52 protein-coding genes (2 of these 52 running past the window's edge) are annotated in these 57671 nt (G+C 48.2%); 30 read left to right on the top strand and 22 right to left on the bottom strand.

What is annotated here, in order from left to right; all coding sequences use genetic code 11:
* From pstB to ACXAH1_RS02535, 6 genes are all read left to right on the top strand, one after another.
* A protein-coding gene (pstB, locus tag ACXAH1_RS02510; RefSeq protein ID WP_054014386.1) for a phosphate ABC transporter ATP-binding protein PstB crosses the window boundary here: on the top strand, window positions 1-340 show its 3' end. The gene continues 488 nt to the left of window position 1, outside the view; the window shows 340 of its 828 coding nt (coding positions 489-828); its start codon lies off the left edge, out of view; its stop codon occupies window positions 338-340.
* An 82-nt stretch (window positions 341-422) separates the two neighbouring features.
* Window positions 423-1124: a phosphate signaling complex protein PhoU gene (gene phoU / locus ACXAH1_RS02515; RefSeq protein WP_054014387.1), complete on the top strand. Its 702-nt coding sequence runs from the start codon at window positions 423-425 to the stop codon at window positions 1122-1124.
* 92 nt (window positions 1125-1216) lie between these two features.
* Window positions 1217-1384, top strand: coding sequence for a hypothetical protein (locus tag ACXAH1_RS02520; RefSeq protein ID WP_475193494.1), 168 nt, complete (start codon window positions 1217-1219; stop codon window positions 1382-1384).
* Between the two features lie 292 nt (window positions 1385-1676).
* Window positions 1677-2354: a TIGR00153 family protein gene (locus ACXAH1_RS02525; protein WP_054014388.1), complete on the top strand. Its 678-nt coding sequence runs from the start codon at window positions 1677-1679 to the stop codon at window positions 2352-2354.
* Between the two features lie 50 nt (window positions 2355-2404).
* Window positions 2405-3673 (top strand): inorganic phosphate transporter, encoded by a 1269-nt coding sequence (locus tag ACXAH1_RS02530; RefSeq protein WP_054014389.1) that lies wholly within the window; start codon window positions 2405-2407, stop codon window positions 3671-3673.
* A gap of 77 nt (window positions 3674-3750) precedes the next feature.
* Entirely contained in the window at window positions 3751-4677 is a 927-nt protein-coding gene (locus tag ACXAH1_RS02535) for a hydrogen peroxide-inducible genes activator (protein WP_475193496.1), read from the top strand.
* A gap of 64 nt (window positions 4678-4741) precedes the next feature.
* Here ACXAH1_RS02535 and ACXAH1_RS02540 read toward each other — a convergent pair whose 3' ends face one another.
* Entirely contained in the window at window positions 4742-4945 is a 204-nt protein-coding gene (locus tag ACXAH1_RS02540) for a hypothetical protein (RefSeq protein WP_125716738.1), read from the bottom strand.
* 164 nt (window positions 4946-5109) lie between these two features.
* Entirely contained in the window at window positions 5110-7620 is a 2511-nt protein-coding gene (locus ACXAH1_RS02545; RefSeq protein ID WP_475193499.1) for a GGDEF/EAL domain-containing response regulator, read from the bottom strand.
* 266 nt (window positions 7621-7886) lie between these two features.
* Between ACXAH1_RS02545 and queA the strand changes: the two genes are divergently transcribed.
* The 8 genes from queA to ACXAH1_RS02585 all read left to right on the top strand — a co-directional run bounded on the left by queA (window position 7887) and on the right by ACXAH1_RS02585 (window position 16880).
* Complete coding sequence (gene queA, locus ACXAH1_RS02550; protein ID WP_475193501.1) at window positions 7887-8927, top strand: tRNA preQ1(34) S-adenosylmethionine ribosyltransferase-isomerase QueA; 1041 nt, start codon at window positions 7887-7889, stop codon at window positions 8925-8927.
* A 189-nt stretch (window positions 8928-9116) separates the two neighbouring features.
* Entirely contained in the window at window positions 9117-10241 is a 1125-nt protein-coding gene (tgt, locus tag ACXAH1_RS02555; RefSeq protein WP_475193504.1) for a tRNA guanosine(34) transglycosylase Tgt, read from the top strand.
* Between the two features lie 33 nt (window positions 10242-10274).
* Window positions 10275-10613, top strand: coding sequence for a preprotein translocase subunit YajC (gene yajC / locus ACXAH1_RS02560; protein ID WP_054014394.1), 339 nt, complete (start codon window positions 10275-10277; stop codon window positions 10611-10613).
* Between the two features lie 21 nt (window positions 10614-10634).
* The gene (gene secD / locus ACXAH1_RS02565; RefSeq protein WP_253048199.1) at window positions 10635-12494 is read left to right on the top strand and encodes a protein translocase subunit SecD; all 1860 of its coding nucleotides are present in this window, start codon (window positions 10635-10637) and stop codon (window positions 12492-12494) included.
* A 9-nt stretch (window positions 12495-12503) separates the two neighbouring features.
* Complete coding sequence (gene secF, locus ACXAH1_RS02570) at window positions 12504-13445, top strand: protein translocase subunit SecF (protein WP_253048201.1); 942 nt, start codon at window positions 12504-12506, stop codon at window positions 13443-13445.
* Between the two features lie 67 nt (window positions 13446-13512).
* The gene (locus ACXAH1_RS02575; protein ID WP_475193506.1) at window positions 13513-14097 is read left to right on the top strand and encodes a hypothetical protein; all 585 of its coding nucleotides are present in this window, start codon (window positions 13513-13515) and stop codon (window positions 14095-14097) included.
* A gap of 87 nt (window positions 14098-14184) precedes the next feature.
* Window positions 14185-15966, top strand: coding sequence for a bifunctional diguanylate cyclase/phosphodiesterase (locus ACXAH1_RS02580; protein WP_138549848.1), 1782 nt, complete (start codon window positions 14185-14187; stop codon window positions 15964-15966).
* Window positions 15967-16088: 122 nt separating this feature from the next.
* The gene (locus ACXAH1_RS02585; protein WP_475193507.1) at window positions 16089-16880 is read left to right on the top strand and encodes a substrate-binding periplasmic protein; all 792 of its coding nucleotides are present in this window, start codon (window positions 16089-16091) and stop codon (window positions 16878-16880) included.
* A 196-nt stretch (window positions 16881-17076) separates the two neighbouring features.
* Here the strand turns inward: ACXAH1_RS02585 and ACXAH1_RS02590 are convergent, their stop codons facing one another.
* From ACXAH1_RS02590 to ACXAH1_RS02605, 4 genes are all read right to left on the bottom strand, one after another.
* Complete coding sequence (locus ACXAH1_RS02590) at window positions 17077-17703, bottom strand: hypothetical protein (RefSeq protein ID WP_475193509.1); 627 nt, start codon at window positions 17701-17703, stop codon at window positions 17077-17079.
* Between the two features lie 508 nt (window positions 17704-18211).
* Window positions 18212-19843, bottom strand: a complete 1632-nt coding sequence (locus tag ACXAH1_RS02595; protein WP_475193510.1) for a methyl-accepting chemotaxis protein — start codon at window positions 19841-19843, stop codon at window positions 18212-18214.
* A gap of 126 nt (window positions 19844-19969) precedes the next feature.
* Window positions 19970-20680 (bottom strand): pseudouridine synthase, encoded by a 711-nt coding sequence (locus tag ACXAH1_RS02600; protein ID WP_475193512.1) that lies wholly within the window; start codon window positions 20678-20680, stop codon window positions 19970-19972.
* An 81-nt stretch (window positions 20681-20761) separates the two neighbouring features.
* Window positions 20762-21094, bottom strand: a complete 333-nt coding sequence (locus ACXAH1_RS02605; protein WP_475193514.1) for a 5-carboxymethyl-2-hydroxymuconate Delta-isomerase — start codon at window positions 21092-21094, stop codon at window positions 20762-20764.
* Window positions 21095-21233: 139 nt separating this feature from the next.
* On the opposite strand from ACXAH1_RS02605, the gene ACXAH1_RS02610 reads away from it, so the two are divergent.
* The 5 genes from ACXAH1_RS02610 (at window position 21234) to ACXAH1_RS02630 (ending at window position 25753) form a co-directional block, all read left to right on the top strand.
* Window positions 21234-22031, top strand: a complete 798-nt coding sequence (locus ACXAH1_RS02610) for a hypothetical protein (protein WP_475193515.1) — start codon at window positions 21234-21236, stop codon at window positions 22029-22031.
* Complete coding sequence (locus tag ACXAH1_RS02615) at window positions 22012-22635, top strand: LysE family transporter (protein WP_475193518.1); 624 nt, start codon at window positions 22012-22014, stop codon at window positions 22633-22635. The genes ACXAH1_RS02610 and ACXAH1_RS02615 overlap by 20 nt, the downstream gene beginning before the upstream one ends.
* A gap of 14 nt (window positions 22636-22649) precedes the next feature.
* Complete coding sequence (locus ACXAH1_RS02620; RefSeq protein ID WP_475193519.1) at window positions 22650-23147, top strand: gamma-glutamylcyclotransferase family protein; 498 nt, start codon at window positions 22650-22652, stop codon at window positions 23145-23147.
* Window positions 23148-23216: 69 nt separating this feature from the next.
* A complete protein-coding gene (locus tag ACXAH1_RS02625) occupies window positions 23217-24746 on the top strand; it encodes a serine hydrolase (protein WP_475193818.1) in 1530 nt (509 codons plus the stop codon).
* A gap of 89 nt (window positions 24747-24835) precedes the next feature.
* Window positions 24836-25753, top strand: coding sequence for a histone deacetylase family protein (locus ACXAH1_RS02630; protein WP_475193521.1), 918 nt, complete (start codon window positions 24836-24838; stop codon window positions 25751-25753).
* 11 nt (window positions 25754-25764) lie between these two features.
* On the opposite strand, the gene ACXAH1_RS02635 is transcribed toward ACXAH1_RS02630, so the two are convergent.
* Complete coding sequence (locus ACXAH1_RS02635; RefSeq protein ID WP_475193523.1) at window positions 25765-26058, bottom strand: DUF4144 family protein; 294 nt, start codon at window positions 26056-26058, stop codon at window positions 25765-25767.
* Between the two features lie 76 nt (window positions 26059-26134).
* Here ACXAH1_RS02635 and ACXAH1_RS02640 point away from each other — a divergent pair, with 76 nt between their 5' ends.
* Window positions 26135-28687, top strand: a complete 2553-nt coding sequence (locus ACXAH1_RS02640) for an EAL domain-containing protein (protein ID WP_475193526.1) — start codon at window positions 26135-26137, stop codon at window positions 28685-28687.
* Window positions 28688-28702: 15 nt separating this feature from the next.
* Here ACXAH1_RS02640 and ACXAH1_RS02645 read toward each other — a convergent pair whose 3' ends face one another.
* From ACXAH1_RS02645 to rsmD, 12 genes are all read right to left on the bottom strand, one after another.
* On the bottom strand, window positions 28703-29530 hold the full coding sequence (locus tag ACXAH1_RS02645; RefSeq protein ID WP_054014409.1) for a DUF2797 domain-containing protein: 828 nt from the start codon (window positions 29528-29530) through the stop codon (window positions 28703-28705).
* Window positions 29531-29645: 115 nt separating this feature from the next.
* Window positions 29646-30929: a phosphoribosylamine--glycine ligase gene (gene purD, locus ACXAH1_RS02650; protein ID WP_475193530.1), complete on the bottom strand. Its 1284-nt coding sequence runs from the start codon at window positions 30927-30929 to the stop codon at window positions 29646-29648.
* 15 nt (window positions 30930-30944) lie between these two features.
* Entirely contained in the window at window positions 30945-31769 is an 825-nt protein-coding gene (locus ACXAH1_RS02655) for a class I SAM-dependent methyltransferase (protein ID WP_475193532.1), read from the bottom strand.
* A 103-nt stretch (window positions 31770-31872) separates the two neighbouring features.
* Complete coding sequence (gene purH / locus ACXAH1_RS02660) at window positions 31873-33459, bottom strand: bifunctional phosphoribosylaminoimidazolecarboxamide formyltransferase/IMP cyclohydrolase (protein WP_475193534.1); 1587 nt, start codon at window positions 33457-33459, stop codon at window positions 31873-31875.
* Between the two features lie 238 nt (window positions 33460-33697).
* The gene (gene fis / locus ACXAH1_RS02665) at window positions 33698-33988 is read right to left on the bottom strand and encodes a DNA-binding transcriptional regulator Fis (protein WP_010374122.1); all 291 of its coding nucleotides are present in this window, start codon (window positions 33986-33988) and stop codon (window positions 33698-33700) included.
* 15 nt (window positions 33989-34003) lie between these two features.
* Entirely contained in the window at window positions 34004-34975 is a 972-nt protein-coding gene (gene dusB, locus ACXAH1_RS02670; RefSeq protein WP_138544549.1) for a tRNA dihydrouridine synthase DusB, read from the bottom strand.
* A gap of 242 nt (window positions 34976-35217) precedes the next feature.
* Complete coding sequence (prmA, locus tag ACXAH1_RS02675) at window positions 35218-36090, bottom strand: 50S ribosomal protein L11 methyltransferase (protein WP_475193538.1); 873 nt, start codon at window positions 36088-36090, stop codon at window positions 35218-35220.
* Between the two features lie 90 nt (window positions 36091-36180).
* Window positions 36181-38025 carry an RNA polymerase sigma factor RpoD gene (gene rpoD / locus ACXAH1_RS02680; protein ID WP_138544547.1) on the bottom strand — a complete coding sequence of 615 codons (1845 nt, stop codon included), beginning with the start codon at window positions 38023-38025 and terminating at the stop codon, window positions 36181-36183.
* Window positions 38026-38131: 106 nt separating this feature from the next.
* On the bottom strand, window positions 38132-39886 hold the full coding sequence (gene dnaG, locus ACXAH1_RS02685) for a DNA primase (RefSeq protein WP_253045819.1): 1755 nt from the start codon (window positions 39884-39886) through the stop codon (window positions 38132-38134).
* A gap of 73 nt (window positions 39887-39959) precedes the next feature.
* Window positions 39960-40406: a GatB/YqeY domain-containing protein gene (locus ACXAH1_RS02690; protein ID WP_046004287.1), complete on the bottom strand. Its 447-nt coding sequence runs from the start codon at window positions 40404-40406 to the stop codon at window positions 39960-39962.
* 18 nt (window positions 40407-40424) lie between these two features.
* Complete coding sequence (rpsU, locus tag ACXAH1_RS02695) at window positions 40425-40640, bottom strand: 30S ribosomal protein S21 (RefSeq protein ID WP_010362466.1); 216 nt, start codon at window positions 40638-40640, stop codon at window positions 40425-40427.
* A gap of 230 nt (window positions 40641-40870) precedes the next feature.
* Window positions 40871-41449, bottom strand: coding sequence for a 16S rRNA (guanine(966)-N(2))-methyltransferase RsmD (gene rsmD, locus ACXAH1_RS02700; protein WP_475193540.1), 579 nt, complete (start codon window positions 41447-41449; stop codon window positions 40871-40873).
* Between the two features lie 285 nt (window positions 41450-41734).
* Here rsmD and ftsY point away from each other — a divergent pair, with 285 nt between their 5' ends.
* From ftsY to ACXAH1_RS02735, 7 genes are all read left to right on the top strand, one after another.
* Window positions 41735-43714, top strand: coding sequence for a signal recognition particle-docking protein FtsY (ftsY, locus tag ACXAH1_RS02705; RefSeq protein WP_475193542.1), 1980 nt, complete (start codon window positions 41735-41737; stop codon window positions 43712-43714).
* Between the two features lie 75 nt (window positions 43715-43789).
* Entirely contained in the window at window positions 43790-44482 is a 693-nt protein-coding gene (gene ftsE / locus ACXAH1_RS02710) for a cell division ATP-binding protein FtsE (protein ID WP_475193543.1), read from the top strand.
* Window positions 44479-45465: a permease-like cell division protein FtsX gene (gene ftsX, locus ACXAH1_RS02715; RefSeq protein ID WP_475193544.1), complete on the top strand. Its 987-nt coding sequence runs from the start codon at window positions 44479-44481 to the stop codon at window positions 45463-45465. The genes ftsE and ftsX overlap by 4 nt, the downstream gene beginning before the upstream one ends.
* Window positions 45466-45781: 316 nt before the next feature.
* Window positions 45782-46645, top strand: coding sequence for an RNA polymerase sigma factor RpoH (gene rpoH / locus ACXAH1_RS02720; protein WP_054014420.1), 864 nt, complete (start codon window positions 45782-45784; stop codon window positions 46643-46645).
* A gap of 135 nt (window positions 46646-46780) precedes the next feature.
* Window positions 46781-47518 carry a 1-acylglycerol-3-phosphate O-acyltransferase gene (locus ACXAH1_RS02725; protein WP_475193547.1) on the top strand — a complete coding sequence of 246 codons (738 nt, stop codon included), beginning with the start codon at window positions 46781-46783 and terminating at the stop codon, window positions 47516-47518.
* Window positions 47493-47828: a ribonuclease E inhibitor RraB gene (rraB, locus tag ACXAH1_RS02730; RefSeq protein ID WP_138545681.1), complete on the top strand. Its 336-nt coding sequence runs from the start codon at window positions 47493-47495 to the stop codon at window positions 47826-47828. The genes ACXAH1_RS02725 and rraB overlap by 26 nt, the downstream gene beginning before the upstream one ends.
* 165 nt (window positions 47829-47993) lie before the next feature.
* A complete protein-coding gene (locus tag ACXAH1_RS02735; protein WP_475193549.1) occupies window positions 47994-49232 on the top strand; it encodes an HD-GYP domain-containing protein in 1239 nt (412 codons plus the stop codon).
* Here ACXAH1_RS02735 and ACXAH1_RS02740 read toward each other — a convergent pair.
* The gene (locus tag ACXAH1_RS02740; protein WP_475193551.1) at window positions 49192-49503 is read right to left on the bottom strand and encodes a hypothetical protein; all 312 of its coding nucleotides are present in this window, start codon (window positions 49501-49503) and stop codon (window positions 49192-49194) included. The genes ACXAH1_RS02735 and ACXAH1_RS02740 overlap by 41 nt on opposite strands.
* Window positions 49504-49798: 295 nt before the next feature.
* Here ACXAH1_RS02740 and ACXAH1_RS02745 point away from each other — a divergent pair, with 295 nt between their 5' ends.
* On the top strand, window positions 49799-51055 hold the full coding sequence (locus ACXAH1_RS02745) for an outer membrane protein transport protein (RefSeq protein ID WP_475193555.1): 1257 nt from the start codon (window positions 49799-49801) through the stop codon (window positions 51053-51055).
* Window positions 51056-51100: 45 nt separating this feature from the next.
* Here the strand turns inward: ACXAH1_RS02745 and mutS are convergent, their stop codons facing one another.
* A complete protein-coding gene (mutS, locus tag ACXAH1_RS02750) occupies window positions 51101-53686 on the bottom strand; it encodes a DNA mismatch repair protein MutS (protein ID WP_475193558.1) in 2586 nt (861 codons plus the stop codon).
* 24 nt (window positions 53687-53710) lie between these two features.
* Here mutS and ACXAH1_RS02755 point away from each other — a divergent pair, with 24 nt between their 5' ends.
* Both ACXAH1_RS02755 and recA read left to right on the top strand, forming a co-directional pair.
* Window positions 53711-54202 (top strand): CinA family protein, encoded by a 492-nt coding sequence (locus ACXAH1_RS02755; RefSeq protein WP_475193560.1) that lies wholly within the window; start codon window positions 53711-53713, stop codon window positions 54200-54202.
* A gap of 65 nt (window positions 54203-54267) precedes the next feature.
* Window positions 54268-55320 carry a recombinase RecA gene (recA, locus tag ACXAH1_RS02760; protein ID WP_138551513.1) on the top strand — a complete coding sequence of 351 codons (1053 nt, stop codon included), beginning with the start codon at window positions 54268-54270 and terminating at the stop codon, window positions 55318-55320.
* Window positions 55321-56316: 996 nt separating this feature from the next.
* On the opposite strand, the gene ACXAH1_RS02765 is transcribed toward recA, so the two are convergent.
* Window positions 56317-57671 carry the 3' portion of a hypothetical protein gene (locus tag ACXAH1_RS02765; protein ID WP_475193563.1) on the bottom strand. Its footprint extends 589 nt past the window's final position, so the window shows 1355 of its 1944 coding nt (coding positions 590-1944); its start codon lies off the right edge, out of view; the stop codon is at window positions 56317-56319.

Consider the following 57671-nt stretch of genomic DNA (forward strand, 5'->3'; position numbering starts at 1 on the left):
CCGCTTGCACGACAGTGCATTTGGTCTGTCGGGTGGTCAGCAGCAGCGTCTGGTTATTGCACGTTCAATTGCGATTGAGCCAGAGGTGTTATTGCTGGATGAGCCAACCTCGGCACTGGACCCCATCTCGACTTTGGTTATTGAAGAGTTGATCAACGACCTGAAAGAAAAGTACACCGTGGTGATCGTAACTCACAACATGCAGCAGGCGGCGCGGGTATCCGATCAAACAGCCTTTATGTATATGGGTGAGCTGATCGAATATTCAGATACTAATACTCTGTTTACAACACCGACCAAGAAGAAAACCGAAGACTATATTACGGGTCGTTACGGTTAATTCATCGGGCTCAGCAAAGCGCTGAGCCAGCGCCTCGATAAGAAGGCGCCTACGCTGTGTTGAAACAAATTAGGAACTGATTATGGAACATAATATTAATAAGCATATCTCTGGCCGCTTTAACGAAGAGCTGGAAAACGTTCGCAACCATGTGTTGAGTATGGGCGGACTGGTTGAACAACAGTTAAACCTGGCGTTGGATGCGGTGAGTCACTGTGATGAAAGCAAGGCCCGCAAAGTCAGCGAGAACGACTATCAGGTTAATGCTATGGAAGTGAGCATTGACGAAGAATGTACCCGCATTATTGCTAAGCGTCAGCCGGCGGCCAGTGACTTACGATTGGTTGTGGCCATTGCCAAAACCATTGCCGATCTGGAACGTATCGGTGATGAAGCGGAACGCATTGCCAAAGTGGCGCTGGATTCTTTCACCAAAGACCAACAAGACTTACTGGTCAATGTTGAAAATATGGGTCGTCTGGTTTCTCAGATGCTACATGATGTGCTGGATGCATTTGCCCGTATGGATGCCCAGCGGGCATTTGAAGTCCACAAAGAAGATGCCAAAGTTGACCGTGAATATGAAGCGCTGACGCGTCAGATCATGACCTATATGATGGAAGACCCACGTTCTATTCCTAAAATTATGGACCTGATCTGGTCGGTACGCTCACTGGAGCGCATCGGTGACCGCTGCCAGAATATTGCAGAATATGTGATTTATTTCGTAAATGGTAAAGATATTCGCCATACTTCTCAGGAAGATATCGAAAAATCACTGTAGTACTCAAAGAAAAAGTACCAATAGTAGACACGAAAGGTTTTTTTATTTATAACTGTTTGTGAGCAAAAAGCGATCAATAGAAGGAATGAACTATGAAACTAGCTCTGAACAAAAAAAATATTAAACAACTGACGAAAGACAGCAAAGCACTAAACAACGAAATGACGCCTCAAGTAGCGGGAGGAGGTAAGACTATTTACCCTTCAATCCCACCGCAAACAGAGTTTTCTTGTTATGATGATTGTTTTGTTAAGCTCTAAATCAAGTGTGAAGCGAGTGTGATGCTCGCTTCGTTCGAATCGGCTCTGAGCAGACTTACCTAACATGCCGCAAAACTACTCAATCATTATTGCTTTTATCTGATTATTTTTTCTATGTTTATCGAGGGGTTAAGCAAACAAACGGCAGTGATATTATCTTGATAGTCATTATGCTTGCTAAACATGCTTGTGCCGTTAATCAGAACTTCACACGAAAAAGCGTTCACAATCTGGCTTAATGCTGTAAAATTGCGCCCTGCACATGCATATTAATATGATTTAAGGGTCAGTTATGCCTAGTAATGCATTTTTAGGAGTATTCGCAAAGTCTCCTATTAAGCCAATTGAAGAGCACATTAAGATCGTCCATCAAGCCAGTGAAACCTTGATCCCGTTCTTTAACCATGCCTTCAAAGGGGAGTGGACCGAGGCCGATGCGCTTCGAGTGCAGATCCGTAACCTGGAAAGAGAAGCAGATACATTAAAGCGTGAAGTGCGCCTGCACTTGCCACGTGGTCTGTTTATGCCGGTAGAACGTACCGACTTACTGGAACTCATTACCCACCAAGACAAGATCGCCAATAAAGCCAAAGACATCGCGGGACGCGTGATTGGTCGTGAACTGGAGATCCCTGAATCAATTCAAACCGACTTTTTGGCGTATTTGACACGCTGTGTTGATGCGACCAAACAAGCCTCAGAAGCCATTAACGAATTCGATGAACTACTGGAAACCGGTTTCCGTGGTCGCGAAGTTGCACTGGTCGAAAAAATGCTCGTTGAACTGGATGCCATCGAGGAAGATACCGATGAGATGCAGATCCGTATTCGTAAAGGTTTACGCAACATTGAAAGTGAACTTAACCCGATTGATGTGATGTTCTTATACAAGATCATTGAGTGGGTCGGCGAGTTGGCTGACATTGCTGAGCGCGTAGGTTCACGACTGGAGCTGATGCTGGCGCGCTAAGCGTACACCATCTGCCTTCACACAATTAGTTAAGAATTAAAGGTTTTACAATGGATATCATTGCATCCTATGGCACGCTATTGATTATAATTGCGGCCGCAGTTGGTTTCTTTATGGCCTATGGCATTGGCGCGAACGACGTAGCCAATGCGATGGGTACATCGGTTGGCTCTAAAGCGCTGACCATCAAACAGGCGATCATCATCGCGATGATTTTTGAATTTGCCGGTGCTTATCTCGCCGGTGGTGAGGTAACGTCAACGATCCGTAAAGGGATCATTGATGCCACGCCATTTATGGACATTCCTGAACTCATGGTACTGGGGATGATCTCGGCGCTATTCGCCGCAGGTACCTGGTTGTTGTTAGCGTCTATGCTTGGCTGGCCTGTGTCTACTACGCACTCTATCATTGGTGCCATCATAGGCTTTGCTTTGGTTGCTGTGGGCAGCGAAGCTATCCAGTGGGGTAAAGTTGCTGGTATCGTCGGTAGCTGGATTGTGACCCCCGCGATTTCAGGCTTTATTGCCTACCTTATCTTTATGAGTGCGCAAAAGCTGATCTTTGACACTGATAAGCCATTAGAAAATGCCAAGCGGTTCGTGCCTGTATATATGGGTCTGGCAGGTTTTGTGATGTCTTTGGTTACTATCAAAAAAGGCCTGAAGCACATTGGTGTTAACCTGGGAACTTTTGAAGGGTATGCACTGGCCATCGGTATTGCTGTACTGGTGGGTTTGATTGGTAAAATGGCCATTAACCGCCTGAAAATAGACCCGAATGCGGACAAGCAAATGCACTTTAATAATGTTGAAAAAGTGTTTGCTATTTTGATGGTACTGACAGCTTGTTGTATGGCGTTCGCGCATGGCTCGAATGATGTTGCTAACGCGATTGGCCCTCTGGCTGCGGTTGTAAACATCGTTGAGCACAATGGTGAAATCGCCAAGAAAGCAGCGTTGGCGTGGTGGATCCTGCCTCTGGGTGGGTTAGGTATCGTCGTAGGTCTGGCTGTTTTGGGTAAGAAAGTAATCAAGACTATCGGTGAAGGCATTACCCACCTGACGCCAAGCCGCGGTTTTGCCGCAGAGCTTGCAGCCGCTTCAACGGTTGTTATTGCATCAGGTACAGGTCTGCCAATCTCAACCACACAAACCTTGGTTGGTGCAGTTTTAGGTGTGGGTATGGCACGCGGTATTGCTGCACTGAACATGGGCGTGATCAGAAACATTGTGGTTTCGTGGGTAATCACATTGCCAGTTGGCGCTGCCCTTGCTATTGTTATATTCTACATTCTGAGAAGCGCGTTCGGCGTTTAACAGAAAGGACAGACTTTTAGCTTGAAAAGATCTCAATGCCTTTGGTGTTGGGGTCTTTTTATTTGTGGGTATAAAAAGTGAATAACTTACCAAGCATTAAACAGTTACAGTATTTAATTGCAGTGCATCAGCACCAGCATTTTGGCCGCGCTGCGGAAGCTTGTTTTATTGGCCAGTCAACACTGAGCAGTGCCATTCAGAACCTCGAAGAAACGCTGGGATGCCAACTGATAGAGCGTGAAAACCGCAGTTTAATGTTCACTGATGTGGGCGAAGAAGTGGTGGAGCGCGCCAAACGCATTATTGGCGATACCATTAGCGTGGTAGAGCTGACCAAGAGCTTTAAGCATCCATTGTCGGGCAAACTGGTGCTGGGGATCATTCCCACCATTGCCAGCTTTATTGCGGCGCCTTTATACCGCTTTTGCAAAGACGCTTTTCCTGAGCTTCAGCTGGTACTGGTGGAGGACACCAGTGATCGTTTGCTCGATAAACTGGAGCAGGGCCACATAGATATGGGTATGCTGGCGTTGCCTTACAGAACTGAAAAGTTTCACACTCAGGTAATTGCCCGGGATCATTTTTCATTGGTCCGTCATCAGGAATATCAGGTGCCCGAGCAGCTGGATGATTTCAATGTCTTGCCTGAGCAAAGTGTATTTTTGCTGGAGCGGGAACACTGCATGACAGATCATGCGCTCAGTGCCTGTCACCTTAACCGCAGTGCCTGTATCAACCCCTTTGAAGCCGCTAACCTGCATACCTTACTGAGTATGGTGGAATACCAAAATGGCGTGACCTTTTTACCCCAGATGGCACTTAATGCCGGCATCCTGGAAGGCAAGCCTATGGTCGCCACTGCACCGCAGCCCGATGCTTACCGTGAGATAGGTCTGTTATGGCGCAAAACCACAGGGCGGATCAGAGACTTCCGTTTATTTAGTGATAAAGCCGGTGAGTTTGTTGCGCAGCACTGTAACGACAACAAAGGTGTTACACAATAAAACCATAAAGGGCGGAAGCCCTTTATGTTGGCGTGTTAGAGCACTTTAACTAACTCAATCTGGCTTAAGATTCTAGTGACCCCAGCTGGCGGCCTGATTTCAGATCGGGTAAAAACAGCAGGTAAACCCACACCACCAGGTTAAAGTAAGGCACTAAGCCGAGTAAGGTAAAAAACAGTTTTGGGTAGCCTTTGTGGCTTGCGCTTCGGTAACATTGTACGGCGATAACAACGTATATGAGCAACAATATAATAGACAGCTGTACCATTGCAATTCCTCCATTTCCATAGCCAGACGTGTCCAAATCCGTTGAATGTCTTGTAAATACCTGTGTTTCATGTATTTAAAGTGACACGTCAAAATGTACGCTTAATTATAGATGAGAATTACCCAACAGGCAGCTTATTTTTAGTCGAATTTTGTACAAAAATACTAGCAGGCTGTTTTCTCAGACAAAATAGTTTTCAGTACGGCACTGAGTTGTTCAACGGGGAGTGGGCGTGAAATATAGTAGCCCTGACCGTAATCAATCCCTATCTCTTTGAGTGCGTCAAATATCTCTTTGCTCTCCACATACTCAGCCACAGAGCGCTTATCCAGTGAGTGACTGATATCATTTACTGCTTTCACCAGAGCCAGATCGATTGGGTCGTTAAGCATGTCACGCACAAATGAGCCATCGATTTTAACGTGTTGAGCTGGCAGTTGTTTTAAGTAGCTAAAGGTACTGAATCCGGTGCCAAAGTCATCGATAGAGAAATGACAGCCGAGTTCGTTGAGCTTGGCAATCATGGCCTGAGTCGCGCTGAGATTATTGATACTGGCTGATTCTGTGATCTCAAAAATAATGGCACTGGCTGCCACCTGGAACTCCGCCAGACATGACTGAATATGAGGTAGTAAGCGCTCATCAAGGAAGGATTGCGCCGACAGATTGACTGAGACCTGATGTAGTTCCGGGTGGCAGGCAATGGCACGAATACATTCCCGGATCACACATTGATCCATCAGGTAGGTGTCGTTTAGCAACTCCAGTGCGGGAATAAATTGATTGGGGTACACCAGATTTCCGTCAATTTGCAGTCGTAATAAAGCTTCGAAATAGGCAACCTGATTGCGCTTAAAATCCCAGATAGGCTGATAATGCAGCTCAATATGATTATTCTGTAACGCCTGACGGACATTGTGTCCCCATTCTAATCCTGTTTGTAAAGTACTGTTCTGCGCATCTTCTTTGCTGTAACAGTGGACCAGGTTGCGGCCTAGGTTTTTGGCAATATACAGCGCAATGTCGGCCTGTTTGAGGCATTCGCTCGGGTCGCTGTTTTGTTGTGTCACCTGTGTTAATCCAATGGAGCAGCTGATGGTATAGCTCGCTTCCTCGGAATGGAACTGATGATGTTCAATGGCACTGCAGACACTTTCGGCCAACATATGGGCATCCAGCAGCGGAGTATGTTTTAGCAAAATCGCAAACTCATCTCCACCGATGCGGAAAATAAGGTGCTCGTCGGCGATGTGCTCACCAAATAGCTGGGCCACTTCTTTGAGGACAATGTCACCCTGCTGGTGACCTTTACTGTCATTGATGATTTTAAAGTGGTCCAGATCGATATAGATCAGCGCATGCTCAAGGTGCGCATCATGCTTTGCCTGTTCACAGAAGAGATTCAATTGCTGGTCAAAGTAGTAACGGTTATGCAGTCCTGTCAGGGTGTCATGCAGTGCAAGGTGGCGTAGCTGCAACTCGGCTTGCTTGCGTTCATGGATATTGTCTATGGTTGCCGTAATAGTGGCAGTGCTGGTGACATTCTTAATCAGCTGAAAGCGACACTCAACCCAGATAGGGCATTGGTTGCTTTGCATCACCTGCAGTTCAAGCAACGCTGATTGCTGCTCGCCTTGTTGTACTTTTGTCAGTACCGATGCCAGTTTGTCACGGTGTTCTGCCAGCACGTAATCGAACATACTGGTGTGCAAGCTGGCTTTTAATTTGTGGCCTACCAACTGTTCCCATGCCGGGTTTAAAAAGCGGATCACCCCGGCGGTGTCCAGCTCCATAACCACGGTATTGAGGTGTAGTAAAATGCGCTGGTGCGCCGAGAACAGGTCTTTGTAGCGCCGTTCGCTGCGGCTCAACTGCTCGACTTTTTCCGCAAACTCGGCATAGCTGACCATAAAGTCTTCACGACGCGCGGCATGGTCGCACACTTTACTCAACAGAGATAAATCATAGGGGGCACGCACAAAATCGGTGACGCCCAGTAACAAAAGCTGTTCAGCATAGTCTGCATCGCGATTGTCTATAATAGTCACAATAGCCTGGCTGGGCTTATGCTGAAGAATGTTCGCCACCAGCTCTTTACCTGCATCGCTGTGTGTTGCTGTCGCATCCAGCAGCACAATGGCAAACTCACTTTGCAAGAACTGTGACAGTGCCCCATTGGTGGTGGTGACGTGTGTGGTGGTGAAGTTCAGCGATAAATGCTGGCAAATCTCATCGGCACGGACCTGGTCTGGTTCGAGCAACAACAGGTTTAAGCGACTGCTTTTTTCTAAATGCGTCGACAGTACATTCGCCAATACCTGGGGCAATACATCCTGGCGTTCCAGAGGCAGCACGGCATCTATACTATAACTGCGCGCTGTGGTTTCCGCAATGCGTTCACAGTAGGTGGGCGGCGTCAGTACAATTGGCGTATTTTTGGGTGTTTTTAATAGCCCGGAGCGCACCATTCGCGAGAATCGCCAGCCATCAATCTTGCCAACATTAAGCCCGGTAATGATCAAATCAACAGCCTGGCGCTTTAATACACCCAACGCGGTTTGTGTGTCACTGTGCTCAACAATGTGAAACACATTCAGTGAAGACAAGGTTTTGACTATCAGCTGTCGCTCTTGTTGATCTGCATTGACCAGCAATAATGTGAGTTGCTTTGCCATGGTGTTACTGCCTTAAACCCATGAAATAAGTAAACAAGTTTATGCCCTTTTTAACGGTGAAGTGTCTCGCTGTAGTACCTTAGAGGATCCCAGGGCTGGGTCGTTCGCTGTGTGGCACGTTTTAGCTGCGAAATTTCGTACAATAGCGACTAGATTAAAGCTATTTTACTACACTGACAAGCGTTACATAGTTTTACCTCAGCACTTGATTTAGCGTAGGCGGATCACTAGACTTGGCGCCTATTTGCATTAATTTGAGGTCTTCTATGCGCGTTGCTGACTTTAGTTTTGAACTCCCTGATGAGCTGATCGCTCGCCACCCTAAAAAAGAACGCTCCAGCAGTCGTTTGTTAACGCTCGATGGCAACACGGGTGAATTACAGCATAAAGTGTTTAAGGATATTGTCGATCTGATCAATCCGGAAGATCTCATAATTTTCAATAATACCAAAGTGATCCCGGCGCGTATGTTTGGTCAAAAGGCCACCGGTGGTAAGCTGGAAGTATTGGTTGAACGGGTATTGGATGAGCACAGTGTGCTGGCTCATGTGCGTGCCAGTAAATCACCGAAAGAAGGCACCGAGATCCTGCTTGAAGGCAAAGCGACAGCCACTATGGTGGCCCGCCACGGTGAGCTGTTTGAACTTAAGTTTCATGGTGATTCATCGGTGTTGTCTGTTCTGGACGAAATCGGTCATATGCCTTTGCCCCCCTATATTGACCGCCCTGATGACGAGGAAGACAAAGAGCGCTATCAGACTGTGTATGGTGAAAAGCCAGGTGCCGTTGCTGCGCCCACAGCTGGCCTGCATTTTGATGACTTGCTTATGGCACAATTGAAAGATAAGGGCGTTGAGATGGCGTTTGTCACTTTACACGTCGGTGCGGGTACTTTTCAGCCTGTACGGGTAGATAATGTGAACGACCACCACATGCACTCAGAGTATATCGAAGTGCCTCAGGATGTGGTTGATGCCATTGCCGCTGCGCGTCAGCGCAAAGGTCGGGTTATTGCGATTGGTACAACGTCAGTACGCTCACTGGAGTCGGCTGCAAAAGCGCACCCGGAAGAATTGAAACCCTTTTATGGCGATACAGATATCTTTATCTATCCAGGTTATCAGTTCCAGTTGGTGGATGCCATGGTCACCAATTTCCACTTACCCGAGTCGACACTGATAATGCTAGTCAGCGCGTTCGCGGGCCAGTCGCATATTATGCATGCCTATGAGACAGCAATTGCCGAGCAATATCGCTTCTTTAGTTACGGTGATGCCATGTTCCTGACGAAACAGGACAATGCATAAGCCTCGTAAACCCAGCCAAACGGCTGGGTTTTTCTGTTTTAAACCGCGAATTCTGTGGCCTGGCGCTTTAAAGTGCTATTTTAGACCCAATATTAATGCCGTTATGGTAGAATCTGGCGGTTTTCAAAGTTGTCGGGTGTAGTGCCCGATCTGGAATAAGTTGGACTGTTTTTCCGACCAGAGGTAAGTATGAAATTTGAATTAGATTGTACACAGGGCAAAGCGCGCCGCGGCCGCCTGATCTTTGACCGGGGCGTTGTTGAAACGCCTGCATTTATGCCGGTAGGCACCTACGGCACTGTAAAAGGCATGACACCGGATGAGTTAAAAGACACCGGTGCGCATATTTGTCTGGGCAACACCTTTCACTTAATGTTACGTCCGGGTACAGAGATCATCAAACAGCACGGTGATCTGCATGATTTCATGAACTGGGATAAGCCCATTTTGACCGATTCAGGTGGTTTCCAGGTATTCAGCTTAGGTGCCATGCGTAAGATCAGCGAAGAAGGCGTGTTGTTCCAGTCACCGGTCAATGGTGAGCGGATCATGCTATCTCCTGAAAAAGCGATGGAAGTCCAGCGTGATCTGGGTTCCGACATTGTGATGATTTTTGACGAATGTACGCCATACCCGGCGACGGAAAAAGAAGCCCGTGATTCAATGGAGCTGTCTTTGCGCTGGGCAAAGCGTTCCAAAGAAGCCCATGGCGATAACCCGTCAGCATTGTTTGGTATCATCCAGGGCGGTATGTACCCTGAGCTGCGCGCCGAATCTCAGGCTGGACTGGAAGACATTGGTTTTGATGGCTATGCCCTGGGCGGCTTGTCTGTGGGTGAGCCAAAAGAAGACATGATCAATATCCTTGATCACTGTGCTTACAAGATGCCTGAGCATAAACCGCGCTATCTGATGGGCGTAGGTAAGCCGGAAGATCTGGTAGAAGCTGTTCGTCGTGGTATCGATATGTTCGATTGTGTGATGCCAACTCGAAATGCGCGAAATGGTCATTTGTTTATCACCGGTGGTGTGATCAAGATCCGCAACGCGGTGCATAAAACAGATACAGGTCCGTTGGATCCTGAGTGTGATTGCCATACTTGTAAAAATTACTCTCGTGCATACTTGCATCACTTGGACAAGTGTAACGAGATCCTGGGCGCACGTCTTAATACTATCCACAACCTGCGCTACTATCAGCGCCTGATGGAAGGCATGCGTGAAGCGATTGCGGCCGGTACATTTGATCAGTTCGTGGCTGACTTTTATGCCCGACGTGACAGGCCGGTTCCGCCATTGGCTGATACCGAATAACAGTTTGCAATAAAAATTAAATGAGGAAGAGCTATGAGCTTATTTATGTCTAGCGCGCATGCCAGCACGGCAGCCGCAGCACCCGCCGGTGGTGAGTGGAGCATGTTGATCATGCTGGGTATTTTCGGTCTGGTATTTTATTTCCTGATCTACCGCCCACAAGCGAAGCGTGTAAAAGAGCATAAAGATCTGATGGGTGCGCTGACCAAAGGTGACGAAGTACTGACTCAGGGTGGCCTGGTCGGCAAAATCACTAAGGTTGCAGAAGACAAAGATTTTATCGTTATTGCTCTGAATGATCAGGCTGAGGTAACGGTACAAAAATCAGCGGTTTCTGCTGTGCTACCAAAAGGCACAATGAAATCGCTATAAACCAGCAATAAGGATGATCCAGTGTTAAACAAGTATCCAATGTGGAAATATTTACTTGTGCTCGCTGTATTGGCCGTAGGTATTTTATACGCTACACCAAACCTGTATGGTCGTGATCCGGCCATACAGGTTTCTGGTACTAAAGGTACCAATGCCGATCTCAGTGTGCTTGACCAAGTAAATGAAACACTTAAAGACAATAACCTCACCGTAAAATCGAGTGCCCTGGAAGATGGTCAGGTGCTGATCCGTTTCACTAATGTGGAAGATCAGCTTAAAGCGCAGGATTTGCTGCGTAACACCCTCAGTGATGACTATATCTCTGCCATCAACATGTCACCGGCCCAACCTGACTGGCTGAAGAACCTTGGGGCTAACCCAATGAAGCTGGGTCTGGACTTGAGCGGGGGCGTCCACTTTACGATGGAAGTTGACATGGCTACGGCCATGGACAAAGCATTCGAACAGATGGAGCAGGACTACAAGAGCGATCTAAGAGAAGAAAAACTACGTTATCGCTCGATTCGTCGTGTTGCTAATAGTGACCGTATTCAGGTAGTTATGCGCTCTGAAGAAGACAGAGATGCGGCTGAGCGGTTCCTGAAAAAGCGTTACCCGGGTAACCTGTTTATCAACGACAGCAGCAATGGTCTGGCATTTTTCTCAACGCTGAGTGAGCTAAAGATTAAAGAGCTACGCGACTACGCCATCAAACAAAATGAGACCATCATTCGTAACCGGATCAACCAGCTGGGCGTGGCAGAGCCGAATGTACAGCGTCAGGGGGCAGAGCGCATTATTGTTCAGCTGCCGGGTGTGCAGGATACCGCGCGTGCGAAAGAGATCTTAGGGGCAACGGCAACACTGGAATTCCGCGAAGTGGATCAAAATGCCGATGCACGTGCCGCGGCGCAAGGTCGCGTACCACCGGGTTCAGAAGTCATTATGCACCAAGCCGGTTACCCGGTCGTGGTGAAAAAGCGTGTTGTTTTGGAAGGGTCACACATCACAGGTGCACAGTCTGGCCTGGATGAATATCAGCGTCCGAAAGTGAGCATCAATCTTGACTCTAAAGGTGGTGCGAAAATGAGTGCCTTTACCAAACGTGCGATTGGTAAGCCGATGGCAACGGTATTCATTGAATACAAGCCGTCAGGTAAAGTCGACAAAAATGGTAAAGCCCTGCCGCCTATCAAAGTGGAAGAGGTGATCAACGTGGCCACGATTCAGGCCCGTCTGAACAGCTCATTCCAGATCACCGGGATTAATACCCCGGCTGAAGCGCACAATCTGAGCTTGTTGCTGCGAGCTGGTGCGCTGGTTGCGCCTATTCAAATTGTTGAAGAACGTACAGTTGGTCCTAGCCTGGGCCAGGAAAACATCCAGGCTGGTATGACTGCGGTTGTGCTGGGCTTTGCGTTTGTACTGGCATTTATGTTGATGTACTACAAAGGCTTTGGTCTGGTTGCCAACATGGCGCTGGCTGCCAACCTGGTGATGATTGTGGGCGTTATGTCGATGATCCCGGGTGCAACGCTGACCTTACCGGGGATTGCCGGTATTGTACTGACAGTCGGTATGGCGGTTGATGCCAATGTACTGATCTTCGAGCGTATTCGTGAAGAACTCGCGGAAGGGCGCAGTCCTCAGCAGGCGGTTCATCATGGTTATGACAGTGCCTTCAGCACCATTTTCGACGCTAACATTACCACGTTGATCGCTGCCGTGATCCTATTCTCTGTAGGTACGGGTCCGATCGCGGGCTTCGCCGTGACGCTGGCCATTGGTATTTTAACGTCGATGTTTACAGCCATCGTCGGTACTCGTGCGGTGATCAATGCGGTCATCGGTGGCAAGCGTATTAATTCGCTTTCAATCTAGGAGACGAAGATGCAGTTATTAAGAATCAAAGACACTATCCGCTTTATGGCGGTACGCAAAGTGTCGATGGCGTTTTCTGCGCTACTGATCCTGGCGTCTATTTTCAGCCTGGCTTACAAAGGCATGAACATGGGTCTGGATTTTACCGGTGGTACTGCGGTTGAAGTGGGTTTTTCCCAACCTGCTGACTTACCAAAAGTACGTAGCACACTGGCTGAAAGTGGTTTCCCTGACGCGTCTGTGACCCTGTTTGGTTCAAGCCAGGACGTGTTGGTGCGCCTTGCCCCTCGTGATGACGTTAAAGCTGAGATCCTGGGTAACCAGCTGGTTGATGCGTTGAAGCAGGTCGACAGTAATGTCGAAATGCGCCGTATTGAGTTTGTTGGTCCAAGTGTGGGTGAAGACCTCAAAGAGCAGGGGGGTCTGGCAATGCTGACTGCCCTGCTGTGTATCCTTATCTACGTTGCGTTTCGCTTTGAGTGGCGTTTTGCCGTTGGTGCCGTCGCGGCTTTGTTCCACGACGTGATCCTGACTATGGGTCTATTCTCACTGTTGGGGTTAGAGTTTGACCTGACTATTCTGGCTGCGATCCTGGCCGTAATTGGTTACTCACTCAACGATACCATAGTTGTATCTGACCGGATCCGTGAGAACTTCCGTAAGGTACGTATCGACGATACGCTGGAGATCATTGATATCTCACTAACTCAGACACTGAACCGTACATTAGTGACGTCAATCACCACGATTCTGGTACTGATTGCACTGTTTGTCTGGGGCGGTCAGACTATCCATGGTTTTGCGACTGCACTGCTATTTGGTGTATTCATCGGTACTTACTCGTCGGTCTACGTGGCCAGCTCGGTAGCCGTTGCTATGGGTGTGAGCAAAGAGGACCTGATCCCGGTTGAGGTGGAAAAAGAAGGCGCCGACCTGGATGCCATGCCATAATCAACCAGCAATGTAATAGAAAGCCGCGATTGTATCGCGGCTTTTTTGTCATTTCGGAGGAAATACAATGCGTAAGGAATTAGCGACCGTGTTACTGGGCCTGACTTTGTTCGGCTGCTCAGAACCGTCAGAGCAGCGGGCCAAAGCCCAGACTGTCACATCAGTAAAACCTGATACAGAGATCGAAACCTATCAGTTACTTGCCAGCGAACTGCTTAAGGACCTTCGTATTCAAAGTGAGGCAGGATTGGTTCGTACCCATGCTGATAACCTGATACAGCAGGGGAGGCAGGTACTTGAGGCGTTTAACCTCGCATATCCGCAGTGTCAGTCTTACTTCAATGCTGTGCAGACAATCAGGGAGTCACTGAGCGGCATGTCTCTGGATGACCTGGAGCAAGGTTATCATGATGGCAATAAACTACCTAAGCTGCCCGACCCGGTTTGTTATCATGGCAAAGAACTGATGCTGCATCCTGCCAGAGTCTTAGTCATTGTGAAAGATGGCTTAGGTGACGACGAAGCCTATCTGGAAGCTGAGCTGGAAATGGTCGAAGCCATGGCACATGCTGAGCAGGTTAAACAGGCCATCAAGCGCTCTGAAGCAGCAGCTGAGGAACAGGCAATTGCAAATGATTCAACATCAAATTAGGTACAATTTTCTTTTTGACATATAACTGTCATGTAAAATTGATAATTTGCTCGATTATCAATCAAACCTCATCTTGGTCATCGAGCAGTGGACTCAACGCAGATCCTTTTGGATGAAATCATCGCAAACAAAGCCGTTTATACGGCATTCCAGCCAATCTATGACTTGGCAAAGGAGCAGGTGCTGGGCTTTGAAGCGCTGAGCAGAGGCAAGCGCGGCTCTGCGCTGGAGCAACCCGACAGCTTGTTTGCGGCAGCCAGTCGCTACGACCGACTATCTGAGCTGGAATTACTGTGCCGTCAAAGAGCGATCACGCAATTTGTGGCGCTGCAATTACCCGGTAAGCTGTTTCTCAATGTCAGCCCAAAGGCGTTACTGGATCCGCGCCATCCCAAAGGCGAAACTTTACACCTGGTTGAGCAGGCTGGGCTGGCTGCCAATCGCATTGTGATTGAAGTGACTGAACAGGATAAGGTGGATGACGGCTTCTTGCTGTTAAAAACCATTGCCCATTACCGCCAACTGGGGTTTACCATTGCCATCGATGACTTGGGTGCTGGTTACTCGGGGCTTAAGCAATGGTCAGAGCTATGCCCCGACTTCGTCAAAGTGGACCGCTACTTTATCGATTATTGCGATCAGAGTATTGTCAAACGTGAGTTTCTTAAGTCCATTATTGAACTTGCCAAAGCGACCAATACGGCGGTCATTGCTGAGGGCATCGAACGCATGGAAGAGCTCGCTTTGCTGGAGCAGTTGGGTATTGTCAATGCGCAGGGGTATCTGCTGGCCAAGCCCAGTGAACGCCCGGACCGTGAGATGATCAACTTGGCCCAGCATCGCCACAATGACAACAAAGACAATCCCTTTGAGCAGTCTATTGCCATTGGCTGGCTGGCAAAAGATGTGGCTGCCATTCACACTTGTACGCAATGCCTCGATGCTCACCGGCACTTTGAACGTGATAAACGGCTTATGAGTCTGACTGTGGTCAATGACGCCAGAGAGCCGGTGGGGCTGTTACACCGGGATCAGCTCACCGAAGTCTTTGCTGCGCCCTATGGTCATGCCTTGTTCGACAAAAAACCTGTGACAGAGCTGATGGACAAGCAGCCCCTGATCGTCGATGAGCAGGAACAACTCGATAGCGTCAGTCAGCTTATTACGGAACACGAGTTTGATATACGGCGGCATATTATCATCACCCGGGAAGGGCGTTACCTGGGACTGGCGCCACTTCGGGACATACTCAAGCACATCACAGACGAGAAAATTCGTCATGCACAACATGCTAACCCGCTCACCATGTTGCCGGGCAATGTTGCAATTAATGAGGCCATTGAGCAACGTCTGCGTGCTATGCACGGGTTTTCTCTGGCCTATATAGACCTAAATCACTTTAAGCAATTTAATGACCTGTATGGCTATGCCAGTGGCGACAGTGTGATCAAGCTGCTGGCAGAAGTGACGGTGGCCGTCTGTAAGCACAGCCATTGCTTTGTGGGCCACATAGGCGGCGATGACTTTATGGTGGTATTTGATGAGGATGATGCAGAAACCTTATGTCACGAGATAATTCAGCGTTTTGAAGCTCAGTCTAAGGCCTTTTTTACCCCAGAGCATGTGGCTGCTGGTGGTTACTGGGCCAGCAATCGGGAAGGGCAGAAGCAATTTGTTCCTTTGCTGACTTTATCAATTGGGCTGGTTTCACCGGATGTAGAATCTTGTAGTAACAGCCACCAGGTTGCTGCGCTGGCAACGGATGCAAAAAAAGAAGCCAAGAGATACCGCAATAGTTATTTGTTTGTTTGCAATCGCCGTAAACCGAGTGCCCCGGTGGTACGTTTAGACGCGGTCAGCAGCGTATGATGCCAATTTCACTTGAGTATTGTTGCAGTTAAGTGCGCTAAGGTGTAGTTTGAGAGTCAACAACGTTAGCGCCTGAGATGCCAAATTGCAGGACTAACACTTCAATGTGAGCTAGGTGGTGTATGGTAAAATGGTATGTTTATCTGATGCTATTCCTGCTTGGGGCTGTTGCCGAAGCTAAGCCAACCATATATGTTGCGAAAGAAATGCGGCCGCTCTATGACCGCGACTTGTTCCTCTATGAACTGCTCGACTTATCTTTAAAAGCTGCTGAATACCCGGTGGACATTCAACACGTCAAGGTCCATCCTCACCAGCAAAGAACGTTGTTGGCACTGAGCAAAGGGGAAGTCGATTTGCACTGGAGTATGTCCAGCCCGGCACGGGAAAAGCTGGCCATCGCGGTCAAATTTCCACTCTTTGATGGTTTGATAGGGAAACGGGCGTTGCTAGTTAATCGGGCACAGCTAGCGCGATTTCAAGCACTGAAAGACAAAACTGAGCTGGCGAAACTGGTGGCCGTGCAAGGTCATGACTGGCCAGACACTAAGATACTGGCGGCCAATGGTTTAAAAGTCAGGCCGATTGTAAATTATCAGGCTATGTTCGATTTAATTACGGCTCAGAAGGCTGACTATTTTCCTCGCTCAGTGATAGAAATTGACTCTGAGCTGGCGGCACAAGCCTCTGAAGATCTGATAAAGCTACCGCAGTTTTACTTGTCTTACCCGGCACATTTCTACTTTTTTGTGAACAAGCAAAAGCCTGAGCTGGCAGATAAACTGGCGCTGGGATTATCGCGCCTGAAAGAAAGTGGCCAGTATGAGCAGTTATTGGCGCACTATTTTGATCTGTCCTTTTTGAGCACAGCACGTCCTATTTATCTGGATAACCCATTTTTTTACAGCGATTGACGCGGTTGTGAGCCTTTTTAACAGCTAATAGCCGATAAATAAGTTCCACTTTTGTAAACTCATGATTTGGAGCCTAACACGGGGCAAATCTGTCGCATTTACTCAAAAATAACAGTAAATAGCCTGACGCTTGCAAAAATACATTTGCACAACTCTTTTTACCTGAACATCCACACTTATGAGATGAAAACAGGGGTCACTTTCTACTTGGGTTTTTAAAACTAGGCTGTCTGAAATCATAAGCATCTCTGTAAGTTAGAAATGCCAGAACCACTAAAATGCCACAGACTGCTGAGTAATTGAGATACCCGGTAATTTCGAACGCGTAGAAAAAAAATGTTATGTCATAACCTTTTGCATTCCTGAAGTAATTCTCTATTAAAGCGAAAAAGCTCATGGCGGCTGTTATGATACATAGCCAGGGTAATATGCTGTCTGCAAAGGTGTAGCGAATTTTATGCTTGGGAAATAGTTTTTTTGTTAACTCAACTCGATATGTTAGAGGCACTAGTATAAGCAGCTCTTTCGCCAAGTGCGCACCAAAAATAATACTGTTTTGTAATAACCTGTTGTCATCGGTGGAATCCAAGCTTATAAGCCCAGAAGTGAAAACGATATTTTCGTATAAAACGGGCATAATCGCTATGATAGCTAAAAAGCAAACGTTTATATCTTTTAATCTGTGACCTATCAAAAAAACTAGGCTCACCAAAGCTAAATACGCAAAGAAAAAGAAGAAAGTAGCGTCTTGGATAATAAATATTACTACTACCGTGACGACATACGGCAGTAGTAAATCTTTAAGTGCGAAACGTTTTTGCATTGTGATTAATCACGCTGACCTGTATAAGTTAACTCTGTTTTTGGCTGGGGGTTGTGTGTCTGACCGAGTAGAGGTTGAGAGCTCGCTCGGTCTGATAGGATGCATCAATCCTGAACCTGCGTTAACTTGAGAACATTGGCGAAGTTTTAAAGTCTTCATAGCTGATAATCCTTATTTCATTGTTGTAAGCCTAACCTAACTACCGCTTTACTTGGCTAGTCTGTGAAAATAGTTGGCACAACAGGTGACTACCAATCTTAATACTGGTCGTAAATACACTCAAACCCTTTTTCGGATTTTATACGTCCGCGATGTATTCCGACATCAAAATAGGTAGTACTACATTTAGGCACATGTGATAAAAGCTCACTCTGTACAGCCTGCATTAATAAATCTACCACCAAGCTCAAAAAAGTGAAATGAATTTTTTCATACTAATTTAATTAATTGTTAATCATTTGGTGGTTGAAAATATTTTTTCTTTATTATCTTGGTATTATCAAATCAGCTAAACTTTGAATTTTGCCATTTCTTTTTCCAGCTGGTGCGTCAATGCCGTAATACTGTCGGTTGCCTGGTGTGCATGATGAGACACCTGGGCTGTCTGACTGGCAGTGTCAGATATGGTGACGACTCGGTGAGCTGTATCTTCTCCAGCTGCAAGTTGCTCTTTGGCTGCCTGTGCAATCTGAAAGCTCATCTGGGATATTGCGCTGAGCGATTCGGCAACGCGTTTCAGTGCCTCACTTGCTTCGCCAGACATAGTGACGGTTTTTTCACTGGTGGCAATACTGAGCGTGACCGACGCCTTTGCTTCTTGCGTCGCTGACTGAAGGTTGCCGATCATGGTATGAATTTCTTCTGTACTGCTTTGTGTCCTTTGAGCCAGTTGTCTCACTTCGTCAGCAACGACTGCGAAGCCGCGACCTTGCTCACCTGCACGTGCAGCTTCAATGGCCGCATTGAGTGCCAGTAAGTTGGTTTGCTCGGCAATGCTTTGGATCACACTCAGTACATTCGCAATGTTTTTCACTTCTTCATCGAGCACCTGGATGTTATTACCGGCACTATCAATCTGTTGTTCCAGCAGTGCAATGGCCTCTGATGCTTTGGTGGTCAGTTTATCAGCACTTTGCCCTTGACTTTCTGCCTGTTGCACAGAATCAGCTGCTTGTTCAGCATGCTCAACAACGGTTTGTGCTGAAGCAGTGAGCTCAGTAATAGCTGACGCGACCATTTGGGTCTCTTCACTCAGACTGCGGGTCAGGGACTCTAATTCGGTAGAACGTTTTTCGCCATTGTGGCTTTGCTCATTCAGTGAATCACTGACCGACTTAAGTCCGCCGACCACTCCTTTCAGACCTTCCTGCATGTATTCCATCCCGGCCAGAATACTGTCAGGTTTGGCGTTATCGCTGTGGATCTTTGAAGTCAGGTTACCACGAGAAACTTCCTGAACAATGTCGAGTACATCGTCCAGTTCGGCACCCAACTTATTAGACAGTGACAGACCAAACCGGGTTAAAGCAAAAGTGAGTGCAACGGCTATCAAAAGCGACAATGAGGCAAGCCAGCTGGCGGTATCCCAGTATCGTTCATCGACTTCCTGATAGCTGATCCCGGTGCCAACATACCAACCAAACAAAGGCGTTTTTTGCACTACTGAGGTCATGGCTGCAATGGTGCCGTTGCGCTCAGATGTCCAGTTATAGGTAATGATACGATTGGTTTGTGATCCAACCAGACGTTCCACCATGCGACCAATACTGTTGCCTTTGGCATCTTTGAAATCGTTAAAGCTGGTGTCGTGTAAATGCGGATCGTGTGGGGCGGCGATAAAATTAAGCTTATTATCTACCACATAGACATATTCAGAATCGTGGTATTTATTTTCCCGCAGGATTTGAGATGCCAGCGTTTTGGCTTGCTCTTCTGACAATGCGCCGCTGCGTACAAACCCTTCGAACTGTTGCACAATGTTTGCGGTGCTTTTCATCAGCTGGTTGATGCGCGCAATATTATCCATTTCGCTCGCATGCCTGAGGGATTGCAGCCCTACGATTGCCACTAAGATGAGCGCAACAAAGATTGAGGCTGCAAATAAAATGATTTTTGTTCTTAACGTAAGTGATGAAAACACGTGATGCCCCTGTAGCAGAACCTGAGTTTATGATTTAACACGAATTCCGTATTGTGGAAAGCTGAAAAACGTCAAAGCTCGCTGGTTTTTAGATGATTTTTCCTCATTGTGGGGCATGACAGCGGTTTACTTTGCATTAATTATGTTAATCTCGATATCGCTGAGTAAGCGGTATTCTCCGGGGGCAAGTTGTGCATCCAGTTCGATACCAGCAACATTTTCCCGGTGCAGCTCAACAACCTTGTTACCCACCGCCGCCAGCATGCGTTTTACCTGATGATATTTCCCCTCGCAGATGGATAAACGTAGCGCATACTTATCCAGCTGCTCCGCTATGGCGGGCTGGGTGAGGTTTTTTTCGTTGTGCAGTGCGACGCCCTGGCGCAGTTGTTCGAGTGCTTCTTCTGTGAGTTGCTCTTGTGTCTCAACCAGGTAAGTTTTGTACTTTTGCTTTTTGGGTGAGGTGATTTGATGTGACCAGTCGCCGTCATTGGTGATTAAAACGAGCCCTGTGGTATCCAGGTCCAGTCTGCCTGCAACATGAAAATCTTTTAAGTTGGGCTCGTCTAAAAGCTCAAAAACGGTGGGGTGCAGGTCGTCCTGATTGGCACATACGTAACCGGTCGGTTTGTTCAGCATATAGTAACGTTTACCCAGGTAAACCAGCTTTACACCCTCCCACTCGACTGTATCACTTTGTTGGATTGTATGGTCGGCTTTGCTGACTTTTTCGCCGTTGACAACGGCCAGACCTTTTTTGATCCCAATTTTGACTTTACTGCGTGGCAGCTCACTGGTGTGACTGACAAACTTATCTAAACGGCAGGGGAATTTCATAGTAGTTGCTCTGTTAATTGGATACGACCCGCCAGTTGCTGCGGGAGAGCTGAGATCAGCTCTGGAACGCTCTATTATATGCTAGTTCTTGCGGTAGATCTCGGGTTCCAAATCATAGGGATGCACGCTGAGATTGAGTGGTTCATCACCGCATACACTGTACAGCGCATGCAAAATTGTTTCGCTCAGCAGTTGTTTCTGTGCCAGGCTTCGCCCCGCAATGATATGCGCCTGAACATGAATAAAGCCCTGATGTGCCCCACCCAACTGGTAATTGGCATAGGCAATGGCCCGGGTTTTGATAGTTGCAGGGTCAAACAGCTGCGTGCGCTCTGCGCCCTGATGGACAGCCTGAACGAGTTGAGCAATCGGTATATTCAGGTTCTCTGAATGTTCAATGATGAGATGAGGCATGGTATCACATGATAATTATCGCTAATATGGCGATATGATATGAATCTTTTCTTGCACTGCCAAGTGATTAGTCAGGCAATCAGGCATTCCTGACAGGCGCCTTGGGTATGGCAGGCAGTTATACGGATAACAGGATAATATGCTGGCGATATTTAAATCTAAACCGCTACTGGATGAGGCTCAGGCTCAGCAGTTAATCGCATTGTTTGGCTGGGCGGTGGAACACTTTGATGTGGATTTCTTTCTCAAACACACACGCATTGTTGAGCCTACTGTGCAGGATTTCCCGGATCAGGTTAGCAGCGTTGAGCAAATGGCCCAGACCGTTTTTGCTCGGGTGTGTGATTATGCCGGGTTGCAGCATTGGCCAATTGCACTGTTGCCACCTCAGCAAATGCCGATGCAGCAGAGTTTTCCCAGTTTCACCCTAAGTGGGGGATTACGCGGCGATCAGGTATCTGTGTTACAGCAGCCGGCATTGCCTATTGCGTTGTCGTATAACCCCAATCAGATTAATCAGCCACAGGATATGGTTGCGAGTTTAGCGGGATCCCTGGCGATGATATTAATTCACCAGGTGGGTAAGTTACCACCGGGTGGTCAGGAACACTTGCCTGTTGCCGCTGATGTTCTGGCGGTGTTCATGGGTTTTGGTGTGATGTTAAGCAACAGCGCTTATCATTTCAGGGGCGGGTGTGGTTCTTGTTACAACGCCTATGCGAATCGTCAGGCTGCGCTCAGTGAAGCCGAAACCATATTTGTGCACGCGCTCGTGTGCTACTTTAAACCAGAATATAATGGGGCTAAACACCTGAAGCCGCATTTAAGAAGTCTGTATAAGAAAGCCCGGAAACAGTTAAAGGGGATCATAAAATCGTCCCCAGATCCGGTTTTACTGGCGCTAGAGGAGCGCAGTCGTGTCGCCTTACCTGGATGAGTTTGTTCTGATTGCACTGGCCCATTTTTTTGCGGTGGCCAGTCCCGGGCCGGATTTTGCGATAGTGTTGAAACAGAGCATTAGCTTTGGCCGGCGTAATGCGTTGATGACCAGTGCGGGTGTTGGCCTGGGGATCCTGGTGCATGTCACCTATTGCTTGCTGGGCGTTGCGCTGTTGCTCTCTCAGTCTCCCGAGTTATTTAATGTCTTCAAATATGTGGCAGGCGCATACCTAGCCTACATGGGAGTTCAGGCATTACGAGCAACTGCTGCGCCGGTTTCGCCGCACAGTGATGCCGCTCAGCTTGTGCAGGAAAGCGCGTTTTCGGCGCTTCGTCGCGGATTTTTGGTTAACGCATTGAATCCCAAAGCCACCTTATTCTTTCTCTCCTTGTTTACCCTGGTGATAGATCCTGACACGCCGCAGTCCGTACAACTTTTTTACGGATTATATATGGCTGTCGCGACCTGGTTATGGTTTTCATCGCTGTCGCTGGTGTTGAGTAAAGCCAGGGTTCGTGGTTTTTTTCAGCGTGCCGGACACTGGTTTGATCGCGCAATAGGGGTGGTTTTACTTTTGCTGGCACTTAGATTGGTTATTTAACGCCGGGAGTTCATATGGCAGCAAGAGAAATACTGAATTTTGCTTTTGGTTCAAATTTAACACCTGCGCGCCTGCACGCGCGCTTGCCTCAAGCCAGGTTACTCGGTACAGCCTGGTTACCTGGTTATACCCTGGGTTTTCGTCATCGGGGTCAGGACGGCTCTGCAAAGTGCTCCATTGAACCGGATCACAGCGGTGACGCTTGTGTCCATGGCGTGCTGTATGCGTTGACCGAACAAGAAGTGACGCTGCTTGACCGCATAGAAGGAGAGGGGTATGCGCGCCAGTGTGTTGATGTGGTCCGTCAATGTGGCACTCAGACCACCGCGCACTGCTACCTTACTAAACAATTTCACAACGACCTGTTGCCGTTTTCCTGGTATCTGGAACATGTGCTTCGGGGTGTTCAATATCATCAGTTTCCTGCATCATATCAGCAGCTGTTATCCAGACAGCCTTGTATCCTGGATTTGGACTATCACAGGGCCCGGCGGGAATTGTCTATTTATTAATAAGGAAGAAAAATAAAAATGAAGTACCAATTTGGCAGAGGTCTTATCGCCGCAGCGCTGTTGACTGTTATGCATACCCCGGTATTGGCCGGACAGGTCACACCCAAAGTTAATGTCGCAGAGGTGGAACGAGCGGTCGTCGAAGCGATGGAGACATTTAATATTCCGGGTATCGCACTGGCAGTGGTTGAGCGCTCAGAAGTGGTACTGGCTAAGGGGTTTGGGGTGCGCCATGTTGCACATCAGGATAAGGTAGACGCAAATACCTTGTTCGGTATTGCTTCGAACAGTAAGGCTTTTACTGCTGCGGCGCTGGCTATGCTGGTGGATGAGGGCAAGCTGAACTGGGATGACAGAGTTATTAATCATATCCCGGAGTTTCGTCTGGCCGACCCCTATGCAACGCGCGAAATGACCATCCGCGATTTACTAAGTCATCGCAGCGGATTGGGGAAGGGATCCGGCGATTTGATGATTTGGCCGGATACAGACAAAACCATGTCAGACCTGCTTGAGGGGATTGCGCATCTACCGACAAATAGCAGTTTCCGCAGTGAATATGCCTACAATAACCTGATGTTTGTCGTGGCGGGAGAGGTTGTACACCGGGTGAGCGGCCAGGATTGGCGTACATTTGTTGAACAACGACTGTTTAAGCCTTTGGGCATGAATACCTCTAAAGCCGGATTTTCACGGATACCGGCACAAAACACCAACTGGGCCACGGGCAGCATTTACTGGGATAACCAACTTACGCCATTCTTCATCGATTATCTGGAAGACTTCCGTGGTGCAGGCGCCATTGCATCCAGCGCAAATGACATGAGCCGCTGGCTACTGACCCAATTATCACAAGGACAAACACCTGAAGGTAAACGCTTGTTCAGTAGTGAACAGCAAACCCAGATGTGGTTGCCTCATATTATGCGTAAGCCCAGTAAAGAGGGTAAAAAATACTACCAGCAACAATTCAGAGGCTATGGCCTGGGCTGGGCCATTGAAGATTATTTTGGCCATAAGAAAGTGGGTCATGGCGGCGGGATCCTGGGTATGGTTTCCCAGGTAGCGATGATACCGGGCAAAGAGCTGGGCGTAGTAGTGTTATCAAATCAGCAAGTTTACCCCGCCCTGACCGCTATTATAAATGAGGTATTTGAAGACGCACTAGGTCTGCCTGAGCGAGACTGGGTGAAAGAAACCGCAGAGCGTTATTACGCAAAGCGCGAGGAAGCTTATAGTGAGGCGGGCGTAGTAAAAGTTGACAACCCGCAACCGGCATTGGCCAATCAGATGTATACAGGCACCCTGAGCAGCCCCTGGTATGGTGATGTCATTGTTGAAGAGCGCGACGGTCAGTTGTATATCGACTTTACCCACACCGCGATGCTCAAAGGAAAGTTGGTCCATCATACGGGGAATACCTTTGTTGTTAAGTGGCAACAACCTATGCTGGAGGCAGATGCCTATATTCACTTTACCTTGTCCTCATCGCAACAGGTTGAGGCGGCAAGTATGTCCTGGGTAAATCCGGATATCACGGATTTCAGTTTTGATTTCCATAATTTGCAGCTTAAAGCTAAGCCGTTAGCAGAACAGTAAGCAGGTTACACCAAAGTATCAGGGTCTGCTCAAGTTGGCTCTGATACACTTAGGCTTAGGCTATTACTCCACGAAGGACTGGTTTTGCTATGCGTACGGCGCTGATCACTCACCCTCTTTGCCGCAAACACAAAATGATTGCGGACCATCCGGAATGCCCGGAGCGTCTGGATGCCATCTCGGATCGTATTCTGGCCTCCGGATTAGATGTGGCTATTGAATATAAAACGGCACCCAGGGCGACATTAGAAGATATTGCACGAGTGCATGACCAGGGACATATCTCTCGGGTATATGAGGCATTGCCTGAGTCAGGTCTTGCAGAGCTCGATGGCGATACCTGGTTATGTCCGGATTCAATGAAAGCCATCGAGCGGGCTGTGGGCGCGGGTATCCTGGCCGTCGATGAGGTCTTAGCGGGTAAGCTGGATGCGGCTTTTTGTGCTGTTCGACCACCTGGCCATCATGCCAACCAACATAGTTCTTCGGGGTTCTGTGTATTCAATAATCTGGCCATTGCGGTGGCTTATGCAAAGCAACAAGGAGTAGAGCGCATTGCGGTGCTGGACATCGATGTGCACCATGGCAATGGCACGCAGGATATTGTCCGCGATGATCCTCAGGTGCTGTTCTGCTCTTTGTTTCAATACCCCTTCTATCCGAATACAGCGATTGAAAATACTGACTCAGTGTTAAATTCGCCGCTGCCAGCTGGCAGCGATGGGCGTGACTTTAGGGCTCTGGTTGAGCAACAATGGCTGCCCAGACTCAAGACATTTTCCCCTCAGCTGATTTTCATCAGTGCCGGGTTTGATGGCCACCTTGAGGACGATATGGGGGGCCTGAGCTTTGTCGAGCAGGACTATATCTGGTTTACCGAACAAGTGATTGCCTTTGCCAAAGCTCAGTCATGTCTGGGGATCATTTCCTACCTGGAAGGTGGCTATGATCTGTCATCGCTGGGACGCAGTGTCGAGTGTCATATTCGGGCACTGGCAGAAGCCTGAGGTTTATCCTGTTAACGAATATTCTCTAACAGTTTAAAGGCATCTTCGACGCTGCATTCACTGAGTTTAGAGACGCAACACTGGCCTTCCTGTACTAAGGTTTGTTGCACTAATCGGGTGAGTGCATCGGCCGACAGAGGCGCTATCGCCTCCCCGAAACGAGTCATATACTGGCCATCACGATAGATACAGGTCCCCTCGTCAGGGCCCGAATAATGGCACATTTCCGTCAATTCACTCTCATTGCTGACATAAGCTAGACTTTGGTCTAACCATAATAGGAACGGGTAAGACTTTATTGTCATTATTTGTTCTTGGTCAAGGTTGTTTAAATTCTCTCCATTATACTCGATTAGATTGGCTGAAAGCGAGGCTGTGCTTATGATGGGCGATACACGTCAACTGCAAATTAAAGATGTTTACTCAAATAACCTGCTGTGTTGTGACTACACCACGTGTCTGTATGATGCGCTGAGCCTGATGCGAGAGCGGCGGGTCAGTTCGATATTCATTACGCAGGACGATAAAATCGTCGGGATTTGGACGGAGTCAGACTGTGTCAGTCTGGACTTCGAACACCATGGTCTGGCACAGACCGCCATAGGCAATATAATGAACTCTCCGGTTCATGATATCCTGATCAGTCAAACGCTGAGTGAAGCGACCATCAAGTTCCATCAACTGGGTATTCGCCATTTACTGGTGAAGGATGCACACAACCGGCCGTTGGGCGTGGTTTCTCTGTCTGACATTGTACGCAATCAGGGACTAGACCACTATCTGCACTTTCGCCCCATAGAAGATCATTTCGAGTCACAGATCAGCACCTTGGATGCACAAGCATGCATTTCTGAAGCCATTCATACGATGCGCCGGGACAAGACCACGGCCGTTTTAGTCTATCATCAGACCCTGGCAGAATATGGCATTATCACGCAACGGGATGTGGCCTATGTGATCCTCAATCAGGACTGGCGAATGCCTTGCTGGGAGCTGGCCAGTTACCCCATGGAGTCCATGACACCCAAAGATAGCTTGTTTGATGCTTATCGTTTGATGACAGCACGTTCTATTCGTCATCTGGTGATCCGTGAGCCAGAGTCTAACCAGGTGATGGGCTTACTGGCACTGAAAAATGTGCTCACAGAAATAGAAACGGCTTACTGCAGTGAATTGGAAAAAGTGCTGGCTCAGCGTGACTTGGCACTGCAAAAGTCGGAGAAAAACCTCTATCTGGCCAATCGCATTATCGATGCATCGCTCGATGGTATTATGATCACCCGGGCCAATGGTGAGATCATCCAGATAAATCCGGCGTTTAGCGCGTTAACCGGGTATCAGGATTACGAAGTGCTGGGTAAAAACCCCAGTATTCTCAGCTCCGGAGTACATGGTCAGGATTACTATGAACGGATGTGGAAGGAGTTGCGAAATAAGGGCGTCTGGCAGGGAGAGATCTGCAATAAACGTAAAAGTGGTGAAGTCTACGTTGAGTGGCTGACTATTATTGAGATCAATGAACCCTACAGTGATGATGTCCTTTATGCGGCCATTTTCAGTGATATTACTGAACGTAAAAATGCTGAGGAAAAAATTGCCCGGCTGGCTTATTTTGACGAATTAACCGGATTACCTAACCGGCGCTTATTTTACGATAGACTGTCGATGGCTCTGGCCTCAGCACAGCGCGATAAACATAAACTCAGCGTCATGTTCATCGATCTGGATCGCTTTAAAGAAGTCAATGACACGCTAGGCCACAGCGCCGGAGATAAGCTGCTCAGCCAGGTGAGTGAACGGATCAAAGCTATCCTGAAACAAGGGGATACACTTGCCCGTCTCGGTGGCGATGAGTTCGTGGTGTTACTCACGGAAGTAGAGCACATGGAAGATGTCGTTAATTTTGCTGATCAGATCCTAAGTGAGCTCAGTGTGCCCTTTGCACTTGGAGAGCTTAACGTCACTGCTACGGCCTCTTTAGGTGCGGCAATCTATCCCGAAGACGGCCTGGACAGCGAGAGTCTGCTCAAACATGCGGACGTAGCAATGTATCGCTCCAAAGAGCTGGGGCGCAATTCGTTCCAGTTATACAAGGCGTCAATGAATGCGCGTTCGCTGGAACGTTTGTCGATGTTAAGCCGTTTTCAAAGTGCACTGGAAGGGGGGGAGTTTGAACTGCATTATCAACCACTGCGCTGTCTGACCAGTGGTCGGATCATGAGTGTGGAGTGCCTGCTGCGCTGGCAGGATCCAAACCTGGGCACTATCTCGCCTGCTCAGTTTATTCCACTGGCCGAAGAGCTGGGCTTAATTGTCAAGCTGGACCAATGGGTGATTAACGAAGCTTGTCGGCAAATGGCGTTATGGTTGAACGAAGGGCTGGATATACGCCGCATTGCAATTAATATTTCCGCCAGCCATCTCAGTCAGGGCGATTTGGTGATGACCATGGCCAAAGCGCTGGAGCAGCATAACCTGGATGGTCGCTATGTGGAGTTAGAACTGACCGAAACCAGTTTTGTGAGTAATCTGCACGATGCCAAGGTTATGCTGAAGAAGCTCAAAACTCTGGGGGTCTCGATTGCATTGGATGATTTTGGCACCGGCTATTCGGCGTTGAGCTATTTGACCAAACTGCCGATCGATATACTGAAAATTGATGCCAGTTTTATTGCCAAAATTCCCGATGAATATGGGAATAGCGAGATTGTTACAGCGATTGTCGCGATGGCTAAAGCACTGAACTTACATGTAGTGGCGGAAGGGGTTGAAAAATCGGTGCAGCAGAAGTTTTTGCAAAAGCTGGGGTGCCATACCATGCAGGGATATCACTACTGCCGCCCGTTGCCGCAGTCAGACTGGCTGAACTTCTATCGCTCAGAGCGGGGCATAAGCGAGCTTGCGCCCCCGCAACGCCTAGTAAACGGCCGTTAAACAGCCGCGTATAATTTAGTCCAGGCTTACCGAGACTTCGTATGATGTGAACTTACGAATATTGATGACGCCTGTGTCAAAGATTAGGTACTGACCTTTAATACCTTGTAAGGTGCCGCTGACAACTGGCTCCTTATCAAAGTTAAAGGAACTGATTTTACTTGGATAACTGGTAACCGGGAAGTTCAGGTCTACCACTTCTTCATCCAGCCGCTCAATGGCCGTGGCACCAAACAGTTCGGCCAGCTCGTCCAGCTTAGTCTGGATCTGAGGGATCAGCTCTGCTGCTGAGGCTTTGAGGTCCAGCTCAGGATTTATGCCCTTAAGCATGTTGCGCCAGTTGGTTTTATCGGCAATAAATTCCGCCAATGCCACTTCCACTAAGCCAGATTGCAGGCGGGTCTGTACTTTGAAGATGGGCACAGCCTGTGTGGCACCCTGATCGATCCAGCGGGTTGGGATCTGGGTATGACGAGTGATACCGACTTTAAGGCCGGACGTATTTGCCAGATAAACGTAGTGGGGGATCATACAATGGGTTTCACCCCACTCAGGTTCGCGGCAAGTGCCCTGATCGTAGTGGCAGGTTTCAGGCTTCATGATGCACATGTCGCAGCTGGCCAGCTTTTTCATGCACACAAAACAGTGTCCCTGTGAGTAGCTTTTCTTGGTTTTCTTGCCACAGTTACAGCAGAAAATATTGCCGCTGAAGGTGAGCGTCAGACGCTTGCCAATCAGGTCGTTCAATGGCAACAGGTCGTCGCCTACGGGTAGCTGATAGTTTATGGTTGGTGCTGATGCACAATTCAATTGTGCCTGCATCTTACGTAGAGTACCTTGCATCTTTACGCCCCTAAAGATGGTTGAAATAGGCGATCCTAGCAAAGCGCGACCTAGAGGTGAACAAAGGCGGGAAAATAAAAAACCGGGTCAGTGACCCGGTTTGGCGTTTTTTAACTTATTGCTCGCGGGCAATGGCGCGGTAGGCGATATCGGTTCGGTATTCAACACCGTCCCAGTTAATCTCTTGTACCAGTGCATACGCGCGTTTTTGCGCTTCTGTTACTGTGTGACCTAAAGCAGTGGCACACAATACACGCCCGCCCGCGGTAACCACAGCGTCACCATCCTGTTTGGTACCTGCATGGAAGACTTTCTCACCTTCCGGGTAAGTAACACGCAGTCCAGAGATGGCATCGCCCTTCGGGTAGCTGCCAGGATAGCCCTTAGCTGCCAGCACCACACCCACAGCGGCGCGAGGATCAAACTGAATGTCAGTCTGATCCAGCTCCTGGCGGTTGGCCGCTTCAATCAGTGTAACCAGATCAGATTGCAAACGTAGCATGATAGGTTGCGTTTCAGGATCACCAAAGCGACAGTTGTACTCAATCACCTTCGGCGTACCGTCTGCGGCAATCATCAGGCCGGCATACAAAAAGCCGGTGTAAGGGTGGCCTTCTGCCGCCATACCTTCCACGGTCGGGGTGATCACTTCATCCATAATGCGCTGGTGGATATCTGCGGTCACAACCGGGGCAGGAGAGTAGGCACCCATGCCACCTGTGTTCGGGCCTTCATCGCCATTGTAAGCGCGCTTGTGGTCCTGACTGGTGGCGAATGGCAAAACGTTCTTACCATCGACCATCACGATGAACGAGGCTTCCTCACCTTCAAGGAACTCCTCAATCACCACGCGGCTACCGGCGTCACCAAAGGCATTACCCGCCAGCATATCGCGAATAGCGTCTTCCGCTTCCGCTTCGGTCATTGCCACGATCACGCCTTTACCGGCAGCCAGACCATCTGCTTTTACTACGATGGGCGCGCCTTGTGCTTTCACGTAAGCTAGCGCTGGCTCTATTTCTTCAAAGGTCTGATAGGCCGCAGTCGGGATCTGATGGCGAGCCAAAAAGTCCTTAGTAAATGACTTAGAGCCTTCCAGCTGAGCTGCGCCCTGCGTCGGACCGAAAATAGCCAGGCCAGCTTCACGGAAGCGGTCTACTACGCCGATCACCAGTGGCGCTTCAGGGCCAACAATGGTCAGCTCGACCTTATTCTCTTTGGCAAAAGCCAATAGTGCATCGATGTCTTCCACACCAATGGCGACATTTTGCAGTTTTGGCTCAAGCGCCGTGCCTGCGTTGCCAGGGGCAACAAAGACAGTTTTTACAGATGGGTTTTGTGCAGCCTTGAACGCCAGAGCGTGTTCACGGCCACCGCTGCCAATGACGAGTATATTCATGGCAATTGATTCCTATTAAAGCTTTTTGAATTTCAGGGTCATTCGATCGCTTTCCCCGATGGCCTTGTACTGCTCGGCCTTTTCATCACCCAAAGCTAAACGTGGTGGTAAAGTCCACACGCCTTTCGGGTGGTTGGCACTGTCCAACGGGTTGGCGTTGATTTCACTGCTTGCAACTAATTCGAATCCAGCTTGTTTAGCAAGGTCGACGACATAGCTTTGCTTCATATAACCAGAACGTTTCTGATCTTTATCATCACGGTGTTCAGGTAAGCGGTGTTCTACCACACCCAGAATGCCACCTGGCTTCAGTGCTTTGTTAAATGACTGAAATGCCGACAGCACACCTTCGTCGCCCTGACGCATATACCAGTTGTGCACGTTACGGAAAGTCAGGACCATATCGGCGCTGCCCGCAGGCGCAATATTGGTGTGCGTGCCTGGTGCAAACTCGGTAATTTTGACTTCACTGAAGCGTGTATCTTCTGCCACTTTTTGTTTAAAGCCATCCAGTGAGCGCTTGAAGTAGCCTTCACTGTTCGCCGGGAAATGTGCCGCATAGAGCGTCCCCTGACCTTTAACAACGGGTGCCAGAATTTCGCTATACCAGCCACCGCCAGGAGCGATTTCAACCACGGTCATGTTTGGCTGAAGGCCAAAAAACGCCAGTGTTTGCTCCGGATTACGATACTGATCTCGAGCACGGTTATCCGCTTTGCGTTCTGCGTTTGCAACGGCAGAGGTGATCTTGCTGGATACGCCGCTGTCAGTCGTGCTGTTACAGCCGCTCAGGGCGGTCAGAATACCTGCTGCGATGATAGATTTAATGGCAAATTTCATAGTCAGTTCCTTCACTGTCATTATTGTGATTGTCTGTGAATCACAATACTGGAAATTAGCGCAAACAAAAAGCGCGAAACGGTGAAGGTTTCGCGCTTATCGATTAGTGACGGAAGTGACGCATGCCGGTGAAGACCATCGCCATGCCCGCTTCGTCGGCAGCGGCAATGACTTCTTCATCGCGCATTGAGCCGCCAGGCTGGATCACCGCAGTGATCCCAGCTTCGGCTGCAGCGTCGATGCCATCGCGGAATGGGAAGAAGGCGTCAGAGGCCATGACAGAGCCTTTGACTTCCAGATTTTCATCTGCGGCTTTGATACCTGCGATCTTCGCTGAGTACACACGGCTCATTTGGCCGGCACCCACACCTATGGTCATGCCGTCGCGTGCATAGACGATTGCATTCGACTTAACGAACTTGGCTACTTTCCAGCAGAACATCAGATCTTTCAGCTCTTGCTCGGTTGGTTGGCGCTTAGAGACGACCTTTAAATCGCTCGCCTGAACCATACCCTGATCGCGGTCCTGGATCAGGACACCACCATTCACACGCTTGATGTCGACACCGGTTGTTGCAATTTGCCACTCACCACACTCCAGCAAACGCACATTCTTCTTCGCTGCCACAATTTGTGCTGCCGCATCAGAGATTTTTGGCGCGATGATCACCTCAACGAACTGACGTGAGATGATGGCTTCTGCCGTGTCAGCATCCAGTTCACGGTTGAAAGCAATGATGCCACCAAATGCAGACGTTGGATCGGTTTTGAAAGCGCGGTCATAGGCGCTCAGAATGTCTTTATCTTCTGCCACGCCACACGGGTTGGCGTGTTTAACGATCACACAAGCTGGTTCTGAGAAGCTCTTAACACACTCAAGGGCGGCATCGGTATCCGCGATGTTGTTGTAAGACAGTGCTTTACCCTGAATCTGTTTCGCAGTTGCCACTGATGCTTCTTCAATGTCATTTTCAACGTAGAAGGCCGCATCCTGATGCGAGTTTTCACCGTAGCGCATATCCTGCTTCTTGGTGAACTGCATATTGATGGTGCGCGGGAACTTAGAGTCTTCAGCAGCCTCTTCGGTATAGTCTGGGACCATTTTACCGAAGTAGTTCGCGATCATACCGTCATACTGCGCTGTGTGCTCATAAGCTGCAATCGCCAGGTCAAAGCGCGTCTTGTACTCAGTTGAGCCATTATTCGCTTTCATCTCGTTGATAACACGATCATAGTCAGCTGCATTCACAACAATGGTCACATCTTTGTGGTTCTTCGCAGCAGCACGCACCATAGTCGGTCCGCCGATGTCGATGTTCTCAATGGCATCTTCCAAAGAGCAGTCAGCTTTTGCAACGGTTTGTGCAAAGGGGTATAAGTTGACTACGACCATATCAATGGCTGAGATGTTGTTTTCTGCCATCACGCCTTCGTCCTGGCCGCGACGAGCCAAAATACCACCGTGGATTTTCGGGTGTAGGGTTTTGACCCGGCCGTCCATGATTTCCGGGTGACCGGTGTGGTCAGATACTTCAGTAACAGGAATGCCGTTCTCGGCAATGAGTTTACAGGTGCCGCCAGTTGACAGGAGTTCAACGCCTTGCTCGCTCAGAGCTCGGGCAAATTCAACGATACCGGTTTTGTCAGACACGCTCAGCAGCGCGCGACGAATTGGACGATGTATATCCATGATGGTTCAGGTTTCCTCAATGATAAGTTAAGGGCTAGCTTAGAAGTGCTGTATTTTAGCCTAACTTGGCTCAGAAAACGATTGAAAATGCGTGAGTGAGATTGAGAAAAACAGAGTTGCTTTTCGCTGTGTGTCTTTAGTTGCAGGTAAGTGTTTTGTTTGCAGCAATAATCTGCCAGAGAGCGGGGAAACAAAAAAAGCACCCACAGGTGCTTTTTTCAGTTCTGACAGGAACTGATTAGTTCATGCCGTACTTTTTCAGTTTCTTACGTAGCGTACCACGGTTGATACCCAGTAAGATCGCAGCACGAGTCTGGTTACCACGGGTGTAAGTCATTACTTCTTCAAGTAGTGGTGCTTCAAGCTCAGAAAGAACCAACTCATAAACGTCTTGTACGTCCTGACCGTTAAGCTGTTTCAGGTAGTGGTGTACAGCTTTTTTCACTGCATCGCGAAGTGGTTGCGGTTTCTCTTGTGACTGAACATGAGCGTTAGTGATAAATGGAGAAGTCACATTTTGTTCGAACATCTTTATGTCTCTTTCTTAGTTAGCTGCTAGTGTTTCAAAATAGTGTTCTAATGTCTCGACCTGCTCAGTGGCATCGTCCAGAGCATTGAATACTCGCCTAAATTGACCTTCTTGGTCATGGGCCTGCAAATACCAGGACACATGTTTGCGTGCGATGCGTACACCCATTGGCATACCGTAGAATTGATGAAGGTTCACTAAGTGCTCCATCAAAATACTGCGAACCTCGGATAACTCCGGGGCTGCAAGCGTTTCTCCAGTACGCAAGTAATGGTCTATCTCCCGGAAAATCCAGGGACGACCTTGGGCTGCTCGACCAATCATGATGGCATCTGCGCCCGTAAATTCCAGCACCTGTTTGGCTTTTTGTGGAGAATCTATATCTCCATTGGCCACAACAGGAATGCCAACCGCCGCCTTGATCGCTTTGATCGTGGCATACTCGGCTTCGCCTTTATACATACATGCACGAGTGCGTCCATGTACGGCTAAAGAAGCTATGCCATTACGCTCGGCAATGCGGGCAATCTCAATTCCATTGCGATTTTCCGGATCCCATCCTGTGCGAATTTTCAGGGTGACCGGGACATCGACTGCGTTGACCACAGCCTGGACTATCTCTTCCACCAGTTCCGGATATTGCAATAATGCTGAGCCTGCCAGCTTTTTATTCACTTTCTTAGCGGGGCAGCCCATATTGATATCTATGATCTGCGCGCCATTGCTGACATTGAACTGTGCGGCCTGTGCCATCAACTCGGGATCTGCCCCGGCAATTTGCACAGAACGAATACCCGACTCACCACTGTGATCCATGCGGTTCATCGACTTATCGGTTTTCCATACCTTAGGATTTGAAGACAACATTTCTGACACCGCCAGTCCAGCACCTAAGCGCCGACATAATTGTCTGAAAGGTCTGTCGGTGATCCCCGCCATTGGCGCGACCATTAAGTTGTTTTCAAGTTGGTAAGGACCAATACGCACTGCAGTTCAATCCGCCTCTTTTCAAGGGGCGCTAAGTTTACGGTTTTTTTTGCAAAAATCAAAGGCTATAAATTGAACATAAGTGCTTTTTTTTTGAGCTTGACGGGTTGACTTTTTATAACAAACTGACTGAAGGTCAGAATTGCTTTAAAATTAACCGCTTTTCATTTTGATGAGGTGAAGGGAGCACTGTAAAAAATGCGTAAAGCCTGTTAACTAAGGGCTTTACGCGTGATAAGGCACTAACCTTTTTTTCCGCTCACTCGGGTCCATTCACCTTCCTGAGCAATGGCGTCAAGTGCAAGGAAAGGGGCATAGACATCGGCAACCGATTGCGCCTGTTCTTCCAGAATGCCTGACATGGCAATTTCACCGTCGGGTTTGAGGAATCCGAGGATCACCTCATGGAGCTCTCTGAGCGGCTGTGCCAGGATATTTGCGACTACAATATCCGCAGAAAACTCGGGTTGGTTCTCAGGTAAGTACACTTCCAGCTGATCGGCTACGCCATTGCGTGCAGCATTGTCTCGGCTTGCAACCAAAGCCTGTGGATCGATGTCGATGCCGATCACCCGTTCTGCGCCCAATTTGATCGCTGCGATCCCCAGGATCCCTGAACCACAACCAAAGTCTACCACGGTTTTACCACTGAGGTCCTGTTGCTCCAGCCATTTCAGACATAACGCTGTGGTGGCATGGGTACCTGTACCGAAGGCGAGGCCTGGGTCGAGTAGCACATTGACAGCGTCCGGATCCGGCACATCGCGCCAGCTAGGACAGATCCACAAGCGCTCACCAAATTTAATGGGGTGGAAGTTATCCATCCACTCTCGTTCCCAGTCTTTGTCTTCGAGCTGTTCCAGCTTGTATTTGAGTGGATGATCACTGGCTGTTTTTAAATAATCAACCACAGCCTGCATATCGTGATTCGCTTCAAACAAACCAATGACTATGGTCTGTGGCCATAACAGGACTTCACCAGGCTTAGGCTCGTATATGGGGTTATCTTGTCCGTCAATATAGGTGACAGACGGGCAGCCGATTTCCATCAACAGATCGCTGTAATGGTCGGCACTGGTTTTATCGGCATCAATGCGGATCTGGATCCAAGCCATAGTTCTTACCTATTTCTAAATTGGGTCTATCGATCCCAGAGTAAACTAAAAAGGCCGCAAATGCGGCCTTTAATGATTCTGAATGAGCGTTTAGCCTTTTACATCCAGGAAGCTCTTAAGTAAGTCAGAGCGTGAAGGGTGGCGCAGCTTACGCAAAGCCTTCGCTTCAATCTGACGGATACGTTCACGTGTCACGTCAAACTGCTTACCTACTTCTTCCAGAGTATGGTCGGTGTTCATGTCGATACCGAAACGCATACGTAGTACCTTGGCCTCACGTGCCGTCAGGCCAGCAAGTACTTCATTGGTGGCACCACGTAAGCTTTCCATTGTGGCTGAATCCACTGGCGACTCAATCGTCGTGTCTTCAATGAAATCACCCAGATGCGAATCTTCATCATCACCGATAGGTGTTTCCATGGAGATAGGCTCTTTGGCAATTTTCAGCACTTTACGGATCTTATCTTCTGGCATCATCATGCGCTCTGCCAGCTCTTCCGGGCTGGGTTCACGACCCATTTCCTGTAGCATCTGACGAGAGATACGATTCAACTTGTTGATCGTTTCAATCATGTGTACCGGAATACGGATAGTACGCGCCTGATCCGCAATTGAGCGGGTAATTGCCTGACGGATCCACCAGGTTGCATAAGTCGAGAACTTGTAACCACGGCGGTATTCGAATTTATCAACCGCTTTCATCAGACCTATGTTACCTTCCTGGATCAGATCCAAGAATTGCAGGCCACGGTTGGTGTACTTTTTGGCAATGGAGATAACCAGACGTAAGTTGGCTTCAACCATCTCTTTTTTCGCACGGCGGGCTTTCGCCTCACCTATACTCATACGACGGTTGATGTCTTTAATACGCTCAATGCTCAGGCCAGTGCTTTCTTCAATGGCAGTTAACTTGTTGACACAGCGTTCGATCTCTGGCTTAACGTCTGCCAGTTTAGCTGAATGTTTGTCACCTGCTGCAATTTCTGCATCCACCCAGGCCATGTCTGTTTCATTATTAGCAAAGTGCTTGATGAAGGTTTTCTTCGGCAGCTTTGCAATCTGAACGGCTTGCTTCATGATGATACGTTCTTGTACACGAACGCGATCCATCATGTCGCGCATGTTATTTACCATGCGGTCAAACTGTTTTGGAACCAGCTTGAACTTACGGAACAGCTCGCCAATCTCGGCGATGGCCGCTTGAGAATCTGGGTGTGCACGACCTTTTACTTCAAAACACTTACGTGCGTTGTTGTATAGGGTTCTTAATTCTTCGAAGTGCTCGCGTGCAATTTCAGGATCCGGGCCTGTATCTGCATCTTCTGAATCGTCGTCGTCTTCATCACCATCATCGTCTTCATCGTCTAAGTCTTCTTCACTTAGCTCTGAACCGATGTGTGTTGCTGAAATCGGGGCTTCATCGTCTTCTAACGAGTCAAAGAAACCAGAAACGATGTCGCTTAAGCGCATCTCTTCGGCTTCGTATTTGTCCCATTGTTCAAGCAGGTAGGTAATTGCTTCGGGATATTCGGCAACAGAGATCTGTACCTGGTTAATCCCTTCTTCAATACGCTTAGCGATTTGGATCTCGCCCTCACGTGTCAGCAGCTCAACCGTGCCCATTTCGCGCATGTACATGCGTACGGGATCTGTGGTTCTGCCGATTTCTTTTTCTACCGTTGCCAATGCGGCAGCCGCTGCTTCGGCTGCATCCTCGTCGGTCGTGGTTTCCTGCATCATCAGTTCATCGGCGTCCGGTGCAGATTCTGCTACCTGGATACCCATATCATTGATCATGCTAATGATATCTTCTACTTGATCCGAATCTATGATGTCTTGTGGAAGATGATCGTTAACTTCTGCAAAAGTTAAGTAACCTTGCTCTTTACCTTTCTGAATCAGAAGTTTGAGTTGTGACTGAGGAGATTGATCCATAGAGATTATTGCTTCCACTCTGATAAAGTTGTTACAACGGGCGTCAGCTAAAAACCACACTATTTTGGTTGACGCAGTGAATAGAACATTATAACAGCAAAAATTATTATTGACCAGTTCTTCGCGCACCTAACGCTTGAGTCAGAAGCGCACATTCCAGTCGTTCATCGCTGTTTAAGCCTTCGGTTTTGTCTTTAATTAATAAGGTCTCAAGGCGTAAATTTAAACACTGATCTTCAATAAACTGAAAAGTATTTTTAAATTCATCAACCAGCTTTTCTTCATCTATATTGTGCTGCCAGGTTGCCAGTTTGTTCAGCGCTGAGTATTCCGGCGTGTCCCGAAAAGCTTCAAGGATATGCGCGGTGGTATAATCGGGCCGCGATAAACAGGTCGCCTGTAAAGTCAGGAACAGGCGCATGCCGGGCAAGGGCAATTCTGCCAGTTCGGGTAAGTGCTCAACCACAGATGCCAGACTCGGGTGTTGCAATAACAGACCTATGGCCCGACGCATTGGTGTCACTTTAAACTTGCGCTCAATGGCATGTTGTTTTCGTGGCGTCGCCAGTTTGGCACTCAGTTGCTCACGGGTGCGGCCGATCAGGCGTGCCAGCGTACTCAGCAACGACTCCTGGTAATACTCACTCGGTATTTTTTCAATCAATGGCAGCGCCTCACTGAGCAGTTTAGCTTTACCGGCATCCGTGGTTAAATCGCACTGCTCCGATAGCCGGGCAAACAGCACTTTACTGTAGTCTTCGGCGTCTTTCAGTCGCTGCTCAAAAGCATCTTTGCCTTCTTTTTGTACTAAGGAATCCGGGTCTTCACCATCCGGAAGAAACACAAAACGCAGCGACTTACCGTCTTTCAGATTGGGCAGGGCATGCTCCAGCGCACGCCAGGCGGCATCTTTACCGGCCCGGTCGCCATCGTAACAACAAATAACCTGATCGGTGTTACGGAACAAGGTCTGCATATGCTCTGCCGTAGTGGCGGTGCCCAGTGCGGCAACTGCATAATCGATGCCATACTCCGAGAGGGCTACGACGTCCATATAGCCTTCGACTATCAGCACTTGTGCCAGCTGGCGATGGGCCTGCTTGGCTTCATAAAAGCCGTATAACTCAAAGCTTTTATGGAAGATTCGGGTTTCCGGCGAGTTGAGATATTTTGGTCCCTGATCTTGCCCCATGACTCGGCCACCGAAGGCGATCACCCGACCGCGTTTATCACGGATGGGGAACATCAGTCGATCGCGAAAAAAGTCAAACTGACGCCCCGGTGACTTTTCTGTCGCAAGTTTCAATTCAACCAGCTGCTGGCGCTGAGCCGGGTTGCGTGCCAGCGTGCGGATCAGCTGATCCCACTCGGGCGGCGCAAAGCCCATCTGAAATTTATCGATGGTTTGCTGGGACAAACCACGTCCAGAAATATAGGCTTTAACCTCTGCGGATTTCTGATGCTGATTAAGTTGCTGCTGATAAAAGCGCGCAGTTTGCTGCATCAGATCGTAGTCGGACTTTTTCTCTTCGAAGCTACGTTGTGGCCCACCCAGGCCTTGCTCTCGGGGGATCTCCAGGCTGAATTGTCCCGCCAGTTCTTCGATGGCATCGACAAATTCCAGCTTGTCGTATTCCATTAAAAAGGAGATAGCGTTGCCATTGGCACCGCAGCCAAAGCAGTGATAAAACTGCTTGTCACGAGAGACGGTGAAAGAGGGAGATTTCTCGTTATGAAAAGGGCAGCAGGCCTGATAATCTTTGCCGGCTTTTTTCAGACCGATGCGGTTATCGATTAATTCAACGATGTCGGTTCTGGCCAACAGGTCGTCAATAAATTGTCTTGGAATTTTTCCTGCCATTTTTACCCTATCGCTTAGACGAAGAAACCGAGCGCTAGGCTCGGTTTACTTATAATCATACTTGATGCGGGGCTTATGCGCTAAGCTTCTGTTTAATTAAACCTGAAACTTTGCCCATATCAGCGCGACCTTCAGCTTTTGCTTTAATCACGCCCATTACTTTGCCCATGTCCTGCATGCCAGCGGCGCCGGTATCGGCGATTGCAGAATCGATCAATGTTGCTATCTCTTCTTCACTCAAAGGTTGAGGTAAGAAGGACTCCAGCACAGTGATCTCACCAGCTTCTACGTCGGCTAAGTCTTCGCGGCCAGCATCTTTATACTGAGTATAAGAATCGCGGCGTTGCTTTACCAGCTTCACTAGAACGGAGGTAATACCTGCGTCGTCCAGTGTCGTTTGGTTATCGATTTCTCGTTGCTTAACTTCAGCAAGGGCAGCACGAATAGCTGTAAGACGAGGTTTGTCTTTGGCTTTCATGGCTGCTTTTTGCGCGTCTTTTAACGTAGCTAACAGGCTCATATGCAAGACTCGCAGCGATTAGTATAATTTAACGCGACGTGCGTTTTCGCGAGAAAGCTTTTTCATGTGACGCTTTACAGCAGCTGCTTTCTTGCGCTTACGCTCAGCTGTTGGCTTTTCATAGTGCTCGCGACGACGAACTTCTGAAAGGATACCTGCTTTTTCACATGAACGCTTGAAACGACGAAGTGCTACGTCAAACGGTTCGTTCTCTCTTACTTTAATTACTGGCATTAAAAATTCACCTACCTAATTAGTGAGCTTTGCTCTAACCGACCAAAAAACGGTCAATTGGTTCAAAAATGGTGCGGTATTGTAAGCCGAAGCATCACCGCATGTAAAGACCAAATTATAGTTAAAATTGCAGCAACTGTCATGCCTAAAGCCCGACACGAGGTTGAACACCAGCATTTATACTAAACGGCCTATTATTTCAGCTGTTTAGCCTTGCTGTTGCCGGATAGTTAAGTGCGTTGGAAGAGTCGACAACAAACCTGACCCGCCAACTTTTCTTTTAAGATGGTCCAGTTTTCGGGGAAGGTGGGTGTACTTTCGCGTTCAAACTCGACATAAACCAGAGCATCTTCACTCAGCCAGTGATTGGCTTCGAGTAAAGCACAGCTGGTTTGCACCATATCGCGCCTGAACGGCGGATCAACAAAAACCAGATCATAAGCGTGTGGCGCTTCAGTGGCCAGTCTGGCCAAGGTGTCACCGTGCTCGACCTGGGCATTATCCAGCTTGAGGGTAACAATATTCTGTTGCAACTGCTGGGCAACTTGTTTATCGAATTCAAAAAAGGTAGCACTGTGCGCAAATCGCGATAAAGCCTCAAACCCGAGGCTACCAGAACCTGCAAAGCAATCTAATACTTTGGCATTTCTGACATCCTGCATCAGCCAGTTGAACAGGGTTTCTTTAACTCTGTCGGTGGTTGGTCTGAGCCCTTCAACGTCTTTGACTGGTAATTTACGACCCCGAAATCGGCCACTGATCACACGAATATGCCCTGACACTGGCTTTTTAGATTGTTGCTTTCTCATTTTTTACCAACTGCGTGCAAAATATGACGCTCAGTATACCGCATCGGGGCAGGAGTATAGCAAGATTTATTGCTGCCTGATGCCGTTATCAGACAGATATCATTAAGCTGTGATTTTTCATCCTATTGGAACATGGTACACTGTCGCCCCAACAATGACAGAGCTTGTTATCAGCCATGTACATGGCCTGTCAGGTCTTCCACCAGAGCGCTCATGCGCATGGATTATCTGCGCCAATAAGTTCTCACTAATTTGATTACACACTAAAACGGTATTTAGCGAGTTATGGGTAAAAAGAGCAAAATTCTATCCTGGTTAGGGTTCGGAAAATCAGACAAAAAACAGCAAGAAGCTGAACGAGAAGCCGCTCGCTTGGCCGAAGAACAGGCTGCGCGAGAAGAAGCCGAGCGTTTAGCCAAAGAGCAGGCGGAGCGTGAAGAAGCGGCGCGTTTAGCTAAAGAGCAGGCGGAGCGTGAAGAAGCCGAGCGCTTAGCTAAAGAGCAGGCGGAGCGTGAAGAAGCAGCGCGTTTAGCGAAAGAACAGGCGGAACGTGAAGAAGCCGAGCGTTTGGCCAAAGAACAGGCGGAACATGAAGAAGCCGAGCGCTTAGCCAAAGAACAGGCGGAACGTGAAGAAGCGGCGCGTTTAGCCAAAGAGCAGGCGGAACGTGAAGAAGCCGAGCGCTTAGCTAAAGAACAAGCAGAACGTGAAGAAGCAGCGCGTTTAGCGAAAGAACAAGCAGAACGTGAAGAAGCCGAGCGTTTAGCGAAAGAACAGGCGGAACGTGAAGAAGCCGAGCGCTTAGCCAAAGAGCTGGCTGAGCGTGAAGAAGCGGCGCGTTTAGCGAAAGAGCAGGCGGAAAGTGAAGAAGCCGAGCGTTTAGCCAAAGAGCAGGCGGAGCGTGAAGAAGCGGCGCGTTTAGCGAAAGAGCAGGCGGAACGTGAAGAAGCCGAGCGTTTAGCGAAAGAACAAGCAGAACGTGAAGAAGCAGCGCGTTTAGCGAAAGAGCAGGCAGAACGTGAAGAAGCTGAGCGTTTGGCGAAAGAACAGGCGGAACGTGAAGAAGCAGCGCGTTTAGCCAAAGAACAAGCGGAACGTGAAGAAGCAGCGCGTTTAGCCAAAGAGCAGGCGGAACGTGAAGAAGCAGCGCGTTTGGCGAAAGAGCAGGCGGAACGTGAAGAAGCTGAGCGTTTAGCCAAAGAACAGGCAGAGCGTGAAGAAGCAGCGCGTTTAGCCAAAGAACAGGCTGAGCGTGAAGAAGCAGAGCGTTTAGCCAAAGAGCAGGCGGAACGTGAAGAAGCGGAGCGTCAGGCTCAGGAACAAGAGAAGCCTAAAAAGAAAGGGTTCTTTGCACGTCTGAAGCAGGGCTTGTTAAAAACCAAGACCAACATAGGCTCCGGCTTTGCCAATATTTTCCGTGGCAAGAAGATCGACGATGAGTTGTTCGAAGATCTTGAAACACAATTACTGATGGCGGACATAGGTGTTGATACCACCATGAAGCTGATCGACAACCTGACCGATGCGGCAGATCGTAAACAGCTGAAAGACGGTGATGCCCTGTATGACCTGATGAAACAGGAAATGGCAGACATTCTGAAAGATGCTGAAAAGCCACTTGAGATCCCGGCCAATAAAAAGCCATTTGTGATCCTGATGGTAGGAGTTAATGGTGTCGGTAAAACCACCACAATCGGTAAGATGGCTAAGCAGTTCCAGGCTCAGGGAAAGTCTGTGATGCTGGCTGCGGGTGATACTTTCCGTGCAGCAGCGGTAGAGCAGCTGCAAGTATGGGGTGAGCGTAACGATATTCCCGTGATAGCTCAGCATACCGGTGCGGACAGTGCCTCGGTGGTATTTGACGCTTTCCAGGCGGCACAAGCACGTGATGTCGATGTATTAATTGCAGATACCGCAGGCCGCCTGCAAAATAAAGATAACCTGATGCAGGAGCTTGAAAAAATTGCACGGGTTATGAAGAAGCTGGATCCGGATGCGCCACACGAAGTGATGCTCACTATCGATGCCGGCACAGGCCAAAATGCGATTAGTCAGGTGAAACTATTTGATCAGGCTGTGGGTCTGACTGGCATTACCCTGACTAAGCTGGATGGCACGGCAAAGGGGGGGGTGATCTTTGCGGTTGCAGATCAATTTAAGGTACCTATCCGTTATATTGGTGTAGGCGAAAGTATTGACGACCTGAGAACATTTAAGAGCGATGACTTTATCGAAGCACTTTTTAGTCAGGATAATGAAAGCTAATAACCAAGTGCTGTTCTGATCCTGCTGGTCGGGATCAGGTAAATCGGAAGCAGTATAACGAAAGCAGGGCAGGCAATGATCAAGTTTGAGCAAGTCAGTAAAACTTACCCCGGAGGCCACCGGGCGCTGGAAAAGGTCAGTTTTGAACTCGCCAAAGGTGAGCTGGCATTTCTGACCGGTCACAGTGGTGCGGGTAAGAGTACCCTGCTTAAATTGATCAGCCTGATGGAACGTCCGTCTGCAGGGCGTGTTGCTATCAATGGCGTCGATCTGAATCAAATCAAAAATAGCCAGGTGCCTTATATTCGCCGCGACATTGGCATCATATTCCAGAACCATCGCTTGCTGGAGCGCTATAACGTATTTGATAATGTGGCACTGCCTTTAGTTATAGAAGGCACACATCACAAACATATGACCAAGCGCGTCCATGCCGCGCTGGATAAGGTTGGTCTGCTGGATAAAGTAAAGTGTCAGCCGAGCACTTTGTCCGGCGGTGAGCAGCAGCGAGTGGGTATTGCACGAGCGATTGTGAATTCACCCCCTTTATTACTGGCAGATGAGCCGACCGGTAACCTGGACCCTGAATTGTCGATGGAAATTCTCAAATTGTTTGAAGACTTCAACCGCCATGGTACGTCGGTTATGATTGCCACCCACGATCTGGGGTTGATCGCACGGATGAAATATCGCAGCCTGACCCTGGATCACGGCCGCTTGATTCAGGATCCTTTGTTAGGGTCTTCGCTGCCGGGAGACACGCTATGAGTTTATTGTTCAAAGGCCGCGGCTCGCAAAACGACAAGCAAAGCAAATCAGTGATCCTGAAGTGTTACTTCTTCATTATTACTATCCTGCGTCAGGGCGTGCACAGTTTAGGCGAAATGTGGCGCACACCCATGGCGTCGATGATGACCATTCTGGTGTTAGGTTTGAGTCTGACACTACCCACCACACTTTATGTGGTGGTCAAGAATGTTCAGAAAGTCAGTAGCGGTTTTCAGGAGGCAGCAGAGATTTCTTTGTTCGTCAAAGAAACCGTGAGTGAGCAGGCGACGCAAACTCTGGTTAAACGATTAGCGCTATATCCTGAAATTGAAACTGTCAGTTTCATAGGCAAAGATAAGGCGCTGGAAGAGTTCAAATCTATTTCCGGGTTCGGCCAGGCACTGGATTATCTCGAAGAAAACCCGTTGCCTAGCGTGGTCCTCGTGACACCGACGGTACGCCATCGCAGTGCGCAGGCGGCTAATGCCTTGCTAAATAAACTTGAGCAGGAAAGAGAAATTGAGTTTGGCAAACTGGATATTGAGTGGCTTGAACGCCTTAATGCCTTACTCAGCCTGCTTAAAGAAAGCGTGATCACCATTGGTCTGTTATTGCTTACCGCAGTTGTGTTGATCATCGGTAACACAATCCGTCTGTCTATTATGGATAAAAAAGAAGAGATCCAGGTGCTTAAACTCGTGGGCGCAACGAACACCTTTATTCATACCCCATTTTTGTGGACTGGGATCTGGTATGGCATTATTGGCGGCCTGATTGCGTTTATCTGCGTTATGCTGATGTTATGGTGGCTTGAGTCTGCGGTTGCTATGGTTGTTGGGGTATATCAGAGTAACTTCGTATTGCAGGGCTTATCGGGAAGCGAACTGATGTGCTTGCTGCTTCTGGCTGTTGCCCTGGGCTTTGTCGGTTCCTTTCTATCGGTACAGAAGTACATAAAGGACATTGAACCTGATAAGGTTTAGCACCCGGGCAGCGCGTCCGCTGAGATAACCGAGTGCTAACTTGAGTTTGGGCTTAGCACTCTTGCAAACAATTTTAGCACCTTTACCCCCTAAATTAGCACTCCAAAATATCGCTACTTAGACTTATCTGAATACAGGCTTAGCAAGCTCACTTTTTTACAGTTAAAATAACCCATATAAATCAAGGATTTAATTATTAATTAAAGTGTAATAATAAAAGGCTTGATCTTTGAGGGTGAAAAGTAGTAGATTGCATTTAGCACTCTAAGGTAAAGAGTGCTAAAATTGGCAAAACGAATTATCACTGAGGTGAAAAATGAGTAAAGACATTTATGCGATGGCACTGACCGCTGGGCAACAAAGCGCGAGTATAGAAGGCTACCTACAATCGGTAAGTTCTATTCCGATGCTGGATGCTGAGCAGGAGAAAGCGCTGGCAACCCGCCTACACGAGGATGGGGATTTGCACGCAGCAAAGCAGCTCATTATCTCTCACTTACGATTTGTTGCGCATATTGCCAAAAGCTACTCTGGTTATGGCCTGCCACAGGCAGACTTAATCCAGGAAGGCAACATCGGTCTGATGAAAGCGGTGAAGCGCTTCAATCCGACAGTGGGTGTGCGTCTGGTGTCGTTTGCAGTACACTGGATCAAGGCTGAAATCCACGAATACGTGCTTAAAAACTGGCGTATTGTTAAAGTTGCGACGACCAAAGCGCAACGTAAACTATTCTTCAACCTGCGCAAAAACAAAAAGCGTCTGGGTTGGTTTAACCAGGAAGAGATCACCACAGTTGCTAATGAGCTGGGTGTGAGCGAAAAAGAAGTACGTGAAATGGAATCGCGGATGAGTGGTCAGGACATGGGCTTTGACCTGACGTCAGACGATGACGACAATGCACCGAGCAGCAGCTTCTCACCGGTTCAGTATTTAACGGATGCCAGCAGTGATGTGGCAGAAGTGATTGAAGAAGAGCAATGGCAGGAGCAATCACAAAACCGCCTGATTGCGGCCATGAAGACGCTGGATGAGCGTTCTCAGGACATCGTTGCCGCGCGCTGGTTATCAGAAGATAAGGCCACGTTACAAGACCTGGCGGATAAATACCAGGTGTCAGCGGAGCGAGTGCGTCAGCTGGAAAAATCTGCAATGAAGAAGTTGCAGGCAGCAATGAGCTAATTATTTAAGCTGTATAAAGAAATTGTAGAATGCCGCTCAATAGAGCGGCATTTTTTATGACTGTAATAAAATTGAGCTTACAAGTGTACGCCTATTTGATTATAATGCGCCGACTTGATAATAGGAGTCTCTATTTTGTTAGCTGTAGTTCGAATTCTGGCAATGGCGCTGTTCATTATCCTCAGTTGTCTGGCAGGCCTGACATTAAGCCTTATCCGTCCATTCCATGCCAATAATGTGCATGTGATTGCCTCCTGGTTTGGCAAGATGTCCCGTGTGATCGGGGTTAAACTGGAAGTCTCGATTGATCCCGGTGCCAAAGATCTTGGCCCGGCCATGTACATTGCCAATCATCAAAACAACTATGACTTGTTCACTTTACCTGCTGTTGTACCGCACAACACGGTAAGTATGGGTAAGAAAAGCCTGAAATGGGTACCATTTTTCGGGCAACTATATTGGCTGTCCGGCAACATTTTAATCGACCGAGCCAATCGCACTAAAGCGGTGAATACATTGGGCAAGTCTATCGCGAAAATCAAACAACGGGGAATGTCTCTATGGATGTTTCCGGAGGGCACGCGTAGCTATGGCAGAGGCTTATTACCCTTTAAAACGGGGGCGTTTCATACTGCGATGAGTGCAGATGTGCCGGTCGTACCTGTGTGTATGAACAACACTGCAGGTCAGATCAAACTCAATCGCTGGGATAATGGCACTGTCTATATTGATATTCTGGCGCCAATTCCGTTAGATAAAGACACACCAGCGCGAGAGCATGCTAAGCAGATCCATGCTAAAATGGCGGAACATATTGCACAGTTAGACGAAAAAGTGAGAGCAGCACGTGGAAAATTGGCAAGAGATCAGTGAAGACATCGTTGAGTCGTTGTTAGAAGATGGATCGAACCCCGATGTATTGTATGAAGTAGAGCATCATTTTGTCAGTGAAGACTTTGAGAAACTTGAACAAGCAGCGCTCGCTGCCTTTAAACTAGGTTATGATGTAGAAGATCCAGCGGAACTTGAACTGGAAGATGGCAGCAAAATCTGGGGTTTTGATGTAGTGGTTGAAGCTGAACTAGATGCTGAAGTGATTATGGAAGATGTCACCAAGCTGGTTGAAATTGCTACGCACTGTGGCGTTGAATATGATGGCTGGGGCACCTACTTCCAGGAGTAATTCAGCATCGCAACAATAGGTCAGAGTGCTGTTTAGCCTCTGACTGCACATTAATTAATAAACACTCATTCTTTTTTCTTAAACTCACACCATTTACTAGACAATTTAGTCTGGCCTATGCATATTAGTGCAATTTACACTGCCGTCAGGCATCATGCGAGCGATATGCGAGTCACCCTCCCTATTGAAGAGTTAAAACCCGGCATGTTTGTGGACAGCGTTCACAAGCAAAAGTCAGGCGCTGAAGTTAAAATCAAATCTCGAGGCATGGTTCGGGATGAAGCTATCATTGCCCGTCTGGCCGCGAACGGGGTGGTTGAGCTGAATATTGACTTTGCTCAAAGTGATATTCCGGTACCTGAAAAATACCAGGCCCCTGAAGTAAAACAAGACAAGCCAGAAGCGAAGCCAAAAGAAAAACCTGCTAAGGAAACAAAGACACAGCTCACTAAAGACAAAGAAATCAGTCTTGAAGATGAGTTTGCCAACGCAGCGAGGCAGTTTGAACAGCACAATAAGCAACTGCAAATGCTGTATGGTAATTTAACGGCAGGCATGCAGGTTGATATGACACTGATCAATGATATCAGTCAGGAAATCGTCGGTTCTGTGCTGAGAAATACCAATGCTATGGCAATCCTTACCCGGATCAAAGACAAAGAGGGGTTTAACTGGCGCCATATGATCAACTGTGCCATCTTGGTCACCGTCTTTGCAAAGTATCTGGGCCTTGGTAAGAAGGTAATTGAACAAATGGCAATTGGTGCCATGCTACACGACGTCGGACATACCAAGATACCTCAGGGGATCATTGATAAGAATGGCCCGCTAAACAAGCTGGAAATGAAAACCATGCAACGCCATGTTGCGCAGTCTCTCGGGCTTACCCGTGACGCGCCAGGGATCACTCCACTGATGCTCGATATGATTGTCAGCCACCATGAGCGCCTGGATGGTAGTGGTTATCCTCGCCGCCTGCAAGGTATGCAGATCAGCAAAGCTGCGCGCATAATGGCCATTGTGGACGTGTATGAGGGGATGACCGCAGAGCGCCCTCATCGAGATGGCGACGAACCCCTGGTAGCATTGCGGTATTTGCTGGCTAACAAGGCACAGTTTGATCCTGTGCTGGTACAACATTTTATCAAGTGTATTGGTGTACATCCGGTAGGCACGATTGTTAAGCTCAGTAATGAGCGCCTGGCGCTCGTATTGGAAGGTAATCGAGGTGCACCGACCGCACCCAAAGTACGAGTCTTTTACAATACCAAGCATATGCACCATATCACAGCCAAAGATATTGATTTAAACGAGCAAGATAAAATCAAGATCGCATCTACCGTTCGACCTTTAGATTATCAAATCAATTTATCCCGTCTGTTAAAAGATCATCTGCTCGTTTAAGCTTACGCTTTTGCCATTGCGCAGATAACAAGGCTCCGGCAAGGCAGCTGGCCATCATCAGGATCCATACCAGAGTGCCTTTTTCAGTATGCAGGGCCAGACAGCTAAACATTAAGGCAAGCAGGGCACTGAGTATTGCTGCTAACCAGTATTGGTTGAGCGGGTTGTCGCATTGCCCGGCCCGTTGACAAGCACAATAGTTTGCTTTGCATAGACTGTAGACGCTAAGTCCACAGAATGTCAGTGCACCGATCATTAATACTGCCAGCATAGCCCTAACCTCCCTACAAATACCCTGAATCTTCAGAGCTGTGAATGTGGCTAAGAGTATATGCGAAACATCTACCTCTTTTCAATAGTAATGAGAATTAATATCATTTGAGTCTGTGGCAATAGGGTTAGAGTAATTGCTCTTGCCCTGATCTGATGTGTTAATAAATTGCGTTAAATGCTCCAATTTTGCTCAATTGGGTGGTTAAAAGTGTTTAAGTTGCGGATTTTTCTTCGTCTTTTATGTACTGTGTGGGCAATTTTTTATTCTTGTTGAATAACATTTGAGGTTGAGAATGAATACAGTACTACGCGCATTGGTAGCGACAGGTTTGATGGCGGCGTCTTCGCAGTCACTGGCAGCGGCATTTCAGCTGGCTGAGCAAAATGTTTCCGGGTTGGGCCGTGCCTATGCTGGCGAAGCCAGTGCCGCTGATGATGCGTCGGTTGTGGCACGTAACCCCGCGTTAATGGGCCAGTTCGAGGGCGTTCAGGTGAGTGCTGCAGCTATGTATGTTGAACCGGATGTTAGCTTAGAAGGTACATCTACTAACAATGGGTTACCTGCAAACCTGCTGGACGATAACAGCATTGCGCCAAGTGCCGTGGTACCTGCCGTATTTATGATAGCACGTTTGAACGAGCAGTGGTCTGTCGGTGCGGGGATCTACTCTCAATTTGGTCTGGCAACTGAGTTCGATAAAGACTATGTTGCCGGCCAGCTGGCAGGTGAGACTGAAATAGTTACGATCAATACGGGTGTCTCTGTGGCCTATGAAATTGACGCACAATGGACACTGGCACTGGGCCTGAATCATGTTTATGCCGACGCAAAAGTGATCCGTCATCTGGGTGCAAACCCTTTACAAGCCCCGGCCAGCACAGAAGTGGTTAACCTGGAAGGGGACGACAGTGGCTATGGCTGGAACCTGGGTCTGAGTTATCAAATTGATGCTGACAACCGTTTGGGTTTTCATTATCGCAGCGAAACAGATATTACCTTTGACGGTCATTTCAGTAACCAGATCCCGGCGGTACTTGGTGGAACCAATGGGGCTGCGCTGGCTGGTACACTGGATCTGACGCTTCCTGCGATGGCTGAAATTTCTGGTACACATAAACTGACCGAGCCTATGACGTTGCACTACAGCGTGCTGTGGACGGGTTGGAACAGCTTTCAGGAGCTTGAAGCGCAAGTGGCCGGTAAGCCCGTGTTTAATAAACAGGAGCTTTTCGATAACTCATTGCGTTTCTCTGTTGGGGGCGATTATCAGTGGAGTGAGTCTCTGAAATTGCGTGCAGGTCTGGCTTATGACAGCTCACCGGCCAATGAGTCGCATATGTCTATCTCCATTCCGGACACTGACCGTACCTGGTACTCATTCGGTGCTGAGTATCAACTGAGCGAAGCGGCGAGCGTGGACTTAGGGTTGAGTATTCTGCGTGGTAAAACTCAGACCTTTGTTGAGAAAGACAGCCTTGGTAGCGAGTGGGGCTTTAAGTCCAAAGGTCATGCTACGGTTGTGGGCATTCAGTATAATCACAGCTTCTGAACATATGCGTAATAAAAAAGCGGCTAGAGAGCCGCTTTTTATTGCTTACAGGAGTGCTTTCAATTGATAAAGCAGGTCGTGAGCTGCTCGGGGCGATAGCTCGTCCGGGTCAATCTCTGCAAGCATTTGTTCGACTTCAGACGGTTCACTGACCAAAGGCAAACTTTGCTGTATTTGGGATGCCGGGGCTGTCTGCGGGCTTTCGACCACACTTTGGTGTTGCTCCAGCAAGGCCAGTTTACGCTTGGCCATGGCCAGCACCGCTTTGGGTACTCCTGCGAGTCCGGCGACCTGCAAGCCAAAGCTTTTACTCGCGGCGCCTTCCATGACCGTGTGTTTAAACGCAATGGTGTCGTTATGCTCAACGGCATCCAGATGCACATTGACCAGGCCTGATTGCTGTTCAGCCAGTTCTGTCAGCTCAAAATAATGGGTGGCAAACAGCGTTTTGGCGGCTATTTTACCAGCCAGATAGTCGGCGGTCGCATAAGCCAAAGAGAGACCATCGTAGGTACTGGTACCCCGGCCAATTTCGTCCATTAAGACCAGAGATTGTGCCGTTGCGTTGTTCAGTATGGTGGCCGTTTCGGTCATTTCAACCATAAAGGTTGAGCGTCCGGAAGCCAGATCGTCACTGGCGCCGATTCGGGTGAAAATGCGGTCAACTTTGCCTATTTGAGCTGCACTGGCAGGGACATAACTGCCAATGTGTGCCATCAGCACGATCAGCGCTGTCTGACGCATGTAGGTCGATTTACCGCCCATATTGGGACCTGTGATGATCAGCATCTTGCGATCCGCATTGAGGTGGACCGGGTTGGCAATAAAGGGCTCTTTACTGACCTGCTCTACGACCGGGTGACGACCGGCTTCGATGTGGATCTCATCGCCATTACTCAATTCAGGTTTACAGTAATCCAGCGTTTGCGCCCGCTCTGACAGAGTATTGAGTACATCCAAATCGGCCAGCGCCGCCGCCATGGTTTGTAGCTGCTCTATATAGGGCGCAATCAAAGTAAACAGCTCTTCATACAGCTGCTTTTCAAGCGCCAGTGCCTTGCTTTGGCTACCCAGGACTTTGTCTTCATGCTCTTTGAGCTCAGGAATGATATAGCGCTCGTTGTTTTTCAGTGTCTGACGGCGAATATATTCAGGCGGCGCCAGGTGTGAGTTGGCTTTGCTGATCTCAATATAAAAGCCATGTACTTTGTTGTAGCCAATTTTCAGTGTGCTGATCCCGGTGCGCTCACGTTCACGCTCTTCGAGCTGATCCAGCACATCTGTAGCCCCTTCACTGAGCGCACGCCATTCATCCAGCTCACTATTATAACCGGGTGCAATTACACCGCCATCGCGGATCAGTACGGGTGGGTTGTCTATGATGGCACGCTCTAACAATTCCTGAAGTTTTGGCAAAGTCGGAGAATGTGCGCGGATCTGCTGCAGTCTTGGATCGCGACTTTCTCCAAGTAGTTGATGTAGCGGCGGCAGGGCCTGCAATGCATTACGTAACCGGGTGAGGTCTCTTGGGCGCGCATTGCACAGCGCTAGGCGAGCAACCACACGTTCAATATCACCAATCTGACGCAGACCGTCGTACACCTCGATAGCAAGCTGGGATTCGATCAGGCTGGCAATGGCATTGAGCCGGGCATTGAGCTCGTCACGGTTGCGCACCGGTGTGTGAATGCGTCGTTTTAGCAATCGTGAGCCCATTGGGGTCGCTGTTTTATCCAGTACTTGTGCCAGGGTATTCTCTATACTGCCAGACAAGTTGACAGTCAGTTCAAGGTTTTTACGCGTGGCGGCATCCAGAATAACTGCATGCTCGTTTTTCTCCAGCGTAATGGCTCGAATATGGGGTAGTGCAGTGCGCTGAGTGTCTTTGACGTATTGCATCACACATCCAGCTGCAACTAACCCCGTTTTGGCTTCTGCAACACCAAAGCCGATGAGGTCCTGTGTACCGAATTGCTGGCAAAGCAGATGGGTGGCGGTGTCGAGATCAAATTCCCAGTCCGGGCGCCGTCTGGCGCCTTTCACCTGCTCTAGCACCAACAGGTTGCTAAATGACTCGGGGTAAAGTAACTCTGCGGGTTGTAACCTCTGTAACGTAGAGCTCAGCGCTTCGTCGGTGGTCAGCTCAACTATGTTAAATCGTCCGGAGTTGATGTCCAGGTAAGCCACGCCATAGCGTTGTTTATCTTGCCACAGAGCCGCAAGCAGGTTGTCCTGACGTTCTTGCAGCAAGGCTTCATCGGTCACAGTACCTGGGGTGACGATACGTACGACTTTGCGTTCAACAGGGCCTTTGCTGGTCGCGGGGTCGCCGACCTGCTCGCAGATCGCCACAGACTCGCCCATCTGGACCAATCGAGCCAGGTAATTTTCAACTGCATGATAAGGCACCCCAGCCATTGGAATGGGCGCACCGCCCGCTTTACCTCTATGAGTCTGGGAAATATCCAGCAGTTGGGCGGCGCGGATGGCATCGTCAAAGAACAGCTCATAGAAATCACCCATACGATAAAACAGCAGAATATCCGGGTGTTGTGCTTTGATCCTAAGATACTGCTGCATCATGGGGGTTTGTTGTTTTATAGTATGTTCGGAATAAAGATCTAACGACATTACTTATACCTAAAGGAAATGAGTATGGAGCTTCATACTGAGATAGCCGGGCTGGCGGCACAATTGGGCACTATTCTAACGAATAACGCGATGACAATCACTACTGCAGAATCATGTACTGGTGGTGGCATTAGCTATGCGTTAACAGATACACCAGGGTCATCAGCTTATATAGAACGTTGCTTTGTTACTTACAGCAACGATGCAAAATCAGAGTTATTAGGCGTTGCACAGAAGACCCTGGCAGAGTTTGGCGCAGTCAGTGAGCAGACGGTTTATGAGATGGTGCAGGGCGCAGCCGCTGCGGCACAAGCAGATGTAGCGATTGCGGTATCCGGTATTGCTGGCCCTGGAGGAGGGTCATTGGAAAAACCTGTGGGTACTGTATGGTTTGGCTTCTATTTACAGGGAAAAGTACTGTGTGAACGGGGGAGTTTTAGCGGTAATAGAGCGGAAGTTAGAGAGCAGGTTATTGAATTTTCAATAAGAAAAATAATTTCTCTGCTAAATGCTTAAAATATGCTTGATACTGTAATTCTATACAGTATACTTGTCGTCAATACGCTAGATTGGAGAAGCAAATGAACGATAACAAACAAAAAGCGCTCGACGCTGCATTGTCTCAGATCGAGAGACAATTTGGTAAAGGCTCTATCATGAAACTAGGTGACAGCCAGGCGCTGGACATTGAAGCCGTTTCAACAGGCTCACTGGGATTGGACATTGCTTTGGGTATCGGCGGCTTGCCAACTGGTCGTATTGTAGAAATTTATGGTCCTGAATCATCAGGTAAAACAACGCTGACGCTGCAAGCTATTGCGGAAGCGCAAAAGCAAGGTAAAACGTGTGCGTTCGTGGATGCTGAGCACGCGCTGGATCCTGTCTATGCAGAGAAACTGGGTGTCAATGTAAACGATTTACTTGTGTCTCAGCCTGATACGGGTGAACAGGCTCTTGAGATCTGTGACATGCTGGTACGCTCAGGTGCGGTAGACGTGGTTGTAGTGGACTCTGTTGCAGCACTGACGCCAAAGGCTGAAATTGAAGGCGAGATGGGTGATACCCACGTAGGTTTGCAAGCACGTCTGATGTCTCAGGCTCTACGTAAACTGACGGCCAATATTAAGCGTTCAAATACGTTATGCATCTTTATCAACCAAATTCGTATGAAGATTGGTGTGATGTTTGGTAACCCGGAGACTACAACCGGTGGTAACGCGCTTAAGTTCTACGCTTCTGTGCGTTTGGATATTCGTCGTATCGGCTCTGTGAAAGAGGGCGATGAGGTTATCGGTAACGAAACCCGAGTTAAAGTTGTTAAGAACAAAGTTGCTCCGCCATTTAAGCAAGCTGAATTTATCATCATGTATGGTGAAGGTACCTCTAAGCAGGGTGAGCTGATTGATTTAGGCGTCAAGCATAAGCTGGTTGATAAAGCCGGTGCCTGGTTTAGCTATAATGGTAATAAGATTGGTCAGGGTAAAGCGAACTCGATTAAGTTCCTGAAAGAAAACACGGCAATTGCTGATGAAATCGAAGGCAAGTTACGTGAAATGTTACTTCTTCAGGCAACCATTAAGCCGGAAGAAGGTGAAGATCAAGGTCTGGCTGACACGCAAGATCTGGAGCTATAAAGACTACTAGCGTAGCGGAGCACTCAGCAGTTCATATGGGTGCTCCTTTTGCCATTGTTTAGTGTACTGCCGGCCGTTACGACTCCCCCCTTCGATGTGTCTGAATGCTTGTGTAGCGCTATTGAAAGGATATTCCCTCTCATTTCTGACCAAGTTATTCTTTTTCATATTGATGAACAGCGGCCTGAATCACTTCATCAAATCTTCAAAGCAGCCTTATTATCATAGAACGCCTTTCAACAAAGTAGATTTAACTTTTACCCACGTTGGCAGGCTGTCACGGTTGTACAGGCATGACAGATCGTATTGTGAAACGTATACAGTATGACTGATACTGCATTCTGCTAAGGCTATAGGCATACTGTTGTCCTTGCGTGTAGTCTCGTCTCGGTTGCTGTATCAACTTGCAAATCGCCATTGTGGCCGGCAATGCAAGCCTGTGCAGAGGCACGAGTATTGGACCTAAAATGTTCACCTTGTCATTCCAGCAAGCAGGGGTTGTATATAGGTTGGTGAAAATTATCCGATTTGGAATAGGTATGGATTACATGGGACCTGTACTCAAATTCTTTGTTCCACTTTGCAGCGTAATTCACAGGTTTAGCATGATTAATCTTCCAACTCATTTAATGTGGTAAATGGTATCGATGAGTTCGGAATATATCTAGTGATGATAGGATTTTGTCTGAGTATCGTTGCGATTTTCTCACATCCTTTTTAGCGACCACAATCGTACGAGTTGTACCAGTTTGAACGATTGAGAGTTCTATTCTGAGAAAAGAGAAGGCTGATGATGCGTCCATGCCGCTGAGACAATTAGATCGATAAAGAAGGGAATAAAACTGCGAGCTTGCCCTAAGGCATAGATTATAAAAAAGAAATTTTTTAGCCATACTTGCTGGCTCAAGTTGAACAAGCTTTGCATGAAATTGATATTATGGCAGAGATAATAAAAAAGCCGCGTAAACGCGGCTTTAATTCAGTTTACTCTAGTAATTAGCTACCGCCAGTACCAGTTATGGTCTGAACAGTACAAGTAACTGGAATATCAAGCGTTGCAGCTGTTGTGTTAGCTTCAATGGCCTGAGTGAACCAAGTGTTGTTGTTCGGGTTCTTATAACGAACTGTGTAAGCCGCCGAATCACCACTCTCCAGGCTTACTTCAAACTGACCTGAAGGGTAGAAAGTCTTAACGAAGCGACCACCGCGGAACAGCTGAGCGATAGTTGGTGTAGAGATAGGTGTTGGCTGCTCGTCTGCATTATTGCTTGCACACACAAACTGAGGTGTTAGTGGCTTAACAATGTTAGTAGCAGGCGCTGTAGTCAGCTGTAGAGTACCGCCATTAAGGTCACACAGGTTAGTGAATTGTACACCTGATGCTGCACCATCATCATCTAGGTTAAGCGTTGTTGTACCATCAGCAAGCGTGACACCATCCAGAATGTTCACACCGTCTTTCATCATTTTCAGTTTAACTGGGAATGAAGGTGGGTTTCTGAAAGTACCTTTTGCAAGATTGGTACGGTTGTATGCGCCAATCAATAGACGGTAGCTGTTAGCTTCAACCAGTACATCTGCATATACCTGGCTGTCATTGCCGTTTGAATCCTTGATGTCGAAGCTTAGGCGACGGTTAGTACACTTTTCAGCATCCAGGATGTAAGTGAAGAAATCCAGGTTCCAGTAAGACAGGTGGTTAACCGATACCGCTACGTTGTGTGTTGTTGCTTCTGCGTTTGCATCTGCTTTAACTACACCATAGCTTTCGAAAGACCACTTACCTGCATCTTCGTCGTAGCTCCACACAGGGAAGATGTCATTCACTGCGATTTGACGTGGTGCAACAGCTTGAGTACATACACCGTTTTTGAACATGCCTGCTTCAGCTGCCGCTTTAACTGCTGCTGCATCAGATGCGTCGCCGTCAAAAGTCATCGGACAGGTGTTTGACGTGTTTTTGTCAACTTTCATTGCAACTTTGATGTCACCATCAGCGAAGTTGTCAACTTTAGTGCCGTTGTCATCAACTAGCTCGATTGCAACAAAACCACCAGTAGCGAATGAACCTTCACGACTAGTTGTTTCGTCTTCAGAGACTGTCAGGCCAAGGCCGCCAGGGAAAGCATCAAGAGAAGACTCTTGTGTAGCAGCATCGTCAGCTTCAGAAGTTGAACGAGTCGCTTCGTTACCGAAGTAAGCAACAGTCAGAGTTGGAACTGATTCAAGCTCTTTATTATCTTTGTCACGGAACTTAGTACCGTTATTCAAAGTAACCGATACACCACCGGCTGCTTTGTTAGTGTTCTTAGCTGCGTCAAGATCTTTGGTTAGAGTGATGCTATCCGCAC

The organism is Pseudoalteromonas sp. AWH4_217, assembly GCF_056161105.1.

Excerpts from the sequence above, each read along its gene's own strand:
- phoU (WP_054014387.1), top strand. The coding sequence starts at position 423 with ATGGAACATAATATTAATAAGCATATCTCTGGCCGCTTTAACGAAGAG.
- ACXAH1_RS02520 (WP_475193494.1), top strand. The coding sequence starts at position 1,217 with ATGAAACTAGCTCTGAACAAAAAAAATATTAAACAACTGACGAAAGAC.
- ACXAH1_RS02525 (WP_054014388.1), top strand. The coding sequence starts at position 1,677 with ATGCCTAGTAATGCATTTTTAGGAGTATTCGCAAAGTCTCCTATTAAG.
- ACXAH1_RS02530 (WP_054014389.1), top strand. The coding sequence starts at position 2,405 with ATGGATATCATTGCATCCTATGGCACGCTATTGATTATAATTGCGGCC.
- ACXAH1_RS02540 (WP_125716738.1), bottom strand. The coding sequence starts at position 4,945 with ATGGTACAGCTGTCTATTATATTGTTGCTCATATACGTTGTTATCGCC.
- ACXAH1_RS02545 (WP_475193499.1), bottom strand. The coding sequence starts at position 7,620 with ATGGCAAAGCAACTCACATTATTGCTGGTCAATGCAGATCAACAAGAG.
- queA (WP_475193501.1), top strand. The coding sequence starts at position 7,887 with ATGCGCGTTGCTGACTTTAGTTTTGAACTCCCTGATGAGCTGATCGCT.
- tgt (WP_475193504.1), top strand. The coding sequence starts at position 9,117 with ATGAAATTTGAATTAGATTGTACACAGGGCAAAGCGCGCCGCGGCCGC.
- yajC (WP_054014394.1), top strand. The coding sequence starts at position 10,275 with ATGAGCTTATTTATGTCTAGCGCGCATGCCAGCACGGCAGCCGCAGCA.
- secF (WP_253048201.1), top strand. The coding sequence starts at position 12,504 with ATGCAGTTATTAAGAATCAAAGACACTATCCGCTTTATGGCGGTACGC.
- ACXAH1_RS02575 (WP_475193506.1), top strand. The coding sequence starts at position 13,513 with ATGCGTAAGGAATTAGCGACCGTGTTACTGGGCCTGACTTTGTTCGGC.
- ACXAH1_RS02585 (WP_475193507.1), top strand. The coding sequence starts at position 16,089 with ATGGTAAAATGGTATGTTTATCTGATGCTATTCCTGCTTGGGGCTGTT.
- ACXAH1_RS02590 (WP_475193509.1), bottom strand. The coding sequence starts at position 17,703 with ATGCAAAAACGTTTCGCACTTAAAGATTTACTACTGCCGTATGTCGTC.
- ACXAH1_RS02600 (WP_475193512.1), bottom strand. The coding sequence starts at position 20,680 with ATGAAATTCCCCTGCCGTTTAGATAAGTTTGTCAGTCACACCAGTGAG.
- ACXAH1_RS02605 (WP_475193514.1), bottom strand. The coding sequence starts at position 21,094 with ATGCCTCATCTCATCATTGAACATTCAGAGAACCTGAATATACCGATT.
- ACXAH1_RS02610 (WP_475193515.1), top strand. The coding sequence starts at position 21,234 with ATGCTGGCGATATTTAAATCTAAACCGCTACTGGATGAGGCTCAGGCT.
- ACXAH1_RS02620 (WP_475193519.1), top strand. The coding sequence starts at position 22,650 with ATGGCAGCAAGAGAAATACTGAATTTTGCTTTTGGTTCAAATTTAACA.
- ACXAH1_RS02625 (WP_475193818.1), top strand. The coding sequence starts at position 23,217 with ATGCATACCCCGGTATTGGCCGGACAGGTCACACCCAAAGTTAATGTC.
- ACXAH1_RS02630 (WP_475193521.1), top strand. The coding sequence starts at position 24,836 with ATGCGTACGGCGCTGATCACTCACCCTCTTTGCCGCAAACACAAAATG.
- ACXAH1_RS02635 (WP_475193523.1), bottom strand. The coding sequence starts at position 26,058 with ATGACAATAAAGTCTTACCCGTTCCTATTATGGTTAGACCAAAGTCTA.
- ACXAH1_RS02640 (WP_475193526.1), top strand. The coding sequence starts at position 26,135 with ATGATGGGCGATACACGTCAACTGCAAATTAAAGATGTTTACTCAAAT.
- ACXAH1_RS02645 (WP_054014409.1), bottom strand. The coding sequence starts at position 29,530 with ATGCAAGGTACTCTACGTAAGATGCAGGCACAATTGAATTGTGCATCA.
- purD (WP_475193530.1), bottom strand. The coding sequence starts at position 30,929 with ATGAATATACTCGTCATTGGCAGCGGTGGCCGTGAACACGCTCTGGCG.
- ACXAH1_RS02655 (WP_475193532.1), bottom strand. The coding sequence starts at position 31,769 with ATGAAATTTGCCATTAAATCTATCATCGCAGCAGGTATTCTGACCGCC.
- purH (WP_475193534.1), bottom strand. The coding sequence starts at position 33,459 with ATGGATATACATCGTCCAATTCGTCGCGCGCTGCTGAGCGTGTCTGAC.
- fis (WP_010374122.1), bottom strand. The coding sequence starts at position 33,988 with ATGTTCGAACAAAATGTGACTTCTCCATTTATCACTAACGCTCATGTT.
- prmA (WP_475193538.1), bottom strand. The coding sequence starts at position 36,090 with ATGGCTTGGATCCAGATCCGCATTGATGCCGATAAAACCAGTGCCGAC.
- rpoD (WP_138544547.1), bottom strand. The coding sequence starts at position 38,025 with ATGGATCAATCTCCTCAGTCACAACTCAAACTTCTGATTCAGAAAGGT.
- dnaG (WP_253045819.1), bottom strand. The coding sequence starts at position 39,886 with ATGGCAGGAAAAATTCCAAGACAATTTATTGACGACCTGTTGGCCAGA.
- ACXAH1_RS02690 (WP_046004287.1), bottom strand. The coding sequence starts at position 40,406 with ATGAGCCTGTTAGCTACGTTAAAAGACGCGCAAAAAGCAGCCATGAAA.
- rpsU (WP_010362466.1), bottom strand. The coding sequence starts at position 40,640 with ATGCCAGTAATTAAAGTAAGAGAGAACGAACCGTTTGACGTAGCACTT.
- rsmD (WP_475193540.1), bottom strand. The coding sequence starts at position 41,449 with ATGAGAAAGCAACAATCTAAAAAGCCAGTGTCAGGGCATATTCGTGTG.
- ftsY (WP_475193542.1), top strand. The coding sequence starts at position 41,735 with ATGGGTAAAAAGAGCAAAATTCTATCCTGGTTAGGGTTCGGAAAATCA.
- ftsE (WP_475193543.1), top strand. The coding sequence starts at position 43,790 with ATGATCAAGTTTGAGCAAGTCAGTAAAACTTACCCCGGAGGCCACCGG.
- ftsX (WP_475193544.1), top strand. The coding sequence starts at position 44,479 with ATGAGTTTATTGTTCAAAGGCCGCGGCTCGCAAAACGACAAGCAAAGC.
- rpoH (WP_054014420.1), top strand. The coding sequence starts at position 45,782 with ATGAGTAAAGACATTTATGCGATGGCACTGACCGCTGGGCAACAAAGC.
- ACXAH1_RS02735 (WP_475193549.1), top strand. The coding sequence starts at position 47,994 with ATGCGAGTCACCCTCCCTATTGAAGAGTTAAAACCCGGCATGTTTGTG.
- ACXAH1_RS02740 (WP_475193551.1), bottom strand. The coding sequence starts at position 49,503 with ATGCTGGCAGTATTAATGATCGGTGCACTGACATTCTGTGGACTTAGC.
- ACXAH1_RS02745 (WP_475193555.1), top strand. The coding sequence starts at position 49,799 with ATGAATACAGTACTACGCGCATTGGTAGCGACAGGTTTGATGGCGGCG.
- mutS (WP_475193558.1), bottom strand. The coding sequence starts at position 53,686 with ATGTCGTTAGATCTTTATTCCGAACATACTATAAAACAACAAACCCCC.
- ACXAH1_RS02755 (WP_475193560.1), top strand. The coding sequence starts at position 53,711 with ATGGAGCTTCATACTGAGATAGCCGGGCTGGCGGCACAATTGGGCACT.
- recA (WP_138551513.1), top strand. The coding sequence starts at position 54,268 with ATGAACGATAACAAACAAAAAGCGCTCGACGCTGCATTGTCTCAGATC.